This is a genomic window from Glutamicibacter sp. MNS18 (assembly GCF_026107515.2).
In the GTDB taxonomy this organism is placed as follows: Bacteria; Actinomycetota; Actinomycetes; order Actinomycetales; family Micrococcaceae; genus Glutamicibacter.
The window spans coordinates 1-57671 of record NZ_JAPCHW010000008.1; the positions used below are offsets into that span (position 1 = coordinate 1).

Genomic DNA, 57671 nt, shown 5'->3' on the forward strand with positions numbered 1-57671 from the left:
CGGTGCGGTAAAGGTAGACTCGTGCACTGTCGAGGTCTTTCGAAGAAGGTTGTGTGGTAACTTCCATTCTTCGCGAAGGCCTCGACTTTTTGCTGCATTGGTGACACGCCCGGGATCCGGGGTGTTGAGTTCAGCTGGTTACACCCTTATTTCTGAAGAGCCCCTATGGTTCCAATCCACGCGCAATCAGCTGCACCAGGTGCTTGCCATCCAGCCCGGCCAGATCGGCGACTTGGGTGCGGCAGGAGAACCCGTCGGCCAGGATCTGCCGGTTAGGGGCCGCCTTCGCTTTCGCCAGGACACCCTGCTCGGCGATCTGCCTGGAGATCTCGTAGTGCCCCTTCTCCATTCCGAAGTTTCCGGCCAGGCCACAACAACCCGCGGACTCCGTCACATCGCATCCCATGGAATCCAGCAGGGCACGATCCGCGTCATATCCCATGACCGCATACTGGTGGCAGTGCGGCTGCGCCAGCAGTTGTGCATCAACCCGAGGAGGGGTCCAGTCAATGGACGTCAGGAACTCGGCTACCGTGCGCACCGCGCCGGACAGTTCCACCGCCCGTGGGTCATCGCCGAGCAATTCCACCAGGTCCGAGCGGAGCGTGGCAGTACAGCTCGGCTCAAGACCGATCACGGTTCGTCCATCCTGGACCGCGGGCAGCAGCAGGTCCACGGTGGAACGTAGCTGGGCCTTGGCCTTGGCCAGCTGTCCGGTGGAGATCAGTGTCAGTCCGCAGCAGGCGCCGGGTGCGGCCAATTGCACATCCGCACCGGCTGCCTGCAGGACGCTGATCGCGTCCCGGGCGATCTCCGGGGTGATCGAGTCGGTAAAGGAATCGACCCACAACAGTACCCGGTGCCGCGCCCCGGGTACCGAAGTCAGGTTCCTGGCCGTTGCACTACGCCGGAACGGAACCCGCGGCAAACGTGGGAGACCACGGCGCGGATCCGCACCGATCAGGTGCATCATGCTCCGCCGCAGTACCGGGAGCCGGCCGGCCAGGTTCACTAGTGGTGCCAGCGGTGACATCAGTTTCAACCAGCCGGGCAGGCGACCGAGCGTGTAGTGCGCCAGCGGACGCAGCTTGCCCTTGTACGTCTGGTGCAGGGTCTCCGACTTGAAAGTGGCCATATCGATGCCGGTCGGGCAATCGTTGGCACACGCCTTGCAGCTCAGGCACAGATCCAGGGCCTCATGGACTTCCGGTGAGGAATGCCCCAGGGTGATGATCCCGCCGTTGAGCATCTCCTGCAGGACCCGCGCGCGGCCGCGCGTCGAGTCCTTTTCATCCCGGGTGGCTTGAAAGGAGGGGCACATGAATCCCCCGGAATCACCCAAATCCGATCGGCATTTACCCACGCCCACGCAGCGGTGGAGCGCGTTGGTGATATTCCCTCCATCATGTTCGAAGCGGAAACCGTCACTGGCCATCAGCGTCAACGCCTGTGGGCGACGCAAGTCCGCGTCCATCGCTGCCGGGTCCACCACGATGCCCGGGTTGAGGATATTATTGTGGTCGAACAGCGCCTTGAACTCGGCCATGGCCGCCAACGCCGCCGGTGAATACATGGAGCCAAGCAACTCGCTGCGTGCCCGCCCGTCCCCGTGCTCGCCGGATAGCGACCCGCCGAAACCCGTGGCCAGGGCCGCGGACTTCTCCATGAACCGGCGGAAGACCACCGGTTCGGCGTCCAAGGGGAAATCGATGCGCAAGTGGACACAACCATCACCAAAATGCCCGTAGGCCAACCCCGAAAGCCCCTCGGAATCCATCAGGGCATAGAGCTCGCGCAGGTAACTGCCCAGGTGCTCCGGTGGGACCGCCGAGTCCTCCCACCCCGGCCATGCCTGGGCCCCGTCAGCGGTGCGGCCGGCCAGACCGGCCCCGTCGGCGCGGATCTGCCACAACCTTGTCGCCTCGTTTCCGGCCGGAATCACCAGCGAATCGACCGCCGAGGATACGCCGGCCAGTTCACGGGCGGTGGCCACGGCCGCCTGTGAATCCTGCCCGCCGACCTCGACCATCAGCCAGCCGCCACCGGCGGGCAGGTCCGGGACCGCGTGTTTCCCCTTGGCTGCGCGGATCACCTGCACCAACGCCGCATCCAGTCCCTCCAGTGCCAGCGGCTTGAACGGCAACAAGGCCGGCACGTCATCGGCGGCGGCAGCCATGTCGGGGTAGCCGAGGACCGCCAGCGCCGGGGCCGGGGCCAGTTCCACCAGCTTCAGCGTGGCCTGGAGAATGACGCCGCAGGTGCCCTCGGTGCCGGTCAGCGCGGCAGCCAGGTTCCGCCCGTTTTCAGGCAGCAGGTGTTCGAGGGAGTACCCCGAAATCTGCCGGGCAAAACGCCCGAACTCGGTGCGGATGAGGCCGAGGTTCCGTGTCACGAAATCCTCCAGGCCGGGCACCTGCGTCAACCCCTCCCTGCCGGAGGCTGCGTCCACTATCCGGCCGTCGGCCGCCAGCCACCGCAGTTGAGCCACATTGTCCGCGGTGCGCCCATAGGACAACCCGTGCGGACCGCAGGCGTTGTTCCCGATCATGCCGCCCAGGGTGCAACGTGTCGCGGTCGAGGGATCCGGCCCGAATCGCAGGCCCAGCGGCGCCAGCCGTGCCTGCAGGTCGCTGAGTACCACCCCGGGTTGCACCACTGCGGTGCGGGTGGCCGCGTCGATGTCCACAATCCGGTTCATGTGCCGGGAAAAGTCCAGCACGATCCCTTCCCCAACGGCGTTCCCGGCACATGAGGTCCCGCCTCCGCGGGAGGTTACCGGCACCTTGTGGTGCCGCGCCGTGGCCACCACGAATTTCACATCCGACTCGTCGCGCGGGGTGATAACCAATTGCGGCACTACCCGGTAGTTCGACGCATCGGTGGAATACTGGGCCCGGGCCAGCGTGCTGGCCTGTACCTGGTCCCCCAGCTGGCCTCGAAGTTCGTTGGTGATGGCTTCCCAGTTCGCCGCCTGGGAAGGTACGCGCTCCCGCGTGGTTGGGACACTCATGCGCTCGGGGCCTTTCTCACGTAGGGGTTGGTCTAATGTACGAGGGCCCGGCCACGCAAGTCCATGGCCTTGCGTACCCGGTCCTGGGCCAACAGCCTCGCCGCTTCATGGGTGGTGGTTTTGCGGTTGGCTGCTTCGTCCAGCACCGTTAGCGCGTTGTGGCGCAGTTTTTCGGAGACCGTGGTGAAGATGTTGTCCGTGGTGGCCCGGAATGGGGACTGTCGCGCCTCCATGGCGAAGGCTGCCGAGACCACCCCGCCGGCGTTGGCAATGAAGTCAGGGATAACGGTGACACCACGGGCCGCAAGCACCTGCTGTGCTTCGGCATTGGTGGGCAGGTTGGCCCCCTCCACCAGCAGGGTGGCGCCGATCCGTTGGGCGGACCCGGCATCGATGACATCTTGCAAGGCCGCAGGGACCACGATGTCGGCATCGACGAACAGCTCGTCGCCCGGGTTGATCCGCAGCTGCGGGTAATCGTTGACCAACGCGTCACCCACCTGTTGGCGCCGCTGAAGCAGTTCCGGGATGTCCAACCCCCGGGAATCGAAGATCGCCCCGTGGGCAGTGGAAATCGCCACTACCGTGTATCCCAGCTCGTGCAGCCGGGAAGCGACCGCGTGCCCTACTGCACCGAAGCCCTGTACCGCCACCCGGGCACCGCGCAGATCCCGCACGGCGGCGGCGGCATCCACCACCTCGGCCACCCCGTACCCGGTGATACCCAGCTGGTCATAGGGCACACCACCCAGATCCCAGGGTGTTCCCACGGCCGCCATGCGGGTACCCAGTTCGTCGTTGATGATCGCCGCATCGTTCTCGGTCAGGCCCATATCCAGCCCGAAAACATACTCCTCCGGTACCTCGTTGGACAGCTTACGCACGAAGGAACGCAGGATTTCCTCCTTGTGCGGGCTGGCCGGGTCGGCCTGGATGCCGGCCTTGGCCCCACCGTAGAACAAGTCCACTCCGGCCCATTTCCACGTCATCACCCGGGCCAGCCGGGCGATTTCGCCCACCGACACGTTCGGTTGCATGCGGGTGCCACCCTTGCCGATACCGCGGGAGGTGTTGTCAATGACCAGCACCCCCTTCATGCCGGTTTTCGCGTCGCTGACCGCGACGATCTTCTCCGGACCCCATTGGTCCATCAGCTCGAAAATGTTACTCATCGTTCGTATTCTTTCTGCCCGTCCGGGTCGCTGGAGGATAGCATCCGGGCGGCACGCACGAATGCGTGCCGCCCGGATGGTGGAAGAGGCGGTGGCCTAGAGGAACTTCACGCCCTGGGCCAATGGCAACTGCCCGGAGTAGTTCACGGTGTTGGTGGCCTGTCGCATGTAGACGCGCCAGGCATCGGAACCGGACTCGCGTCCGCCACCGGTTTCCTTGTCCCCACCGAAGGCGCCGCCGATCTCCGCACCGGAAGTGCCGATGTTGACATTGGCGATGCCGCAATCCGATCCGGAGGCCGACAGGAAGCGCTCGGCTTCGCCCTGGTCGGTGGTGAAGATCGCCGAGGACAGCCCCTGCGGAACCCCGTTCTGCAGGGCGATGGCCTCATCGAAGTCCGAGTAGGTCAGCAGGTACAGGATCGGGGCAAAGGTCTCGTCCCGGACCACCGCGCTCTGGGACGGCATCTGCACGATCACCGGCTGCACGTAGTAGGCCTGCGGATACTGCTCTTCCAGCACCCGTTCGCCGCCGGTCAGCACGGTACCGCCTTGGGCCTTGGCATCGGCCAGTGCCTGGGTCATGGCCCGGTAGCTGGCCTCGTTGACCAGCGGACCGACCAGGTTTTCCTCGTTGCGCGGGTCCCCGATGCTCAACGTCGGGTAGGCGGCCACCAGTTTCCGGGTCAGCTCCTCGACCACCGACTCGTGCACGATCACCCGGCGCATGGTGGTGCAACGCTGTCCTGCAGTCCCGGCGGCGGCGAACACGATACCGCGCAGCGCGAGGTCAAGATCCGCGCTCGGGGTGACGATGGCGGCATTGTTGCCACCGAGTTCGAGCAGGATCCGGCCAAAGCGTTCAGCCACCTTGGGGGCGATCTCGCGCCCCATGCGGGTGGAACCGGTGGCCGAGACCAGGGCGACTCGCTCGTCCTCGATCAGCGGGGCGCCTCCCTCGCGGTCGGCCAGGACCAGCTGGTGGATATCGGCAGGTGCGCCGGTCTCCTGTACTGCGCGGGCCAGCAGCGCGTGGGTAGCCAGTGCGGAAAGGTTCACCATCCCCGAGGGCTTCCAGACCACGGTGTCCCCCGCAATCAAGGCCAGTGCGGTGTTCCAGGAGTACACGGCCACCGGGAAGTTGAAGGCCGAGATGACCCCGACCACCCCCAGCGGGTGCCAGGTCTCCATCAGCCGGTGTCCCGGACGCTCCGAGGGCATGGTCTTGCCGTAGAGCATGCGCGACTGGCCCACGGCGAAGTCGCAGATGTCGATCATTTCCTGCACCTCGCCCAGTGCCTCCGAGGTGATCTTGCCGGCCTCGGCTTGCACGATGACCGCAAGGTCATCCTTGTGCTCGGTCAGCAGTTCACCCCACCGCTTGACCGTGGCCCCGCGCACCGGAGCCGGCACCTCGCGCCAAGTCGTGAAGGCATCGGCCGCCCGAGAGATGGCCTCCTCGGTATCGGCTGCCGTGTGCAGCGGGACCCGGGCCAGCACCTCGCCGGTCAGCGGGCTGCGTGCCTCGGTGGGGCCGGAAAGGGCGGCGGTATCCACCCCGCAGGCGCGCAGTGCAGCGGCCACGGTGTCCTTCAGTGCGGTCTCGTTCAGGGTCTGGGTCATTTTCTTTTCTCCTTGCGTGGTTTAAGGGGCGGTTAGACGTTGGCGCCGGCAGCTAGCCGGGCGCGCAACGCTGCCAGGGATTCGTCTTGTTGCTTGCGGTACAGGTCATAGGGGTCTGCAACCGGGCGACCGACAATCAGGCTCATGGTTTCCAGGTTGTAGTCCGTTCCGGTCTGCGCGTCGTCACGGGATCCCTCGTCGGTGAGGTTGGATTGGAAGATTCCGGCGGCCGAGCGGGGTAGGAAGTCCTCGTACACGATCGGTTCGACATCCACTAGTCCGGCCTCAACCAGCTCCGTGAGGTCCTGGCGGGCCAGCACGGCCGGGTCGTGGCCCGCTGCGGCTTCGGTGTTCAGTTCATAGGTGAAATACGCCAGTCCCTCGGTGGCCAGTTCCCCTTCGGTGCGTGGCAGGTGTTCGCGCCAGACATCCCGGGCCACGTCGACCCTGATGCCGTTGCCTTCACCCGCGGCCAGCCGTCGGTCGGTTTCGGCGACCATCCGGTCGTACAGGTCGCGGCCCTTGGGGGTCAGCGCGATCCCGCGCTGTTCGACCTCGCCGAAGCGGACGCGCAGTTCACCCGGTCCCACGGTTCCGTCCTCGAAGAGGAACTGCCGGTCCTCGGCCAAGGCGCGGAAGGAGGTCTGGCGCAAGAGGATGTCCGGCCCCTCCCAGGCCGGCGGGCCCTGGATCTCGTCGATCATGGTGATCCCGCGCGCTTCCATCCGCTCATACAATGCGTCGATATCCAGTACCCGCGGGGTCAGGTGGTTGATGTGTGTGGTGGAAACCCCGCCAATATCCGAGGCCACCGCGCTGATGGCCTCCAGCTTCTTGTACCAGGCATGGTCCACCGGATCGGTGGACAGCTTGAAGGCCGCGGTGGCCAACTCCAACAGCCGGTCCGCGTCGGCCGCGGCCAGTCCCCCGGCCTCGGCAGCCCGATCGGCCAATTGCAGCAGATCCGCCGGGAACAGGGTGCGTGCCCCGATGAAACGGTGCAGTTCATCCTTCAGCTGTTTGTTGAAGAAGCGCGGGTCGTCGGTGGCCAGCATCGAGGTAAACACCCGGAAAGGATTGCGGGCCAACTCCTCGCGATCCACCGGGCGGAAGGCTGTGGACACCACCGGCACCGAGGACTTGGAGGCGTCACGAAGGTCGTAGAATCCCACCGGGTGCATGCCGAAGGCAGCGAAGACCCGGGCCACCTGGCCCATCTCCTCCGGCGAGCCGACCCGGATCGCCCCGTGGCGCTCGGCGGTGATCCTGTCGATCGCCCCCAGCCGCTCCGCCTCGCTGCCGTTGGCGGCCAGGTAGTCCTGGTTCACCTCGTTCGAGACATCCACCAGGGTGTTGTACGCGGGTACTTCTTCCCCATACATCACCGAAAGCTCACGGGCGAAGCGGGCCCGCAGTTCCCATTGTTCGACCAGGGTCATCTGATTGGTTCCTTTACTGTTCGTCATTAGATGATGTTCACTTCGCGCAACCGGCTGGTGTCGTTGTCAAACCGGTCCACGCTGAAGGGTGTGGGGTCCATGAACGATGTGCGTCCGTGATACAGATCCGCGACCAGTTCTCCAACGGCCGGTCCCTGCAGGAATCCGTGGCCGGAGAATCCGGTGGCGTAGAAAAAGCCTGGCAAGTCCCGTGAATGGCCGATCAAGGCGTTGTGGTCCGGGGTGTTCTCGTAGTATCCGGCCCACCCTCCCACAAGGTCCGGGTTTTCCAGGCCCGGAGCGCACACTGCCGCGGCGTCATTGAACTCGGCCAACCACGAGTAGTCGAACTCGCGGCCGAAGCCTTCGGGTTGCTCATGCGAAATACCCAACAGCAGACCACTGCCGTAGTTGTGGAAGTACATGGTGGTGGCCAGGTCCAGGGTGAAGGGGATCCTGGCCGGGGTGGTGGCTTGCGGCATGGTCAACCCGATCATCCGCTTGGTGGGGACTACCGGCAGGCTCACCCCGGCCATCTGGCCGATTTGTGCACTCCAGGCTCCGGCACAGCAGATGACGGCGTTGGTGCTTATCTTGCCCCGGTTGGTGCGTACCGAGCGAATAGTCCCCTCCGCCGTCTCGATATCCAGCACCTGGGTGTGGGTAAGGATCCGCACACCCAACTGGCGGGCAGCATGGGCATAGCCCGCTACTGCCAGGGCCGGCTCGGCGTACCCGTCTTCGGGGGAGAAACTGGCACCGTTCAACGCCCGGGCATCGATGAACGGGTTGATCCTCTCCGCTTCTTCCGCATCGATCATCCGGCTGGAGACACCCATGCTGTTCTGAGTTGCCGTGGCGGCTTCGAGCGCCTGCAGGGAATCGTCGTTGCGGCACAGGAACAAGTACCCCACCTGCTGCAGGCCGATCCCCGCGCCGAACTCGGCGTCGAATTTCCGGTAGGCCTCCAAGGAGCGCTTGCCCAGCATGATGTTCCCTGGATCGGAGAAATTGGCCCGTACGCCACCCAGCGGCTTTGCCGAGGATCCGCCCCCCAGGTCGCCGAGCTCCAGCAGGACGATATTCTGCACGCCGCTTTTTGCCAGATGCCACGCAGCGCTGACCCCCATGATGCCACCGCCAATGATGACCACATCGGCGGAATCGGGAAGCCGTGAATCAAAACGTGGTTTCAGGTCAATGACTGCACCAGCCATGTCTCCCCCTTTCGTCAAGTTGACCGATGCTCCAGTGCGACCGGTTATCCGTTATCGATAACTATGCACTATGAAGTGGGCCACATGTCAAGGGGGTGCGCAAAAATGAACCCGGTGGTACACATTGTGTACCACCGGGCGCAGCGGAAACCGCTAGGGGCGGGCGTAGTCCAGGTGCTTGGACATCAGCTCAACGGCCCGTCGAGAGTCCCCGGAAATGACGGCTTCGACAATCTGCTCATGCTCATGGGCACTCTCCTTGAGTAGCCCCCGCAGCTTCAGGTGATAGGCGCCGTTGATCCGCGACTGGTCGCGGAGGTTCTCGACGATACCCACCCAGCGCTGATTACCCAGCACGCCGACGAGTTCAGCATGGAACAGCTGGTCCACTTCCAGGTACTCCACCGTGTCACCAGCCTCGGCCGCGTGCAGTGTCTGTCCGGCCAAATCGCGCAGGTGCGCGGCCGTGGCGTCGTCAACCCGGCCCAGCGCGGCACGCCTGATGGCCTCGACCTCGACCAACATGCGCAGGTCGTACACCTCCTGTCGATCACGATCACTCATCGCGACCACCCTGAACCCGCGGTTCTTCACCAACTCCAGCAGACCCTTGTCAGCCAGCGTGATCATGGCCTCGCGGGCCGGGGAGTTGGAGATCCCCAGGCGGCTGGCCAGTGCATTGGCGGAATAGATCTCGCCGGGCTGCATGGTGCCATCGAGTAAGGCGCGCCGGATAATGGCCTCGGTTGATTCCTTTAGCGTGGCACCAGGAGTCAGCCGGTCCACGTCCATGCCTGCATCACGGGACATGCGTCCTCCATCTCCGACCGCCTGGGCGGTCATTTTCTCCCCAAGGGTTGACACGAGCCGACCTTTTCGGGTGTCATGGTTATCGACAACCGACAACGTGGCATAGTTCACATTCGGCAAGTTGTCTCTACTTCGATACTACAGAATGTCTGCCGCCGGGCATCCCGTTTCATCTGGGCATTGGGAAACAGCCCGCCACCGAAACGCACGACATCTCCGCCAGTTCCCTGAAACCGGCGGCACCCCACCACTCAATCCAACCCTGCGAGAGGCACTTGCTATGCCGTCTTCCCTTACCCATTCCATTCCCGCCGCGATCTCCGTGGACCAACGCCTCGACAGCCTGTTCGGCCCTTTCGTCGATTGGCTAGAGGGCATCGTCTTCTTCGCCGTACCCTTCTTCGGTGCCGATCTTCCCCTGTTGATCATCTGGGTTATCGGCGCCGGGGTCTTCATGACCTGCTTTACCGGCTTCAGGGCCTTCCGCCAATTGCCGCACAGTTTGGCGATCATCCGCGGAAAGTTCAACCGGCATACGGACCCCGGCGAAGTCACCAGCTTCCAGGCCCTGGCCACTGAACTATCGGGAACCGTGGGGCTGGGCAATATCGCCGGAGTCGCCGTGGCCATCGCCATCGGCGGGCCCGGAGCGTCCCTGTGGATCATCATCGCCGGGCTGCTGGGCATGTCCCTGAAAATGGCCGAGGCGACACTGGGCCAGAAATACCGGCGGGTCAACAAGGACGGAAGCATTTCCGGCGGACCCATGTACTACCTGCAAACCGGGCTGAAGCTGCAGGGCAAGGCCAAGCTGGGCAAGGTCCTGGCCTACATGTTCGCGGTATTCATGATGATCGGCGCACTCGGTGGCGGCAATCTGTTCCAGTCGAACCAGGTGGCCGCGCAGATCGTGCTGATCACCGGAGGCCCGGAAAGCTTCCTCGCCGGGAAGAGCTGGCTCATCGGTGTTGTCCTGGCCGCGGTCACCGCCTTGGCCATCTTCGGCGGCATCACCTCGATTGCCAAATGGACCGGCCGCATCATGCCCGGTATGGCGGTGATCTACATCGGTTGTGTCCTGACTATCCTTGTCATGAACTTCACCGCCATCCCGGATGCCTTCGTAGCCATCTTCGAAGGAGCCTTCACCGGCGACGGAGTGCAAGGTGGCATCGTGGGCGTGGCGATTATCGGCATCCAACGTGCCCTGTTCTCCAATGTCGCCGGGGTGGGAACCGCAGGTCTGGCTCACTCGGCCACCAAGAACACCCGTCCCGCCCAGGAAGGCTTCGTTGCCGCCTGGGAGCCATTTATCGATTCGGTCGTGATCTGTACGATGACCGCGCTGGCGATCATCGTCACCGGGCAATACCAGGGCACTGGAGCCGGTGGAATCGACGGCATCGAGTTGACGAACGCCGCCTTCGCCACGGTGCACGAGTTGTTCCCGATCCTGCTCACCGTCTCGGTAGTCCTCTTCGCTTTCTCCACGATCCTGAGCTATTCCTACTATGGGCAAAAGGCCGCAGGGTTCCTCTTCGGGGAATCGGCGGTGGTGCGGCAGGGCTACAACCTGGTCTGGCTGGCTACGATCGTGGTCGGTTCTGCCGTCTCCCTCTCGGCAGTGGTGCGATTCTCCGACGCGGTGTTCTTCCTGATGACGGTGCCGAACCTGATCGGCCTGTTCTTCATGGCCAACGTCATCCGCAAGGAACTGAACGGACATTGCGATGATCTCAAAACCGGGATCTTGAAGATCGTCCCGATGGCCGAACGTAGCACCCTGCTTGGGCGACCGATGCCTGGTGACAAGACCGAGGACAAGGTCGCGGACCGCTCCTGAGTATGCTGCCGGGCTAGCGGCATTAGCGGTGACGTCCCGGGTCAAAGACCGGGGACGTCACCGCTCGGCCAATCCCACTTCACAGGGAGAAGAAAGGTGCAGCCTAGCCGATTCCTGCAGCGTGAATGCTCGCGCGGCGAACCTGCGGGCTCAGAGTCTCCAGGATCTCGTGTAGTTGTTGACAGGCGCGCTGAACCACGGACCTGAGCCAGGAATTGGCAGGATCGTTTTCTCGGTTGGCGTGCCAGAACATGGCTTCAACCAGTGCCGCTTCGTTTTCAACGGGAAAGTCCACGATCGCCAGATCCGTTCCCCTTGAATACTTATAGGCCAGCATGCGAGGCACCAAAGCGAGCAGGTCCGTACCCTCAACGAGCAACGGCAGGGAGAGCAGTCCCTGAACCCTCGCGGCAATCACCGGACTCGTACCCAGGATGTCCCAGAACTGGTCACCGGGGGTGCGGATCTCGGCGCCGAAGTAACCTACGGCCTGCGGGAGTTGCACCAGATCCTCGGCGCTGAGGTCGGGTTTCCCCAGCACAGGGTTTTCCGAGTCCAGCACTGCGACGAAGCTATCGCGAAATACCGGCTTGCTGTTCCCGGGCAAGTTATAGCCCATGGGACCCACGATCAGATCCCAGCGACCATAGTTGCTTTCTTCCCAGGAAGTCATCGAGGTAGGCACGATCTCCACCGCAACCTGGGGTGCCTCGATGCGCAGGATCGCCCGCAACGGTTCTACCAGCATCGCCGCAACGTAGTCGGAGGCAACAATGACGAATTTTCGATCGCTTGTGGCGGGGTTGAATTGGCTCTTGATTGTGGAGACCCGCTCAATGGCGTGCATGGCCGATTCCACCAGGGGTTCCAGATCCTGGGCCAACGGTGTCAGTTCATACCCTCGGCCGGCGCGCACGAGCAACTGGTCGTCAAAGTAGCGGCGCAACCTCGCAAGAGCGGCACTGGTTGCCGGCTGGCTCAGCCCCAGGAAATCCGCAGCCCGCGTGACATTGCGCATCCGAAGCAGACTCTGCAATACAGGCAGCAGATTAATATCAAGATTCTTCATAATGCCAGCTTAGACTTCCTGCTCCCCACGGTCACCGGGGTCACCTGCGCTGTGAGTGCGCTGCACGTCCAGCCCCCGCCCGGCCTGTGCAGGATTCACCGACTGGTTCGCTCCGATCGGGCCAGCCTGGGCCGCACCGTGGATGGAACCCGGGTGGTGGCATCACGCCGCACTCCGACAGTATTGCTGACGGTGCCGATCCCCTCGACATGCATTTGCACCGTGTCGCCGGGTTGCAATGGTGGTGGCGTCATACTGCCGTTACGTCCCCATAGCTCGGCAAGGCAGCCGCTACCGCAGGTTCCCGAACCCAGTACGTCCCCGGGCTTAACTACCGAGTCGGCCGAGGCGTAGGCCACCAGCTCTGCAAAGGGCCAGCCCATATGGGAGAGCAAGTCCCTGCCGACCTGTTGCCCGTTAACGCTGACCGTCATATCCAGCGGGAGGAAACCTTCGGTGTCGTGCCGGCTTTCGAACTCGTTGGCCGTCACGATCCATGGCCCCAAGGTGCTGGCGAAGTCCTTTCCCTTGCAAGGACCGAGGCTGACCTTCATTTCGCGTCTTTGCAAGTCCCTGGCCGACCAGTCGTTGAAGACCATGTAGCCAAAGATGTGCCGCCGGGCCATGTCGGCATCCAGGTTCTCGCCCGTGCTGCCACTCACTGCGCCGATAACTGCAGCGACTTCCAATTCAAAGTCCAGTTCCTGGCATCCGGCGGGAATCCCGATCACTTCGCCGGTGCCGCGCACGGTATGGGGGTTGCCGAAATAGAAGGTCGGCGCCTCGTGCCATTGCTGCACCACCCCATCAGCCCCGTCGATTGACTTGCGCACCCCTTCGACATGTTCCTCGAAGGCAACAAAGTCGCGAATCGTGCGGGGCTGCAACGGAGGCAAAAGGTACACCTCATCCAGCCCCACGCCTTTCCCGGCCTCGATCGTGCGCGCGGCCAGTTTCAGAGCGATGGCCAGGCCCTGTTCCAACAGATCCTGGACGTTCATCCCGTCGTTGAGCGCATAGCATTGGCCACCATCGACAAAGCCGTCAAATTCCTTGCCGTTGCCGTCTTTCCATCGGGCGATGACCGCCATCAGTGTCCGCTCCTTTGCCCGATACGTTCCCGGGCCTGGGCCAGGGAAGTCAATCCGAGATCCGCGGCGTTCAAGCGCAGAATCGCTTCACGCTCCTCTGCCCCCAAGCCGGCTGCTTCCAGATCATCCACTGGGGCATCGCTACCCATGTCGAAGGGATAATCCGAACCCAGCACGATACGCCCGGCACCCACCGTTTGGATCAACCGGCTAAGTTCAACCGGGTTGTGGACCAGCGAATCGAACCACAGCCGGGACAGGTAGGTCGACGGCTTGTGCTCGCATTGCCGGGCTTCGGGACGAACCTTCCAAGCGTGGTCCGAGCGTCCGGTCACCTGCGGCAGGTAGCCACCACCGTGGGCTGCAACCAGTTTCAGCTCCGGGAAGCGGTCGAGCACCCCGGCGAAGATCAAGTGCGAGAGCGCCACCGCGTTTTCAGCCGGCTGGGCCACCGTATTGGCCAAGTAGAACCTATCCAACCGGGTTTCAAGGGGGCATCCGAAAGGATGCAGGAAGACCACCGCACCCAGCTGCGCGGCCCGCTCCCAGAAGGGCTCCAGGCGCGGATCCGACAGTTCCACCGTGCTGCCCAAGGGGTCCGGGGCAAAGGAACCGATCTCGACTCCCGCCAGGCCACGATTGAGTACGGCGTCCTCGAGTGCGACAACCAGCAGTTCGGGATGCTGCAGGGGTGCCAGCCCCAACCCATGGAATCGCTCGGGCGCCTGGTCGATGTATTCACGTACCAGCCTGTTGGCCTCCTGGTACAGAGTGGTCGCCAGCCCGGGGTCCGCAAAAGCGTAGTAGTGGGATGGAGAGGGGGAGATGATCTGGACATCAACCCGGCTCCTGTCCATTTGCGCCATTCTGCTCTGCAGGTCGGTCAGCAATGCCCAACGGTCCCGGATCATCTGTCCGGAATTCTGTTGGGACTGCGCTCCGTTGCGTCGTGCTTCCACCCGCTGGTGTTCGGCAAGCCCTGCGGGGTCATGCTCATGCGCCAGCGCCTGCAGCTGCGGCAGCAGGACGTGGGCGTGCACGTCAACGATCGGCGGATGCACATTCATGCCGGCACCACCAGTCGGGCCGCAAGATTACCCATCAGGCCCGGGACATCCGCGTCCCGTTCCCCGTCCAGCAACCACTGGGCCAACTGCGTGGAGGCCTTGACCACTTCGGTTGCCCGCTCCACCCGCCGGGAGTGGAACTGCTCCCACAGCTTCTCATCCACCCTGTCTGAGACGATCAACAGTTCGGCCAAGACGGCCGCGTCTTCCAAGGCCATGGCCGCGCCCTGCGCGATCGTTGGAGGGCAGGAATGCGCTGCATCCCCGATGATGACACTGCGGCCACGGTTCCAGGCCCCTTCGACCACGTGCTGGGTGAAGTGGGTGTAGTTCACCGGTGCCCCGTCAAGCAGTGATTGCCGGATATCGTTCCACGGGCCACCATAGGCGGCGGCCAGTTCGGCCATGATCCCGGCGTCCTTGTGGCCGTGCCGGTCCTGGGCCCGCTCGACCAGGTAGGCGTACATGTCATTTTCCCCGGTCGGACAGTACCCGGCGATGAAGCAACGGCCCCCATAGGTGAGGTCGGTACGTACCACCTCGTCCGGGCGGGGCACAAAGGCGCGCCAAATCCCCATGCCAACCGGTTGCGGTTCCACATCGATACCAATGGACCGCCGTACCGTTGAATGCAATCCATCCGCACCGACCAGCAGATCGTAGTGCAGCACGGCCCCGTCCTCGGTGGTGACCTGCACCCCATCACCGATGTCCTGCAGACTATGGACACTCTTGCCGTGGCTGATCACCACCCCTGCGTCCAGTGCGCGTTGGCGCATGATACCCGCGAGGGTGGGGCGGTACATGCCGAAGGTAGCCGGCAACTCCGGACCTCCGGTCTGAACGTCATCGAGTATCGCCACGACCGTGCCTTCGGGGTTCGGTGCGCGCAATCCCAGATCGTTGAATGCGTAACCGTGTTCGGTCATCCGCTCCCAAACACCCAATTGGTGCAGGACCCGCAGGGCGTTACCTTGCAAGGTGATCCCGGACCCCAGGGTAGACGGTGAGTCGGACTTCTCCAGAATCTCTACCCGGACTCCGGCATCCGCCAGGAAGGTGGCCACCGCCAATCCGGCAGCCCCGGCACCGACGACACCCACTGTAGATACTGCAGCCATCTGATGTTCTCCTTTGTTCTTTTTGTGAACCGTTGCCTATTTGATGGCTAGCGGGTTGACAGGCGAACCCACTGCACCCATGATGCGCAGCGGTGCCGCGCTGAGCATGAACTCGTACCGCCCGTCCGCCGCGCAGTGCACCGCCAACGCATCCGGGTCCCACATTTCACCGAGAAAAAGACCCATATTGGGGATTGCCACCTGGTGCAGGGGCTGGAAGGCTCCTTCGAATTCATTGGGGCGGACCTCGAATCCCCAGGTGTCGGTGGCAATACCGGCGATTTCATTGCGGTACAACCATCCGGCCGTTCCGAAGGACAACCCGGGGGCGACCCCGCCGGCATAGTCCTTCCACCCCTCGCGTTTGGTCCGGGTGTACTGTCCGGTCCGGATGATGACTATGTCCCCGGTTCGGATATGCGAAGTGCTGCCCTGGTCCTTGATGACCTCTTCGAGGTGCTCCTCGGTGATGGAGAATCCATCGGGCAGTTCACCGTCGGTCCCGAAAACCCGTCCGACATCCAACAACACGCCTCGGGTCACGATGCGTGAGGCGGCGGTTTCGATCCCTGTGACCTGGTCTCCTTCGGATGTGACCACTGCACTGGCGGGACGACCGTTCCAAGCTTTGCCCCGATCGAAGATATGGCCTAGGCCATCCCATTGGGTGGAGCACTGCAGGGGCATCGAGATCACATCATCCGCCCCGCCAAACCCATGTGGGAAGCCCTGCAGACCGTGCTCGGCTTCAACCCCGGTATCGGTCATGGTGTGCACCGGGTTGGTGCGCCGACGCCACCCTTTCTGCGGTCCTTCGGAGCTAAAGGGCTGGGAGAGCGAGAAGCTCTCGCCGGTGCGCACCAGCGTTGCTGCCTGAACCCGTTTGGCTTCGGTGATGAAGTTCAGGGTTCCCAGCACATCGTCGTCACCCCAGCGGCCCCAATTGCGGTAGCGTTCAGCAGCCTCGGCAATGGCCTGCATCGGTTGGGTGCGGGACCAGGTGTTGGTGTTCATACCCTTGCCTCGTCACGACACGCCACGCGCTGGGTTCCCAATCCACTGATGCTTCCTTCCATGACATCCCCGTCACGCAGCAGGCGCCCCCAATGGGCCCCGTTGCCGGCCGGGGACCCGGTCAGCACAAGATCACCAGGCAATAACGGCATGTTCCATGAAGCGTGCGAAACCAATTGGGCCACGTTGAAGATCATGTCGGAAGTCGATTCATTCTGCATGACCTGCCCGTTGAGTTTCAGGGTCACGGTCAACTGCTGCGGGTCCTGGATGAACTTCGCCGGGACCAGCAACGGGCCGGTCGGGAAGAATCCCGGAGCATTCTTCGCACGGTACCAATCCGAGCCAATAGCGGGCATATCCTTGCGGAAAACCAGGTCGCGGGTGGTGATGTCGTTAACCATGGTGTATCCGAAAACGTGCTCCAGGGCCTGTTCAGTACTGACCCGGTGGGCAGGCTTGCCAATCACCGCGGCCAGTTCCAGTTCCCAGTCATGGCACTGGCTGTAGTAGGGCAGTTCCAGTGCGTCGTTTGGCGCCGCGATCGCGGTGGGCAGGCCGATGAAGAAGTAGGGCAGCCCTTCTTCGGCACGCTTGTCCATCATCTGCTCGGTCTTCTTGCGGACCTCGGCTTCATCCTCGCCGTCGTCCTTATGGGAGACCGCCAGGTCAACCACGTGGGTGCGGTAGTTGGCTCCAGCCTGGATGATCTGCTGCGGCTGCACGGGCGCAAGCAACCGCACGTCAGCAGCGGCGATCGTTTCTCCGGAGGAGCCGGAAGCCAGGATCTGGTCGATGGTCGTGTCCCACGTCCGCCACTGCGCGATTATCTGGTTCATCCCGGCCTCCAGGACGTGGATGCGGCCGTCAACCAGCAACCCGACCTTTTCGTGGCCGGAGTGCCGGTGTACGAAGCGGATCAGTGCGTAGTTCATTGTTCTAGCCTCGTCCCTGCTTGGCATAGGGGTTGAGCAATTCGGTTTTCATCTCTTCCGAGGCGCCTTCCTCGGTGGCAGTGAACCCGTCGGCCGGGGGGAAGGATTCGGTCATCGAGTGCGGCATGGCGCCGTTGCGGTAGAAGTTGTTCGATCCCTCGGAGGGCTTCCAGGTGTTCGCTTCCCAGTCCGGAACATAGTTGCGGTAGCCGCCGGAGTTCAATTCCACACGCAAACCGCTGGGTTCTCGGAAGTACAGGAAGTTCTGTTCTCCGATCCCATGAATGGAAGGCCCGTATTCCATGGGGGTCCCATTTTCCATCATCACATCCGCGGTGCGCAGCAGGTCCTCATGGGTATCGACCCAGAAGGCGATGTGATTCACACGTCCGGCGGTATCAGAGGTATCAAGCACCACACCCAGGTCGTGGGACTTCTCGTTGGTGGTCAGCACAGAGAACACGGTGATCGGCGCCTCGTCGAGGTCGGTGAACGCCATGATGCGGAAACCCAGCGCCTTGTTGTACCAGTCGGCGAAGCCGCGCACATCCGAGGTGGCCACGGTGACGTGGTCCAGGAAGCGTGGGGCTGCGGCATGGCTGCTGCGCTTCTCCGGGCGATCCGGGTAGATGGAGGCGAACTCCTCCTCGGCGTTGAAGCGTTCCACATCATAGACCAGCCGCATGGGGTGGCCGTAGGGGCCGGTGAATTCGTAAGCCCGACCGTAGCCGTGTCCGCCATTGGTCCAGGTTCCCTGCACGCCGTTCGCTTCCACCTGCGCGGCGGCCGCTTCCAGGGCAGCGGAGCTGTTGGTGCGCCAGGCCATGCGGGCAAGTGAGGCCACCTCACCGGGAACCACCACTAGGCTGTAGCGGTAGTAGTCGCCCCAGCAGCGCAGGTAGATCTTCCCGTCAACGCGGTCAACGATGCGCATACCGAATTTCTCTTCGTAGAAGCCCGCAGAGACCTCGACCTCCGGGCTGGTGATTTCCAAGTGGGCCAGGTGGGACAGTGGACGTTCCATGGTTACGCCTTTCAGATCGGATCGGCTCCTGATGTGAGCCACAACACCAGTGTGGAGGTATTCAAGTATTTGCGGAACAATGGTCTATATATGATTGATATCCGCTGGGTGGATAATGTTTGTGTTATCCAGCCGGCAGTGTACGGGGCACCGACGACCCCGCACACAGGTTACGACTAGGCCACACCAATCCCATCCCGCGCCCGGATCGTCCCGATATTCCCGCCCAGATCCCGGGCCAGCTGCCTGGCACCGCGCACCGCGATGGCCACACTCATCAAGGTGGGGTTCATGGCCGTGGCCGTGGGAATCAGCGCATTACCCCCCACCAACAGATTCGGATAATTCCACACCCGCGAGTAGGGGTCCGCGACACTGGTCCCGTCGTCGACCGGCCCCATCCGCATGGTGCCCTGGTAGTGGAGACTGGATCCGTTGGGCATCAAGCGCGGCTCGGCGACAAATGCCCCCAACGCTGTGCCGGCCCGGCGCAGCCGGGCGGTGGCCTGCTCGATTTCCGCTTCCTCCGCTGCCGTCAGCGCATAGTCGATGCGCATACTCGGAAGCCCCCGGTAGTCCACATCGTCATCAACGAAGGTCACCGCATCCTGGTAGCGGGGTTGCTTGCGCAAACCGTAGCCCATGTTGACATAACCCCAGCGATTTCCGGCGTGTTCGGCTGCCGGATCCATTGGGAAGGGAGTGCATTCGGTGTACATGACCTGGACGGAATATGGATGGTCGGGTTCGGAAAACGGGATACGGTTCACGGCGGCCACCGGGTCCACAGGGTTCCGTGCCCGGCGCGACAACTCCGCGTCAAGGTCCTCCTCGGTGGCAAACCGCCGCATTTTCCCGGCATCCAGCGCCACGGTGGAAATGACCACGGGATGTTCGGTGAGGTAGTGTCCCAGCGCCGCCGGCCGGATCCCTGAGGCCCACAGCAACTGCGGGGAGCGGAACGCATCGGCGGCCACTATGACCGTATCGGCCGCGAAGAAGGAGGTGTGCGAGGTCCGCAGATCCCGGTAGGTCACCCCGGTGGCGCGAGCACCGTCGGTCTCGATGCGCAGCACCAGGCTTAAGTCACGCAGCTCGAAACGGGCGGACAGCTCGCTGCCCGGGGCGATCAGCGGCCCGAGCACCACATCGGTACCGGCCCAGCGGATCGATCCGTCTGGTTTCGGATCCCCTGCCACAGGCAGGGTGCCGACCCCGTACCCGTCGGGCAACTCGGCCCCGAATTCCTCATCCAGCAGGTTGCGGATCGCGGCTCCTACGGCCGAGTCGGCGAAGGCGGCGCTTTGCACATGCAGCAGGCGTTTGGCCTCGGTGATGAGCCCATTCCACTCACTGTCGGGGATGAAGGGGATCTTCTCGCTGAAGGCCGGTTCCGGGGTGGCGCAGGTCCAGTGCACCCCCTGGCCGCCAACGTTGGTGGCTGCGGCGGCTGCCGGAAAGCTGGGTGCGTGGGCGGCTCCGGGTCCGCCAAAATCCAACAGGTGGGTTCCCTGCCGAGCAGTGAACATGCCCTCGGTGACAGTATCTTCGGGTATCCCCAGGGAGGCGCGGTAGGTGCCGGCCTGGGGGCCTTGGGATTTCTCGCGGGCCTGCGCCCTTGCCTCGGGGTCCTGGATGTTGCGCACGCTTTGGCCCGGGATATCGGTCAGCTGAGGTCCTGCTTCGAACATGACCACGTGCGCCTCGGGGTGCTGCTCGAGCAGCACACGGGCGTAGGCCGAACCGATGGGGCCGCTTCCGACGATGGCGATAGTGGGGTGGGTCATGGTGATTCTCCTTCTTACGGTTGTGCCGGGATAGGTTCAATTGCGTTGTGTTCGGTGCTTGCCATGGTGTTCTCCAACCGCCCGCGGGGCAGACACAGGGCAGCGATGACCCCGACGACGTAGGCGATGGCCAGTATGGTAAAGACCGGGGTGAAGACCGTGTGATAGAGCCCGGCAATCTCGGCCTGCACGGCGGCCGGTTGGGCATGGACCTGTTGCGGGGTGAGGGTGGAGGCGTTCAGCCCCGGAGGCAACTGACCGGCGACCCCGACGGCAATCACGGCCCCGATCATCGCGGTGGCCACGGTAGAGCCGATGTGCCGTACCAGGTTGATGGTGGCGGTAATGGTCCCGGTCTGCCTCACTGGCACCGCCCCCTGGACCAGGGTGACGATCAGGTTCATGAAGGAACCAGTGCCAATGCCCACCACCGCCATGACAGCCATGGGCACCCACAGCGGCTGTCCCATGGGAAGCAAGGCCATGGCCAGTAGCCCCGCGGAGCCCAGGGCGGTGCCCATGACGGGAAACGTCCAGTAGTGGCCGGTGCGGCTGGCCCACCATCCCGTGAGCAGGTTGCTACAAAGCATGCCGAACACGGTGGCTATGGGAACCAGCCCGGAGACGGTCACGCTGGTTTGGTAGGCCATCTGGATGTAAGTCGGAAGGTAGGCGGTGATCGAGAACAGCCCGACTCCGATAATGGCGGACAATGCAGCGCCGGCGGCAATCGTCCGGTTGGCGAAGAAGCCCAACGGGATCATGGGGTCCGACACGCGGGCTTCAATCCAGAAGAAGGTGATGAAACCCAGCAGGCTGATCGCCAGGCACACCAACGCCGGCAGAGAGAACCCCTGTCCGTTGGTCCAGGTGACACCCAGGATCAGTGCGACCAGTGACATGGCGAAGACCGCGGCGCCGGCCATGTCGAAGCCGCGTGGAGAGGAACCCGCCTCAAGGTGTGGCAGCGCAAACAGCGCCAGCACCAGGGCCGCCGCTCCCAACGGGATATTGATCCAGAAAATCCACGGCCATCCCCAGTAATCGGTGATGGCTCCGCCGAGCAACGGCCCAATCAGGATGGCCACCGGGAAGGCGGCACCGACCATCGCCATATAGCGAGGACGCTCGCGCTGGGTGGTAACCCGGGCAATGATGGTCTGCGACATCAACTGCAGCCCGGCGGCACTCATCCCCTGGATCACCCTGGCGGTGATCAACCAGCTGAAGTCGGCGGCAAGACCGCAGAACAGGGAGGCCAGCAGGAAGGTCCCCAGGGATCCGAGAAAGATCTTCCGCGGGCCCAGCACGTCATCCAGCTTGCCCAGAACCGGCAACAACACCGTACTGGCCAGGGTGTAGCCCACAACAATCCAGCTCATGTACTGCAGGGCGCCAAGTTCCCCGGCAATGGTGGCCAGCGAGGTGGATACCACCGTGTGGTCCATGGCTGCGAGGAATGACACGGTAAGCAGGCAGGCGATGAGCAGCCGGAGCCTCAATGGTGAAAGTTTCATGATGTTCTGCCCGATCGATCGGGTCATCTACGCGACAGAATGTGCCTCCGGCGACTTGGTCCGGCGGAGACGGGCCGGCTGGCCCCTACGTCACAACCACCATAACCTTGCTTACGTCTAAAAACAACGAAAGTCCGAACTTTTCATACGTTAGTAGTGACCTGACAGTCAACCCCAGTCGATGCCTGCGCACCAGTTTTATAGGCGATTATGAAACATAAGTTCTGCCGATTTCGTCATTAGTGACGACAGGAACCTGTCATTTCCTTTCATTTATGCAACAATTACCTTTTATGGCAACAGTGTCGACGCTCCATTTCGGGGCGCAAACAGACGAAGTGACGAGCCTGCTGCGGATCGTCAACCTGGTACGGACCGGGCAGGCAACTACCCGCCCGGAAATCGGCAAGGTGACCGGGCTCGGTCGAGGCGTTGTCAGCCAACGCGTGGACCAGGCCTTCCAGTACGGATTCCTCAAGGACGGAGATTTCGGAGCATCCTCCGGCGGCCGGGCCCCACGCACCTTGCGGTTCCATTCGGAACAGGGAGTGCTAGTCATCTGCGCACTCAGTGCCCAGCGCATCCGGGTGGGGATCACCGATCTCGACGGCCGGCTCCTGAAGCACGCCAAACGCACCTGGGACATTGCCCAGGGGCCGGAGAAGACCATCAAGGAACTGCTCAAGCAGATCAACACGGTTCTGGACAAAGACACGGCCCCGGCGGTGTGGGGTGTGGTGGTCGGCCTGCCCGGCCCCGTGGACTTTGCCAGCGGGCGCCCATCCGCTCCCCCGCTGATGCCCGGATGGAACGGCTTCGATATCAAGACACCGTTCGAACAGCGCTTCAACGCACCGGTCTGGGTGGACAATGACGTGAACCTGCTGGCGCTGGGCGAACGCGCCCGGCGTCCCGAGCCCAACGTGGATCTGATCTATTGCAAGATCGGTTCGGGGATCGGTGCCGGATTGCTGTCCCAGGGCGCGATCCACCGTGGGGCAAACGGCGCCGCGGGGGATATCGGGCACGTGCGGATCCCGGAATCCACCGCCCAGTGCCGTTGCGGCAAAACCGGGTGCCTGGAAGCAGAGGGCGGCGGCTGGGCCCTGGTGCGCAAGGCGCAGCAGGCTATCCGCGACGGCAGCGATGGTCCGCTGGCCGCCCTGGCAAAAAAACAGCCGATCACCCTGGAGACGATCTCCATCGCCGCGCAGGCCGGTGACCCGCTGGCCATTTCACTGATCCAGCAGTCCGCCGTTGTGGCTGGGGAGACCGTCTCCACCTTGGTCAACATGTTCAATCCGGAGGTCATCGTCTTCGGCGGGGCAATCGCTTCGGCCGGTGAGTTGTTCCTTGCCGATGTGCGCCAGCGGATCTATGAACGTTCCATGCCGCTGGCCACCCGGGATGTGACCATCACCCTGTCTATCAACGATGAACTTGAACCCCTGCATGGCGGTGCCGAGCTGGCAATCGAGCAGCTTTTCGAGGTCACCTTCCCCCGCTGGTTCGCTGAAGGGCGCCCCAGCCCTGAACGCGGCAACGTGGCCTGAGCGCCACGGCGCTACTCCCGGTTCGCCACCGCGGCCTACCAGGGGGTGACGAGTCCCGGCCATTGGCTCCGTACGGTCTGGCGGTAGCGTTGTAGGACCTGCGGCTCGGTTCCCGCCATCGGTACCTGCTGCGCATCCAGCTCCCAATGCGGAAAACCGCCCAAAAGCACGCCGGCAGCCTGTCGGGCCGCGCCATTGGCCACGTATTCACCGGGTTCCGGGGCCAGCACCGGCAGCCCCAGGATCTGGCCAACCGCCTGGCGCACTACTGCGGACTGCGCGCCGCCGCCGACCAGAATGATCCGACGGGCCGCCACACCGTGATGCACCAGTGCCTGCAACCCCTCGGCCAGTGAGCACACCACGGCTTCCACTGCAGCCCGGCACAGGTTGGCCGGGGTGTAGTTCTGGCGGGTGATCCCCTGCAGCGAACCGGTCGCCTGGGGCAGGTTCGGTGTGCGTTCCCCGTCGAAGTACGGGACGAGGCCCAGTCCCCCGGCCCCGACAGGCGCCTGGGCTGCCAGGGTATTGAATTCGGACAATCCGATCCCCAGCAATGCGGCGGTGGAGTCGAAGATTCGTGTGGCGTTCAGGGTGCATGCCAGCGGCAGGAAGTGGCCGGTGGCGTCGGCGAAGCCGGCAACCAGGCCGGAAGGGTCGACGACCGGGGTTTCGGACACCGCGAACACGGTCCCCGAGGTGCCCAGGGAAACCACCACGTCTCCGGGCCCGGCCCCTACTCCGAGGGCCGCGCCGGCATTATCCCCGGCCCCCGGGCCGATCAGCGCACCGTCGGGAGTACGTCCCACCACCTCCAGCGGTGCAGCAACCTCCGGCAGCAACGGAACATGACCCAGGGTACGTTCCAGCACCTGGTGATCATAGTCTCCGGTGGCCGGACTGTAGTACCCGGTACCCGAGGCATCGGAACGGTCGGTTCGCAAAGCTCGCAAACCTGCCGCTCCGCTACCCGGCCCGTAGCCGCCCAACCGCCAGGTCAACCAGTCGTGCGGCAGGCACACGGCCGCAACACGTTGCGCATGGTGCGGCTCATGCCCGGCCAACCAGCGTAGCTTGCTCAGGGTCAGCGCGGCCACCGGTACCGTGCCGGTGGCCTGCGCCCAGTAGTGCGCACCGGCGGCCCGGTCCCCGTTCCCGGCCTCGAGGATGAGCTGCTCGGCCGCCTGCGCGCTGCGGGTGTCGTTCCACAACAGGGCCGGCCGGATCACCGCCCCCTCGGCATCCAGGCAGATCAAGCCGTGCTGCTGGGCGGCAATGGACACTGCTTGCACGTCATCGAGTCCACCGGCCTGCTCCACAGCCTCACGCATTGCGCTGAACCAGTCCTCGGGGTCGATTTCGGTGCCGGCAGGATGGGTGGCCCGGCCGTGGCGGACCAACGCCCCGGTGCGCGCATCGCGGATGAGGACCTTGCACGTCTGGGTTGAGCTGTCGATCCCCGCAACGAGGGTCATCTCCGTAGGGTCCTTTCATCCGAAGGCGTGGGCGGGCCTAACGCGAGCCGAGCAGGTGGTCGATGGCCAGCTGGTTCAGTTTCACGAAGCCGAAGCCGCGTTGGGCCGCCGTAGCGGCGTCGAAGCCGCTGCCCGCACTGCGGTCCGCCAGCAGGTCAGCGGCGTTCTCGCCGGCCGCCAAGGTCGGTTCGCCCAGTTCAAAGACGCCGGCCTCCTGCAGGGCGGACTGCACGTCCGGATCGGCACGGAAGGCCTGGGCACGTTCCCTGAGAAGCAGGTACATGGACATATTGGCGCGCGCCGACTCCCAGACTCCGTCGTAGTCCTCGGTGCGCGAGGGTTTGAAGTCGAAATGACGTGGTCCGGTATAGCGCGGGCCGCCGTTGGGAAACCCGTTTTCCAGCAGGTCCACGGTGAAGAATGCACTGGCCAGATCCCCGTGCCCGAAGACCAGGTCCTGGTCGTACTTGATTCCGCGCTGCCCGTTGAGGTCGATGTGGAACAGCTTATCGGCCCACAGAGCCTGAGCCAGCCCGTGCGTGTAGTTCAACCCGGCCATCTGCTCATGCCCGGTTTCCGGGTTCAGCCCCACGATGTCGCCGTGTTCCAGCTGCTCGATGAACGCCAGCGCATGACCCACCGTGGGCAGCAGGATGTCTCCGCGCGGTTCGTTCGGCTTCGGTTCCACCGCAATGCGCAGTCCGTAGCCCTTGTCCTTGATGTAGGCGGCTGCGGTATCCACGCCTTCACGCATTCGGTTCAGCGCTGCATTCAGGTCCTTGGAACCGTCGTATTCGCTGCCTTCACGCCCTCCCCACATGACGAAGGTTTCCGCGCCGAGTTCGGCGGCCAGGTCGATATTGCGCAGCACCTTGGCCAGCGCGAAGCGTCTCACCGACCGGTCGTTGGAGGTGAACCCACCGTCCTTGAACACCGGGTGGCTAAACAGGTTGGTGGTGAGCATGGGGACCTGCACTCCAGTCTGTTCCAAGGCCGCGCTGAACCTGCCCAGGATCCGTTCCCGTTCGGCATGGCTTGCCCCGAACGGGATCAGGTCATCGTCGTGGAAGGTGATGCCGTACGCGCCAAGGTCGGCGAGCCGGTGCACGGCCTCGACCGGGTCCAGGGCCACACGGGTGGGAGCTCCGAAGGGATCATTGCCGGTCCATCCGACGGTCCAGAGTCCGAAGCTGAAACGGTCTGCGGGAGTTGGCTGGGGTGTCATGGAGTTCGTCCTTCAGTGGAGGTTGGGTTGGGAGAATCAATTAGTTTATAATCTGAACTATATGGTTGGCGATGAGCTAGAGTCAATAGCGGGTGGGCGGTGGCCACCCACCGGATTTCCAGGGAGGTCGATTGAGCGGACAACAGCGGCAGAGGGTGCCCCCAGGCGCCGAAACGCCCGGACGCGTCGGGGATGTGCGACGCGGGAACCTTGCCCGGGTTCTGACCGCCATCGCCCGGTGGACGTCAGAGCAGTCCCCCACCCGCGCCCAACTCGCCACCCTGACAGGGTTGACCAAGGCCTCCGTTTCCAGCCTGGTCACCGAGCTGATCGAACAGGGGCTGGTGGTGGAAATCGGTCAACACCGTGACGGCGAGCGCGGCCGGCCCGGAGTCGGGCTGGGGCTGGACCCCTCACGGTGCGTACTGGGGATGGAAGTCAACGTGGACTATGTATCCGCTGGCTTGGTCAATTTGTCCGGGCAGCCTATCAACCATGCAGTCCTCCCCCGGGATAACCGGTCTAGCCGACCCGAGGAGGTGACCGGGGCACTGGGTGAACTGATCACCGAATACCGGAACTTTGCCACCAACCAGGGATTAACGATCCTGGGTGGAGCCCTGGCCATCCCCGGTCTCGTTGATTCCAGGAACAGCCTGGTACTCCACGCCCCGAATCTGGGCTGGGACGGAATACGGTTGGGCCTGGCGGGCCTGTTACCCGATACCCTGCTGGGGGTCTCCTTGTTCAACGAGGCCAATGCCTCCGCCGTGGCGTACCGGCAAAGTGTACCCCAGGCACCTGCCACCTTCCTCTTCGTCTCTGGCGAAGTCGGCATCGGCGGGGCCGTGGTCATCGACTCCGAATTATTCACCGGTCCACACGGTGCTGCGGGGGAAATCGGACATGTGATCGTGCAACCGGGAGGTTCGCCTTGCTCCTGCGGCGCCCACGGCTGCCTGGAAACCATGGCGGGCCAGGATGCGATCTACCGGGCCTCCGGGGTGCTGGCACCTGTCCGGAACCCCGGGCAGCCTGTCACCACGGACCCGGAGCCGCGCGAGACCATCGCCTTGCTGCACGCGGCCCTGGTCGCTGGTGAACCGCAAGCGCTGGATGCCGTGGACCGCGCAGGCTACTACCTGGGGGCCGCGGTGGCTTCCAGCGCTCGACTGCTTGATGTGCATACCGTAGTTCTCGGTGGGCACTTTGCGGCATTGGGCCAATGGATAGTCCCTGCACTGCATCGCAGCGCAGCGGACCATGGTCCGGCAAGTGGTTGGCCGTTGCGCATCATCCTCTCCCCATTGGGTGCGACGGCAGCCCTTGTGGGTGCCGCCCAGAGCGTCGTGCGCGACCTGCTCGAGCACCCACCGGTGGCAACCCAGAGGTGAGGCACCCGCTACCGGGCGCTGAAGGCGGCATCGAAGGCGGCCCTGGAGGGCTCGTACTTCGATAGTCGCCGGATGAATTCCAAGGCCTCCGGAGCACCGTCGAGCCGGTCCATGCCCGCGTCCTCCCACTCCACGGACAACGGGCCGTCATATCCGATGGAGTTGAGCATCCGCAACGCGTTCTCCCAGGGCACATCCCCGTGCCCGGTGGAGATGAAGTCCCAGCCGCGGCGTGGGTCCGCCCAAGGCAGATGCGAGCCCAAGCGCCCATTGCGTCCGTTGTCCAAGCGTTTCTTGGTGTCCTTGCAATGCACGTGGTAGATCCGCTCCTGGAAGTCCCAAAGGAATCCCACCGGATCGATGTCCTGCCACACCATATGGCTCGGGTCCCAGTTCAACCCGAAGGCCTCACGATGCCCAATGGCTTCCAGCGCGAAGGTGGTGCTCCAGTAGTCGTAGGCGATTTCCGAGGGGTGGACTTCGTGGGCGAAACGCACCCCTTCCTCGTCGAAGACATCAAGGATCGGGTTCCATCGGTCGGCGAAGTCCCGGTAGCCGGCCTCGATCATGGAGTCGCTAGCGGGCGGGAACATGGCCACGTACTTCCAGATGGATGACCCGGTGAAGCCGGTGACCGTCTTGACACCCAGCCGCGATGCCAGGCGGGCGGTGTTCTTCAGTTCCTCGGCGGCCCGTCGCCGCACTCCCTCCGGGTCCCCATCGCCCCACACTGAATCCGGGAGGATGTCCCGGTGCCGTTGATCGATCGGATCGTCGCAGACCGCCTGGCCCTTCAGGTGGTTGGAGATGGTCCAGACCTTCAGCCCGTGACGCTCCAGCACCTCGAGTTTCCCCTGGATGTAGGCCGCATCATTCCACCGGTTGGGGTCCAGGTGGTCGCCCCAACAGGCGATTTCCAAACCGTCATAGCCCCACTGCCCGGCCAGCCGTGCCACCTCCTCGAATGGGAGGTCGGCCCATTGGCCGGTGAATAGCGTGATGGGTCGTGCCATGATGTTATTCTCCTAACCTGCGTGGATTTGCGCGTCGTGTTCCACCCGGGTCCAAATCGACTCCTGGGCGGCACTGCGAGTCACCGCGTCCAGCACGCGTTGGACCTGCAGGCCCTCTGCAAAGCTGGAATGCGGCTGGGTTCCGTTATGAATCCCTTCAACCAGGTCCTTGACCTGGTGGCTGAAGCCGTGTTCGTAGCCGAGCATATGTCCGGCAGGCCACCAACCCGACACATAGGGGTGCGATGCCTCGGTGACCAGGATCTTGCGGAACCCCTGGCGGTCCTCGGGGTCGGTGCGGTCGTAGTAGTGAAGGCTGTTCAGGTCCTCCAGATCGAATGCCAGCGCCCCCTTGTCCCCGGATATCTCGATGGACAGTGCGTTTTTCCGTCCCGTAGCGAACCGTGAGGCTTCGAAGGAGGCCAGTGCGCCGTTGGAGAGCCGGCCGGTGAACAGCGCCAGGTCATCGACACTCACCTGGCCGAAACCGCTTCCGTCCGGCAAAGCACGCTGGGTGTTAATGGTCTGCAGCACACCGCTGACTTCGCGGGTTTCCAGTCCGGTGGCGAAGTGCACCAGGTCGATGGCGTGGGCCCCGATATCCCCCAACGCCCCGGAGCCTGCTTGGTCCTGCTGCAATCTCCAGGTCAACGGAACGGTGGGATCCACCAGCCAGTCCTGCCGATAGGATGCGCGGACCTGCCGGATCTGCCCGAGCACGCCCTGGCTGATCAGCTGGCGCATGAAGCTCGCGGCCGGCACCCGACGGTAGGTGAATCCGACCATCGACACCACCCCACGGCGAGAGGCCTCTGCGGCAGCCGCTGCCATCGCCCCGGCCTCCTGGACCGTGTTCGCCAACGGTTTCTCGCACAACACGTGTTTGCCTGCCTTTAGTGCGGCAATGGCGATCTCAGCATGCGAGGCTCCCGGGGTGACGATATCGATGATGTCGATATCGTCCCGGGCGATGACCTCGCGCCAGTCGGTGGCACTGGCCTCCCACCCCCACTTTTCGGCATTCGCCGCGACCGCCGGGCCGTTGCGTCCAACCAGCACCGCCATCTGTGGACGGGCCGGCAAATTGAAGACCCGGTGTGCGGTACGCCAGCCCTGGGAATGGGCTGCTCCCATGAATCCGTGGCCGATCATGGCCACCTTCAGGGTGGTCATGAGAGCACCAGCTGGCGCTCAACAGCCACCCGGTTGGTCACATAGCGCATCGGGGCGATCTGCATGTACAGCAGGCGCATGGTCAGCACTACCTCGACCTCGATCCGTTCCCCGGGTGCGGGAGGGTCCTGCAAACTGATCACCACATCGGGACGGTCGGCGACGAACCACAGGGTGTCCCACTGCTCGGGCAGTTCCTCGATGCGGTAGGTTGTCCCCTGCAGTTCGAAGCGCAGGTCAGTGACGGGCACCGGTGTTCCGTTCACGCGGGCCTCGACATTGTCCACCGCCGAGAGCCACAGGCTGCGGTACCAGGGCAGTTGCACCGATACCGCCAACCCTTCGGGGTGTCGTCGGACATTCGAGTCCTGGAAGAGCGAATTATGAGTTGCCATGAATTTCCTTAACAGTTTGGCCGTGCCGTTCCGCTAGGCCGGGACGACAGCGTCTTCGATGGCCTGGCGCATCAGCGCATGCTGTTTCTTGACCAGGTCGATGGGGTCGGATTCACCGAGGTCGGCGAAGGCATGGCCTTCCCACTCGCTGGAGAGGAAGCCCTGGTAGCCTCCCTTGACGAACTGGCGGACAATGCGCGGGATGTCCATGGCCGGTTCATTGCCGTCCTGGTCGATGTCGTAGAACTTGGCGTGCACGTGGAAAATCTGCGGCATGATATCCAGCCATTCCTCCGGCGGCACCAGGCCGTGCATATTGAATGCCAGGCGGGTGAATGGTCCCAGCCGGGCCGGGTCGAAGTCGTTGGCGATCAGGTGGTCCTCGAACTTTTGGTTGCGTTCGTGCATGGATAGCGGTTCACGCCAGATCTGTTGCATGACCTGTAGGTGTTCTTCACCCAACCCCATCTGCCGCAGGGTGCGGAAGAGGGTCGGAGACAGCGAGTGCATGGTTGAGCTGAAGTCAGCAGTGAATCCCAGGCGGTCGCTATCCAGCTCCTGGTACATCTCGCGGATCTGCACGATCTTCGGGTCGTTCGGACCCTGCGGGGCGTGGATCTCGTATCCGAGCTTCTGGTCATATTTCTCGGCCAATGGCAACAGCCGGCGCAACAACTCCTTGCCGGCCGAGCGGATGACGATACGGTGGAAGCCCAGCTGGTTAGCGGTGTGCAGCTGTGCGGCGAAGAACTCGTATTCCTCTTCCGGAGTCATGTCCCGGTCCTTGCGTCGGCCCATGTCCAGGTTGGTCCCCACGGCGCTGGGTACCAGGCCATAGCGGTCCATGCTGGTGCGCCAGAGTTTGATGAATTCGTCGTCAACGTGCGGGTAGGTGCGCAGCATCTGGGCGATGTTGAACTCCACGCCGGGGCCCAGGCCATGGTCGGCCGCAGCCTTGATGAGGGTTTCCTGGGTGTACTGGCCTGCGGCAAATTCCGAGGTCAAGGAGTACAAGGTGAGACCGAGCTCGATACCCGTACCTGCAATGCCTTCTGACATGTTGTTCCTCTCTAGTGTTTTCAGCCGCGTGCCGGCTGGGCCAGGTGCGAATGCAGCAGCTCGCGAGCTTGCGTCGGGTCGGTGATCATGCATGAGCCGGCATCAGCGGCCGCCACCCGTTGCAGGGCCTGTTCGCCGCGGACAATGTCGAACGGGTCCTGCCAGTTGTTCCAGTGCCAGCCTTCGTACTCGCTGGAGATCGCTCCGTTGTAGCCGCTTTCAACAAGCTGGGCAACCAATCCGCGTACCGGGACCGAGGGTTCTTCCCCGGTTTCGTCGATGCCGAAGAACTTGCCGTGCACATGGCGTACCCACGGCATGATTTCCTGCCAGGTCTCGATCGGGGCCGGGCCGAACAGCCCGGTGCCGTTGATGGCGAAGTCGATGCCCAAATCCGGGCGGCCGTGGCGGCCCGCCAGGCCGATAAACGCACCGAAACGTTCGCCGTGGACCGCCTGGGTGTTCGGCGGTCCCTCGGCATAGAACCCGTCCCACAGATCGACCACCGCGCCCAGCAGTTCCTCGCTGGCCCCGCGGCGACGGTAGGCTTCCAGCAGTGAGGGCGCGAAACCGGTAACAGTGGCACCCCAATCGGCGGTGAAGCCCAACAGCGGCGAATCCAGCTGTTCATAGCGATCACGTAGGGCCAGTACACGTTCGTGCGCCCCGTGCTGGTCTGCGTGGACTTCCAAGGCCAGGGTCACGCCGTACTTCTCGGCGACCGGCAACAGGCTTTCCATGGCATCGGGGGTCAACGAGATCTGCACCCGGGCGATCGGGAAGCCCAGGCGTGCGGCCACCTCGATCTGGGCACGCATGTATTCGACGGTTTCATCGTGGCGCATCAACCGGTCGCGGCGCAGTCCGGTGTCGACATTAACCGCCAGCGAGGTGGGGACCAGGTCCACTTCCTGCAGCAGCTCACGGAATCGTCCGGCAAAGATGTCATCGATACGGTTGGGGAAACCGCGCAGGCTTGAAAAACCGATGAGTTCCAGCCCGGGTCCGAAGCCTTCGGCCGCGACCTTGCGGATCAGGCCCTCCAGATCGTAGTGCCGCGCATGGGAGGCGCGGGTGAAGCTGTAGAGGGTTACCCCTTGGATCGGCGTTCCCAGAGCACTCATCGCTGTGCCACCTTCATGGTCTTGGTATCACTTTCTTCAATGTGCAATACCCCGTGATCGGTAATGATGTACGGGATGTAGATCTTCAGTTCCACCTGGACCTCGTGCTCGGTCCCGTCCTGGCCCACCGGCACCTGGCCGGAGAGGATGGCCGAATCCAACGGGAACCACCATTCGTCGGTTTCCTGGACAAGTTCATCGAAGCTGAAGGTGCGTCCGTTCATGGTCCAGCGCAGCGTATTAGCCGGGGCCTGGGTTCCGTCAATGCTCAACGCGGCGCCGGCAATGCAGGACCCGGGCAAGGCCCGGTACCAGGGGATACGTACTTCCACGGCCGCGTGGCCGTCTTGGGCGGTGAGCGTTCCCTGCTCGATTATCCGGTCGGCGATCATCGCTTCTCCTTGGGTGGGTAGGGTAAGGCACTAACTTTTTCCTTATTTACTCATTCTATTGTCTGATTCAGACATAAGTAAAGAGCCGTTCAGTTTTTCCGCGATCCGCCGCGCACCGCGCACGGCCAGAGCCACGGAGGTCAGCGTCGGATTGCAGGCCGTGGCGGTGGGGATGACCCCGTTACCGGCCACGAATAGGCCCGGCACCTGCCAGATCTCGCTGTCTGGTGAACACACGCTTCGTCCGTCATCGCTCTCGCCCATGCGGGTGGTTCCCTGGTAGTGCAGCGAAGAACCCGGCGGCATGACGAAGGGTTTCTCATCCAAGGGTTCGCCCACGGCATGGCCCAGCCGGACGATCTGCTCCTTGGCACGTTCGATGACCTGGTGGTCCCGCGCGGAAAGCCGGTAGTGGATGCGCATCGCGGGCAGGCCATAGTAATCCGGGACTTGATCATCAAAGACCACCCGGTCCTGGGCACTGAGGTCCTTGGCGCAGAAAAGACCCAGTCCCACAATCGAGCCGGGAACCACCGGGTCCTCTTCGGCCAACGGCACCGGCGAGGCGTCCAATTGCATGATCTGCCCATGGAAGGGCTCCGCATCCATATAGGGAACCCAGGAGACGCCGCTTTGCTCGCTGAGTCCGGCCGCCGGGTTCCCGGCGGCACCCCGCCCCTGGACACCGCGCAGTCGGCTGGCGAAAACCACTTGGGCCTGGTCGTTCAGGTAGCGGCCCAGCGCTTCGGGGCGAATTCCCGAAGCCCAGAGCAATTGCGGTGTACGCAGGGCATCGGCCCCGACCACGACAAACCGGGCATCTACCCGGTGTCGTGCGCCGGTGTGCTGATTACGCACCTCGATGCCGCAAGCCGTTCCCTCCTCGGTGAGCACGCGGAGCACCAGCGAGTTATCAAAGAGCGTGAAGTTCTTATTGGACCGGGTGGCTTCCCCCATCACCACATCGGCTCCCGACCATACCAATGCACCGTCGGAACGCCGATGGACCGCCAACGGCATCGGCTGCACACGGTAGGCGGCCGCACGCCCCGAATCCACTTGCTCCGCCAGTAGTTCACGCACCATGCCCGAGAAGGGGGCCGACTCAAAGGCCTGCGTGGTCACCCCGAGCAGCCGTTCTGCTTCCAGAAGCAGGTCGTCCAGATCGGCCAGGAAGTCGATGCGCTCGGCCCCTCCGGGGCGCGGGCAGGCTCCAGTCCAATGCGCTCCCATCCCCCCGACATTGCTGGACATGGCCGCTACCGGTAGCCCGTCCTCACCGGGGGCGACATATCCCTCGGACAGCAGGAAGGTGCCGGGTCGGGCCCGGCGTTGACCGGCCTTCACCGCCCCGGGGTGATCCACTGTGTCCGCGCCGGCCCCGGGACCTTCCGACGCCCGTTGCGCCGCGGCGCGCTCGATCGGATCGTCGATGTTCTTCACATGAGCGCCGGGTGGGTTGCTGATGTTCGGACCCAACTCGAACATGGCGATACGGGCCTCGGGTGCCAGCTCACTCAGGATGCGGGCGTAGGCCGCGGATGTCGGACCGCTGCCCACGATGGCGACATCGACCCGCCGGGGGTATCGGTGGGTGCTCATCGTACTGCCACCAGTTCCTGGATCCGCTTCACCGACTGGATGGAGCTGACAGTCGGATAGTATTCCAGACCGATTTCACCGGTGTATCCGCTGGCGCGTAGCTCGGCAAGTCGGGCGTTCCAGTCGATCGAACCGGATCCGGGTTCGCCGCGTCCCGGCGCATCGGCGATCTGCACATATTTGATAAGGTCGGCGGCGTTGGCCAATTCGGCCTGCACATCCTCGCCTTCCACGGTCGAGTGGTAGAGGTCGTAGAGCACCCCGAACTGCGGCGAACCTACCCCCCGGGCCACGTAGACGGCCTCGGCGGTACGATCCAGCAGAGCACCGGGGTGATCCACCCGGACATTCACCGGCTCCAGCACCAGGGTGATCCCCGAGCCGTCGATCTGGCCGATCGCCCGGGTGTAGATCTCGATGAGCTCATCAAGCTGCTCCTGGCGTTTGCGTCCGCCAAAACCCGTCCCGGATCCCACGACAATGCGCGGGCAACCCAATTGCTGCGCCACTCGGACCCCTGCATCCAGTCCGGTATAGAACGGCGCATGGTTCTTCGGCGGGATCATGAACTGGGTGCGCGGCTCGGCCAGCTGTGCGGTGAGTTGCACCCCGGTCTCATCCAATGCCGCCTTCAGCGACGGAATGTCCTTGCCCGTGGGACCCCACATCTCCACCGCGCCGAACCCGGCAGCAGCTGCGGCGCGCACCCGGTCAGCGGCGGCGTCACCTGCCTCGGCAAAGAGTAGGTCGATATTTGGTGCAAGCTCGTACATGGTAGCTCCTGTCAAATGGTGGAAAGTCGGTGTTCTTCTCGCAGCGCGTCTGGTTTTCGGGCGCACCGACCCGCTGCGCGGGCGATACGCCTGCGCAAGAGGGTGGGGTCTCAGCCCTTCAGGCCGCCAGCGAACCCTTGGATGAAGCGTTTCTGTGCGAACAGGAAGAGCGCGAGGATCGGGATCATGGACACGATGACAATGGCGAAGATGGAGTTCCATTCCGAGACCAGTGACCCGATGTAGTAGTACATCGCCACCGGCAGTGTCTGGTTATCCGATCCGCCGAGGAAGATCAGGGAGGTGAAGAAGTCGTTCCAAACGATCAGCCCGGCAAAGATCGTGACGGTACCGGTGGCCGGAGCCATCATGGGAAATACGATCCGGGCAAAGACCTGGAATCTGGTGGCCCCGTCGATGGTGGCCGCTTCCTCGTACGCGGTTCCCAGGCCGCGGAAGAAGTTCGCGTACAGGAAGATGGAAACTGGAAGCAGCATCCCGGTGTACAGGATAATCATCCCCCAGGCAGAACCGGTCAACCCGATACTCCGTGCCCCCATGTAGAGCGGCACGGCACCCAGCTGGCCGGGCAGGATGATGGCAATCAGGAAAAGGTAGTAAGCGGCCTTGCTCCAGCGCCGGGTGCTACGGGCAATGACATAACCGGTCAATGAACCCATGGCGATCAGCAGCACAATACTGCCTCCGGTAATGATCACGCTGTTGAGCAATCCGCCCAGGACATTTGAGTTGCCCGTGGCAGTGAGTACAGCAACGAACGCGCTGAAGTCCGCGCTCTGTGGCAACGCCAGTGGTGAGGTCGTGTACATTTCGGTATTCGATTTCAGTGCCGTGGTGATCAGGAAGTAGAAAGGAGCGAGGAACACCAGCGCCAGGGTCCAAAGCCCGATCTCACGCAACAGTGTCAGCTTGGTATAGCGGAACATGGGCTCAGTCCTCCGGGTTCGAGCGGGTCAGGCGTTGTTGGATGACGGCAAAGAACAGGATGATGACCGCCAATACGAGGGCCAGTGCGGCGCCACCGCCGAAGTTGCCCAAGGCGAAGGCCTGTTTATAGACCTCGGTGGCCAGGGTTTCGGTTGCCCCGGCCGGACCGCCGCCGGTCAGCGCCATGATGGGGTCGAAGACCCGCAGCCCCTGGACGATACCCAAGGTCATGGCGATGGCCACGGCCGGACGCAATGCCGGCAGGGTGACATGATGGAAGCGTTGGAGCAGGTTGGCCCCGTCGATCGCGGCAGCTTCCTCCACCTCGACCGGGACACTGGTCAGGCCGGCCATGAAGATCACCATGGCGAAGCCGGTGGAGGACCAGGTCAGGACAACCAGCACGGTCCAGACGGCCCATTGTGGATCCGCCAGCCACGGCTTGGCCAGGTGACCGGCCCCGATCGCATTCAGCAAAACGTTGATCGGGCCCTCGTAGTCGAAGATGAACTTCCAGATGTAGGCGGTGGCCAGCGGGCTGAGTACCACGGGCATGAAGAACAACGTGCGCAGGGCGTAGCGGGTCTTCACGACCCGGTTCAGCGCCAGGGCCAGCAGCAGTCCCATGATGTTACCCAGCAGCACCGAGCCGAAGGCGAAGAAGAGCGTATTACCCAGGGAACGGATTTTCGTCGGGTCGTTGAAGATCGCCTCGAAATTCTTCCACCCCACCACCTCGAAGGAGCCGATGCCCGACCAATTGGTGAAGGCGAAGAATCCGCCGATGCCGGTGGCCATGTAGTGGACGGCGAAAACCAATGCAATCCCGGGTAGCGCCCACCACCAGTGCCCGAATTCCAGGCCCCACTTTCTCTTCGATGCCCTGTCCGGGCCACGCATTCGCTGCACGCGGTGGACGGATCCGCTGGCCTGCGCCGTGCGCGTCTGCTCATGCACCGGTCTGTTGACCGCGTGGTTGGTCGATTGCGATGTCGCCGTCATGGTTTTCCCTGCCTCTTCTTCCGCAGCTTCGAACTCAGTTCCCCGTGGTGTCACTGGTCCCAGGCGGCATCCATGGCCTTGAGCACCTGTTCGGGGGTCTGCTGCCCGGTCAGCAGACCCTGCACTCCACTGCCCAGTTCGTCATAGACGGATGCATTGGCCCACTCGCTGTTCGGCAACGGTGCATACCGGTTTTCCAGAATCAGCTCAGCCACGTTCTTGTAGGCGCTGTTCTCGAAGTCGTAGCCCTCCAATCCCGTGACGGGCAGGGCGCCGTCGATTTCGGCGAAGGCCTTGGTCTGTTCCGGTTCGGCCAGCCATTCCAGGAATGCAGTGGCCGCTTCCTTATTCCGGGAGGCCGCGTTGATGGAGTACGCGTAGTTGGCGCTGGCGTAGATGAAGTCCTCACTCGGACCACCCTCACTGGGCAACACCCGGACCTCGAAGTCCTGGTCCTCGGCGGTGCTCTTCAACTGCTTATTGCTCGGTCCGGGGATGAAAGCGGCCAATGAGGAACCGCTGACCAGTGCCTTGGTCACCCCGTCGAACCCGGCTCCTTCAGCACCGCCTTGGAAACATCCTGCATCCTTCATGAGCACCACGGCTTCCAGAGCCCGCTGCCAGCCCTCGGTGTCGGCGAAGGTCACCTCGCCGGCAGAGCGCTTTTCATTCCATGCCGGGTCCTGGGCATAGACACGCGTAGCTGCCAACTGCATACCCAGCAGCCCGGTATTCGGGGATGCGGAACCTGCCACGGCAAATAGGGACTTGCCTTCTTCGGACAGGGGCCCGCACTGCGCCAGCAGACCCGCGAAGTCCTCGGGGAAGGCCGTATTCGTGGCGGTGATCGCCGTGTCATTGGCGACCAAGCCAACGACTGTGATTTCCGGTGCCAAACCGTACACCTCGCCGTTCGGGCCGAAGAGCTCCTCGCTGCCTTCCGGAACCAGCGCTGCGGCGGACTCGCCCAGCGGCTCCAGGAAGCCGGCGTCCACCAGCGGCAGGATGCTGCGCCCGGAGGCCGACCCCGGGGAGGTGACCAGCACGTCAGAGGCGTTGCCGGCCTGCAGCTGGGTGCGCACCACCTGGTCATAGGAGTCGTTTGGCTGCGGGTTCAAGGTGATCTTGATGTCTGGGAAGGTTTCCATGTACTGCTTCGCCAAGGCCTCGTAGGGGCTCTCCACGGTGTTGGAAGTCGCGAAGGTGAGTGAGAATTCCTGCGTCTGGCCGCCGGTGGCATCCGAGGAGGCCCCGCAACCGACAAGGGTCAGTGCCGCGATGGTGGGAAGAGCCAGGACTGCAAGCTTTAGACCTGCGGGGCGTCGGTGCTGAGTCATAACCAGCCTTTCAGACTTCGTTGTGAGTGTATTCCGGGGCAAGTGATCCCGGTCACTAACAATTATGGGCACATGTGCCAGAAAAGTACATAAGTTTTGCAGATAGTAGACATAAGTAAGAGCCGGTGCGACTGACGCAGGGCCTTGCTAGCATCTTTCCGGCATGCGAATGCCCGGATCCTGCGCGCCCGGGCAGAGCCGGCGCGCAGGATCCGCTGGCGCCAATCCAGGCCTAGAGCGTGGATGAAAGGGAGCGCATGCTGCGGCGGATCAGGTCATGTTGCCGGCGGACGAGCTCCAGCGGATCAACTTCGCCCAGCTCGGCGAACGCATGGCCTTCCCATTCACTTGACCAGTAACCGCGATATCCGCCTTCGACAAAGACCCGCACCAGCTCCGGGTAATCGATGGCCGGCTCATTGCCCCGCTCGTCTATGTCATAGAACTTCGCATGGACATGGAAGATCTGCGGCATGATCTCAGCCCATTGCCCGGGCTGCACATGCCCATGCATATTGAAAGCCAGATGGGCGAAGGACCCCAACCGCGCCGGATCGAAGCCACGGCCGCGCAGGTAATCAATGAACCTTTCCTGCCGTTCGCGCATGGATGCTTCGCTCATCCAGATCTGCTGCAACCGCCGCACGGCCTGGTCGTCTAACCCTGCCCGACGCACGGCTCGCAACAACGTGGGGGACATGCTGTGCATGGTGGAGGAGAAATCGGCGACAAAACCCAGAAGCGGCGAGTCCAATTCCTCGTACACCTCGCGTACGCGCATGATCTCCGGGGAGTTCGGGCCCATCGGGGCGTGGATCTCATAGGCCAGTTTCAACCCATGAGACTCGGCTACCGGCAGCAGCCTACGCAGCAGTTCTGGTTTGGCACTCTGGATCCGCACCAACGGGAATCCCAGCATCTTGGCCCCGTCAAACAAGATCCGGCTGAATTCAAACTCCTCATCCGGAGTCATATCCCGGTCACGGCGGCGCCCCATGTCCAGGTTGGCCCCGAACGAGCTGGGGCTGAAACCGTACTTGTCCATGGCCGCTTTCCACCCCTCGGTGAATTCACCGGTGACCTGGGGGTAGGAAGGCAACATCTGCGAGGCCACGATCTCGATTCCCGGGCCGATCCCCAGCTGCGCGACCCGCTCGAGCAGACTGTCAAAGTCATACCATCCAGCACGGAACTCGGCACTAGCCGAATAGAGTGTCAGCCCCAGGTCGAAGGGATCGCCTTCTGCCTTCGGCTCAGGCGGCCGGACTGGCTCGGTTTCCAGCCGGATCTTCGGCGGGCAGTCGGTGACGGTCAGCTCCAACTGCTGGTCAACGAAGTTCGGCACATACATGCCTGGCCCTCCGTCCTGGCCGGGGGCGATCTGCATATAGGGTAGCCGCAACTCTCCGAGGATTCGCACGGTATGTTGCGCACCGAGCTCCACCGGTTCCGGACGACTGGCGATCAGGAGGGGATGCTGCTGCAGGAACCAGAGCACCTGGTCCTGCGCGGGAAGCTCCTCCAAGGTGTAGCGCACACCGTTCAGTTCGAATCTCAGGTCCGCCGCAGGCACCTCGATGCCATCCACGATCAGCCTAAGGGAAGATATCGAAGACAGCCAGAGACTGCGGTACCAGGGAATTGTCAGCGAGATAGCCAGTCCGTCGCGATGGACTCGAAGGCTGGTTGCGTCGATTAGACCGTTAGGCATGGTTTTCCTCTTTCTGGTAGGTATTGGTTGGTTCAAGCCCTGAGGCAATTGCCCGGAGGATCGTATGCTGTCGCCGCACCTGCTCAATGGCCCGCCAGGCGGTGCGCTCGCCTTCGTACTCACTTGACAGGTATCCGCCATACCCCGTCTCGTTCAAGGCTTTGAGCACGGGTGACCACGGGATCTGCTGGTCTTCAAGCCGGTCATTGATGTCGTGGAATTTGGCCTGGACGAAAACCACGTACTTGGCAATCGAGGCCAGGTCAGCCGGGTCGACTCCTATACCATCAAAGAATGCCGGCCTGGTCTCCCGGCTCTCTCCGTCACGCAGGGGGATGGGCCGATCCTGGAAGATGCCGGTATCGATGAGCAGGCCGAAATTCTCGGTGCCGGTGCGCTCGATTAGTTCAATATATTCCTGCACCACCGGGTGACGGATAGGGGTCGGGGAATGGATCTCAGGGCATATGACGATTCCAAGCTCGTGGGCCACATCCAGGTTCCGCTCCACCGCCCCGCGCCAGATCGGGTCCGGAACCAAGTCGTCGGAGACCACACCGATTTTCGGCCTGACGAATGGGAATCCGAGCCGGTGCGCCAGCTGGAGGTCGCGGTGCAGGGCCTGCGCGCCCTCCTGCACGGTCAGACCACGGCCAGGATGCAATCGCGTGTCAATCCAGGAGCCGTAATTGGTGGGCTCCAGCGAGTAGCGGTCGAGTAAGCGGAACCAGTTGTCGATCCACTGCGTAGAAGGGTTCGGATACCCGGGAACATGCCCCTCACCCAGGATTTCCACGCCGGTGGCGCCGATATCCTCGATGGAGGCCAATGCAGTCTCCAGGTCCATGACCGTACCGTAGTCACCCATGAAACTGTAGAGGGATACTCCGTATTTGAATGGCCCTCCGTCCTCCGGTGGAGCCAACGTGATGACGCGTTGCTCGCGGAACACGGACGGTTGGTGGACCAGCGGGATATAGGACATGCGCAGGCGCAGTTCGACGCTGATCTCATGGATCCCCGGCGGTAGTCCACCATCCAGGGGGACCGTGACAGTCGCCGTCTCTTCCAACGGCCACCGCAGGTCGCTGCATTCCCAGAGTTCGGCCCGCGAGAAGGTCCGCCCTTCAAAGGTCCATTGGGGAACCTCCGGCCCCACGTCAACATGATTTCCGACCCTCACCGCGATCCCATCAATCAGCGATGCAGCCATACCACGATAGGAAGGCATGCGTACCCTGAATTGGAATCCGGTGACGCGCCCGCCCTGGCGCACATTGCGGAACCCCACCGATTGGATGATGCTTCTTTCCAGCAACACTGTGATCCACCTCTCTCTTGATCCTGATCCACAGTAACAGCATTATGTATGTTTCACACTAAAGATAGATTGTTTCAGACATAAGTAATCCAGGATTCACTTCATGCGGAACCGCTGTACCGCCAATGAGCAAGGTTCTGGCTAAAATCCGATGACATGGCATGATCCAGGACGTATTGTTTTCCCTACACCCACCCGTGTCCCCGATCGGACCACCCATGACCGAGATCCCACCGCCAAACGAACCGGTGAACCCGCAGGACCAAACTGAAGCACAGGCCAAGGAGGGCCACCGCTCCTTCCTGCACATCCTGGTCAATACCGCGATCGCAAACCTGACCACCAGTTACCTGTGGTTCGGGCTGACCTTCTGGGTCTACCTGGAGACCGAGAACGTCATGGCCACCGGAATTATCGGCGGCTCCTACATGCTGCTGATCGCCTTCTTCGCCATGGTGTTCGGAACCATCATCGACCGGTACCGGAAGAAGCAGGTCTTCGTCTTCTCCTCGGTATTCACCGCGGTGGCCTTCGGCGCGGCCGGCCTGTTGTACGTTTGGCTTCCCACCGAGTTGATCTTGAATATCGGCGGACCACAGTTCTGGCTTTTCAGCGGGGTCATCCTGGTTGGTGCCGTGGTCGAACAGATGCGCAGCATCGCGCTATCCACCACCGTGACCCTGCTGGTTCCGGTGGAACGCCACGCCAATGCCAACGGGCTGGTCGGCACGGTACAGGGCATCGCCTTCATCATCACCTCCGTGTTCTCCGGGCTGTCGATCGGTTTGCTGGGCATGGGATGGACCCTGCTTCTGGCATTCGTCCTGATCTGCCTGACGCTGGTCCATGTGCTGACGATTTCCCTCCCCGAGGCCACCCCGGAACGGGAACCCGGACGGCAGAAGATTATCGATTTCCGCAACAGCTACCTGGCGGTGATCGCCATTCCCGGACTGATCGCGCTGATCATCTTCTCGATGTTCAACAACTTCATTGGCGGGGTGTACATGGCCCTGATGGATCCCTACGGTCTGAGCATCATGTCGGTGGAGGCCTGGGGTATCACCTTCGGGTTGGCCTCCACCGGGTTCATTCTCGGCGGCAGCCTGATCGCCAAGTTCGGTCTGGGCAAGAACCCGATCCGCACCTTGCTGCTCTGCGTGATGGCCATGGGAGCGCTGGGGGCACTGTTCACCATCCGGGAGTGGACATGGCTCTTCATCCTGGGCATCTGGTTGTACATGGCGCTGATCCCGGCGGTGGAGGCCGCCGAACAGACCGTCATCCAGAAGGTCGTGCCGTATCGCAGGCAGGGACGGGTGTTCGGTTTCGCCCAGATGGTCGAGGCCTCGGCGGCACCGATCACCGCGTTCATCATCGCCCCGATCGCCCAATACGGGATCATCCCGTTCATGCGCAGCGAGGAAGGACGCAACAGTTTCGGCTGGCTGCTCGGGGGCGGGGATACCCGCGGCATCGCCTTGGTGTTCCTGGTGGCCGGGCTGATCATGGTGCTGGTGGCCCTGCTGGCCATGACCACCAAACAGTACCGCAGGCTCAGTGCCACATTTGCCACGTCGAGCCCGAACACCGCCACTTGAACACCATTGCCAGCAGGACGCGCAGCATCGAGAATTGGTTCATGAGCACCCAGAAAACCCTGCCCACCGGGGCCAGTGTCCAGGACTTCCTCGATGCGGCCACTCCCGCCACACGAAGCCGCGACGGGCATCTGCTGGATGGGATTTTCCGCGAGGTGACCGGGGAAACCCCGGTGATGTGGGGGCCGTCGATTGTCGGCTACGGACAGTACAACTACGGTTCCCCGGTGAACCCGAAAACCCGCGGCATTTGGCCCAAGACCGGCTTCTCGCCACGCAAGACCCAGCTCTCGCTCTACGGGCTGAAGGACACCGAACAAGGAGCCTCCCTGTTACCGGGTCTGGGCAAATACACCGAGGGTGCCGGATGCGTCTACGTCAAGAAACTGGAGGACATCGATCTGCAGGTGTTGCGCCAGCTGATCGCCCTGGCCAGCCAGCGGACGGACGACTGGTAGCCGCCAGCCACGCACGGGATGGACGGGTTCTTGCGTATCCGGCAAAAAGGCGGTTCTCCGCGCCCAGGGTGCGGCTACGCTCGAATCAGCATCAACATCCTGATCCGGGAGGAACCTCATGGAATCGCAGACTGAACAGCCATTGCAGGGCAAGGAATTTTGGGAAGAACACTACGGTCAGGCAGAACGGATCTGGTCCGGCAAGGTGAACCCCACACTCGCCGAGATCCTGGAGCCCCTACCCGCAGGCCGGGCCCTGGACCTGGGATGCGGCGAAGGCGGGGATGCCTTCTGGCTTGCTTCGCGTGGGTGGCAGGTCACCGGCGTGGACATCTCCCAGACGGCCATTGAACGGGCACGCGAAACCGCACGGCACCTGTCCGCAGACTCCGGTAGCGTGCAGTTCATTGCCGCCGATCTGGAAACCTGGTCCGATGAACGCAGATTCGACCTGGTGACACTCAGCTTCTTCCACGCGCCCTTCGAATTCCAACGCAACGCGATCTTGGGCAAGGCCCTGGGCCGGCTTGCCCCGGGCGGGCGAATGGTGGTGCTCTCCCATGGCAGTCACCCGGTCAGCCAGGCCGCAGCGCACCATGACCACGACCACGACCACGGTGGCCAGCAGGGGCCGAACCTGGTCACCGTGGACTCGGAACTGAGATCCCTGGGCGTGCCGGCAGACGGGTTCCAGATCCTGCAGGCCACGACCGTGCAGCGGATGATCACCGGACCCGATGGCCACCCGGCCACGATTGAGGATGTCGTTGTGGTGCTCAGGGCCGCGGACCGCCCCTAAGCGTGCCTCCAACGGGTTTCCGATCCCGCACAGCGTCCACGGGGCTTGCTCAGAACTCTCCTGCGGCCAGGACACCGGCCCGGAAGACCGGACCGGCAAGGTTCATGCCCGGCCGATAGGCCAGGTGGGCAATCGAGGGCGCATTCAGCAGCTGGATATCGGCGCGCTTGCCAACTTCCAGGGTACCAACCGTCTGCGCGACGCCCAGCGCCAGCGCGCCGCCATAGGTGGCCGCGACGATGGCTTCCTCGATGCTCAGGTGCATTTGCAGTACCGCTGTGGTCACGCAGAAGGCCATCGACGAGGTGTAGGAGGTCCCCGGGTTGCAGTTCGAGGCAAGGGCGATCTGCACCCCTGCGTCGATGAGTTCCCGGCCCGGGGCGAATGGCATGCGGGTGGACAGGTCGCAGGCCGGCAGGCAGGTGGCCACGGTCCCGGCAATACCGCTTCGGGTGCGCGGATCCCACCGGTCCCACGAGCCGGCCAATGCAGTGATGTCGGCTGGATCGAGGAAGTTCACATGATCAACGCTCGCCGCACCGAATTCGACGGCCAGCCGGGTACCGGGCCCTGGCCCGAGCTGGTTTCCATGCACCCGTAACCCCAGGCCGGCTTCGCGTGCCGCACCAAGCACCTGCCGGCTCTGCGCTTCGTTGAAGGCCCCGCGTTCGCAGAAGACATCCGCGTTCTGCACATAGGGTGCCACGCGTTCAAGCATTTCCCCGCAGACCAGATCCGTGTATTGCTGCGCGTCCATCCCCTCGGGCACCAGGTGGGCGCCGAGGAATGTCACCTGGTCAACCAGCGCCGAGGCAATGCGTGCGTGGCGGGTTTCCTCCTCCACGTTCAGCCCATACCCGGTTTTGGTCTCAAGGTAGGTCGTTCCCCCGGCCAAGGCCTCGGCGACCCGCCCGGTGACCAGCGCGGTCAGCTCTTCATCCGATGCCGCGCGGGTTGCCGCGGTGGTCACGGCAATCCCTCCCGCCGCATAGTCCTGCCCTGCCATGCGGGCAACGAATTCCCGGCTGCGGTCTCCGGCGAAGACCAGGTGGCTGTGTGAATCCACCCAGCCGGGCAGGGCCGCCCGCTGCCCAGCATCAAGGACGGTATCGGCCTGCGGGGCCCCGGAGGCGTGACCGATCCAGGCAATCCGCTGGTCTGCGACCAGGATGGCCGCATCCCGGATCAGTGTGTGATCGGCATCCGAGGTGAAGGCCTCGGAGATATTGGTGATCAATGTGGTGCTCATGAAAACTCCGGATGCTCGGTGAAAAAGGCCGTGTAGAGATCCGCCGGATCCCCCAAGGTCGTGTGGATGCCGTCGCTGGCTACCAGCGTGCCATTGATGTGGACCTCGGCGATATCCGCGGCGGTGGCGGTCAGTGGGAGCTGTGCGGTGCGCGATCCGATGGTACGGGCGCTGCCGGTGCGCACCAGCAGGTGGTCCGCGTTGTCCTTGAGCCCCAGGGAGCGCAGGCCGCCCTCCCGGGCGGCCGCGGAGATCTCGGCCGGGGCAAAGCGCCCGCGTTCACCGCTGCGCAGGCGCTCGCCGTACTCCAGGCCGCGCTGTTCAAGATACGGGTCCAGCACCGCATGCTGGTCACTGCCCAGGCACAGCACGGCCCCGGCATCGGCGAGCTCGCGCGCCGGACCGATCCCGTCCCCCAGATCCGCCTCGGTGGTGGGACATATGACGATCCCGGCACCCGCAGCCCCCAGGGCGGCGATATCCTCGGCGGTCAAATGGGTTGCGTGGACCGCCGAGAGCCGCGGGCCAAGAAGTCCCGTGCGCTGCAGCAACTGTGTCGGGCTCAGCCCGTAGGCTGCCTGGCATGAAGCGTTTTCGACCGGCTGTTCGGACAGATGCACATGCAGCGGCAGGGCGGGATCCAGCCCCGCGGCAATCTGCCCCAGTTCCACCGGTGAGACCGCGCGCACCGAATGGATCGCCGCACCCAGGCTCAGCAGCCCCTGCCCCGCATCCAGGTCCGCTAGCGCCGCGCCCAGCGCCTGGTGGCGGGCCAGCCACCCGGAGACATCCCCGTCGGAGAATCGCCGCTGGGTTTGGTTGAGTTCCAGGACGCCGCCGGCACTGTCCAGGCCGCCTTGCAGGTAGCAGGTATCAAGCAACACCAGCCGGATCCCCGCGGCCTGGGCAGCACGGGCCAGGGCCAGTTCCATGCCGTGGGCCTCCTCCCCGGCATAGGGAAGCCCGTTGGCGTCGTGGTGCAGGTAGTGGAATTCACCTACCGCGCTATACCCGTTGACCACCATCTCGGCGAAGACGGCGGTGGCCAGCTGCTGGTAGGCGGCCGGGGTCAACCCGGCGGCCGCTGCGTACATCTGCTCGCGCCAGGTCCAGAAGTTCCCGGCGCCACCGTCCACACCCTGGTGGGTGCGCCCGCGCAGGATCCGGTGGAAGGCGTGCGAATGGGCATTGACGGGGGCGGGAACCCGGAGGGTCCGTGTACTCACAGCAGGTCCTCCAGTGCGTCGGCGAGCGCCAGCACGCCGGCGGCCGCGTCATCGTCCTCGACATATTCCTCGGGTGAGTGGCTGATGCCCGAGGGGTTGCGTACATAGAGCATTCCCGAGGGGACTGCCGCGGCCAGCACCCCGGCATCGTGGCCGGCACCGGTGGGTAGCAGCGGGGCGTCGGGAACCAGTCGGCGCACCGAGCCGGACAGCGAGCGGGTCAGTGCCGCGTCGAAGTGCACCGTGGCGGACAAGGACTCCTCGGTGAGGTTCACCGTGCACCCCTCGAAGGCCGCGAACTTCTGGGCCTGACCGTGGATCTTCTCCACGAGCATCGCCGTAACGGCGTCATCCGGGTGGCGCACATCGAGCCACAGATCCACCCGTGAGGCGATGACATTGGTTCCACCGGGTACCGGTTCCACACGTCCCACGGTGGCCCGGGCGTTGTCCTGTGCCGCGGCGATCTGTCGTACCGCCACAATGCTTTGCGAGGCCGCGATCATCGGGTCGGAGCGGTCGGTCATCAGCGTGGTGCCGGCATGGTTGCCCTGGCCGGAGAAGGACAGGCGCCAGCGGCCGTGCCCGAGGATCGTATCGCCCACGGCGATGGCCGGACCGCGTCCGGCATGGTCGGTGTACTCCTCGGAGTTCAGCCCCTTGCCCTGTTCCACATGCAGCTCGATGAAATCCCCGATACGTCCCAACTCGACCTCGTCGCGGCCCATCCGGGCCGGGTCCAGGCCGTTGGCCCTGGCCACCTCTGCGAAGGTGTTTCCCTGCGCATCACGCAGGTTCAGCGCCTTGGCCGGATCGATGGCGCCGGTGAGCAGGCGCGATCCCAGGCAAGCCACCCCGAAGCGGGACCCTTCCTCCTCGGGGAAGACCGTCAGCGCCAGTGCCCGGTGGCGTACCAGGGTGCCTGCCGCTTCGCGTTCGGCGAGCAGGTCGTAGGCGGCCAGGGCACTGGCAACCCCCAGTGGCCCGTCGAAGGCCCCGCCGCCGGGCACCGAGTCCAGGTGTGATCCGGTCACCAGGGCGCCGCGGCGCGATGCCTCGTCCTTGGCCGAACCCGGCATATCCCACCAGGCCCAGATGATGCCGTTGGCATCGGTGCAGACCTCAAGGCCGCGGCGGCTTGCCTCGGCAATGAACCATTCGCGCAGGGTGATCTCGGCGTTGGAGTACACCGGGCGAGAGTATCCCCCGCGCTTGGCGTCCTGGCCCACATCGGCAATGGCTGCCAGCAGGGTATTGACGGTTTGGGTGTTCACGTTCACGGTTCCTATCTGCCGACCCTCGGGTAGGCAATGGGTATGGCGATCAGCCAGGTCAGGGCCACGCACTGTGCCGGTGCGCCGCCCAATCCGGGTGGCCGGTTACCGGGCCATCGGGATGCGCACGCCGCGCTCGTTGGCGACGTCCACCGCACGCTGGTAGCCGGCGTCCACATGGCGGATCACGCCCATGCCCGGGTCGTTGGTCAGCAGCGCCTCGAGCTTGGCCGCGGCCAGCTCGGTGCCGTCGGCCAGGGACACCTGGCCGGCATGGATGGAACGGCCGATGCCCACCCCGCCACCGTGGTGGATGGACACCCAGGTCGCGCCGGAGCTGGTGGCGGTCAGCGCGTTGAGCAGCGGCCAGTCGGCGATGGCGTCCGAGCCGTCCTTCATCGCCTCGGTCTCGCGGTAGGGGGAAGCCACCGAACCGGAGTCCAGGTGGTCGCGGCCGATCACGATCGGGGCCGAGACCTTGCCCTCGGCGACCAGCCGGTTGAACAGCAGGCCCGCCTTCTGGCGTTCGTTGTAGCCCAACCAGCAGATGCGCGCCGGCAGCCCCTCGTACTCCACGTGTTCCTGGGCGGCATCCAGCCAGCGATGCAGGTGGGCGTTCTCCGGGAAGAGTTCCTTCAGCGCCTCGTCGGTGACCCGGATGTCCTCGGGGTCCCCGGACAGCGCCACCCAGCGGAAGGGGCCCAGCCCCTCGCAGAACAGCGGGCGGATGTAGGCCGGGACGAAACCGGGGAATTCGAAGGCCCGCTGGTAACCGCCCTGGCGGGCCTCGTCGCGGATCGAGTTGCCGTAGTCGAAGACCTCGGCGCCGATGTCCTGGAAGCCGACCATGGCCTCGACATGGGCCGCCATCGCGGCCTGGGCCTTCTTGGTGAAGCCGACCTCGTCGGCCTTGGCCTCGGCTTCCCACTGCTCGACGGTGTACTCCACCGGCAGGTAGGACAGCGGGTCGTGGGCGGAGGTCTGGTCGGTGACGATGTCGATCTCGATCTCCCCGGCCTTCTGACGGCGCAGCAGTTCCGGGAAGACCACCGCGGCATTGCCCACAAAACCGACCGACAGTGCACGTTTCTCGTTCCTGGCGGCGGTGACCTTGGCGATGGCGGCGTCCAGGTCCAGCTCGACGTCATCCAGGTAGCGCTTGCCCAGTCGGCGGCACAGCCGGTCCTCGGAGACATCGACGATCAGGCAGGCGCCCCCGTTCAGGGTGACGGCCAGTGGCTGGGCGCCGCCCATACCGCCGCAGCCGCCGGTCAGCGTCAGGGTGCCGGCCAGGGTGCCGCCGAAGCGCTTCACACCGATCGCGGCGAAGGTTTCATAGGTGCCCTGCAGGATGCCCTGGGTGCCGATGTAGATCCAGGAGCCCGCGGTCATCTGCCCGTACATCATCAACCCCTCGGCCTCCAGCTTGCGGAACTCGGGCCAGGTGGCCCAGTCCCCGACCAGGTTGGAGTTGGCGATCAGGACGCGCGGCGCCCACTTGTTGGTGCGGAACACGCCAACCGGCTTGCCGGACTGCACCAGCAGGGTCTCGTCCTCTTCCAGGTCGGTCAGCGTCGTGATGATCGCATCGTAGGCTTCCCAGGAGCGCGCCGCCCGTCCGGTGCCGCCGTAGACAACCAGGTCCTCGGGGCGTTCGGCGACCTCGGGGTCGAGGTTGTTCATCAGCATGCGCAACGGGGCTTCGGTCTGCCAGCTCTTGGCCGTCAGCGTGGTGCCGCGCGGGGAGCGGATGACGCGCGATGGATCATGTTGGGTGAAGCTCATGGCTGGTTCTCCTGTGGGTAGGCGGTCAGTACGTTGCGGGCCTCGGCGGTCACTTGTTCGCCAATGGCCGCGATCTTTTCAGGGTTCATGCGGTAGCTGGGGGCGACCACGCTCAGTGCGGCGATCACCCGGGTCCCGGTGACGGTTCCGTCCGCTGCGTGGGTCTGCACGGAGACCGGCGCGGAAATGGCCGTCACATCGGCCTCGACTCCGCGGTCCACCACCACGTAGCCGGGTGCGGGTATCTCCCCGGTCAGAACCACGCCGGCGGCACTGCCCTCCAGGGGGACGGTGCGCCCCACCCAGGAAGCGTGACGCACCGAATGCGTGCCCTCACGCATCGCGAGGTACAGGCCTTGGTCCCCACCGGGGCCGTGATGGGCCCGGACGATGACGTAGGCCGATTCGCCCGTGGCGTCCACGATCCGTTCCAGCGCCGGTGTGGCCAGGGAAATGATGGATTCGTGGCTCAGCGCCTGGGCACCGAGCTGCACAATGCGCAACCCCGGCCGGTAAGCACCGTCTTCATCCTTGCGGACATAACCGGTGGATTCCAGGGTGCGCAGCAGGCGCAGTGCGGTGGATGCGGACAGGTCCGTTCCGCGCGCCGCGTCGGCCAGCGTCAGGAATCCTGCATCGCACACCGAACCCAGCAGTTGCAGTGCGCGTTCGACGGTACGCGTTGACGGTTCGGCCACGGTGAGACTCCCGAAAGTTGGTGTTTGGCTGGTAAAACCGAGTGCCCGAGGTTACCCTCGTCACACAAGGTGTTTCACTAATTGAAACGCGTATTTCACTGAATGGCAATAGCTGGACCAAAATTTTCCTTGGAGGGGTCGTCTTCCTGAGCGCCGCCATCGCTTGCGCCGGACAGTCCAACTGGCGACAGCCATAGCGGTCGCAGTTCGAAGGCGGTTCCGAAAAGGCACTCATCCCGCACTGACCCGCCTCAAGACATGGGCAACGAAAGTTGCCGGCAATGCGTCGATCCTGTTGGCACAATAGTTGGCTTATCGGTATTATTGTGTCATGACTGTGATGACTACCGCCGAAACCGCGAAGCTTCTCGGGGTGAGCTCCGAGGCGGTTCGGAAAATGCTGAAAACCGGCCGCTTGGAACAAACCAGTGTCGCTGGCCGCACGATCCTGATTGATGCTGGCTCAGCTCACCGCGTGCATCGGGAAGGCAAGCGTTCAGGACGTCTTTGGGCGCAGCGTACCGCCTGGGCGGCGCTGAGCCTCTTGTCGGGCGCTGAGGTCTCTTGGCTGTCAGCGAGCGAATTGTGGCGGTTGCGTAAAAGACTCGCCTCCCTTTCGGCCGAAGAGCTCCATCAGTTGGCACGCAACCGAGCTACTTCACACCGCTATCGAGGCGGCGAGGCGGCGAAACAGAAACTCTCCAAAGTCGTGGCGGTCACCGGCATCGGGGCGCTGGAGGATCCCCTTCTGGCCAATACCTTCGGACTCGCCTCCGGAACAGGCACCCTGGAAGGCTATGCAAGGACCGGCTTCATTGAGAAGAACGTTCGGAAACTGGGATTGAGGGAAGATCCTGCCGGGGACATCCTTATCAGGGAACTCGATTTTGTACAGCCTCTGGTAAGCGGCCATCTCCCGATAGCAGCGATCGCTGTTGATTTGATGGACTCACTGTCCACCCGTGAACGCTCAGCGGGCCGAGCCAAGTTAGAAGAGCTACTGCATGCCATCTGAGAACCACGCACGCCCTGCAGTGAGCGTCACGATCCCTCCGGCCGGTTGGGCCGCGCCATGGCCTCAATGCCTGGAACTGGCCCAAGCGCTGGATTCCTCGAAATGGACCTTGATCGGTGGGCTGATGGTGCAACTTCATGCTGTGGTGGCGAACTTGCCCATGATCCGGCCCACGACTGATGTTGATGTGGTCCTGCACGTGGAAACCGGATCAGTCTCCGGGCCGGAAGTCACCCGTACGCTGAATCAGCTCGGGTACACCCTCCAAACACCGTTAAGTACTGCGTCGCCAGCGCACCGTTTCATCCGGCAGCGCGAGGGGATGAAAGAGTCGATCGATGTGATGGTCGCGGATCATGGTGTTTCCAAGCCTCCGCTGACCCTTGGGGGCCGTGAACCCTTCCTGGTTCCGGCCGGCACGCAGGCGCTGAAACGCACCCTGAACTGCCGTGTCATGGATGTTGCCGGCGAGTTAGTCACCACGCTGAGCATCCCGAGCGTTCTGGCTGCAGTGGTCTTGAAGGCCGCGGCCTACCGAGAGGATTCCAGGGACCGGGAACGACATCTGGAGGACGCTGCACTACTGTCGACGATGCTTGGGGATCCGCTGGCACTGGTGCCGCAGCTTCAAGGATCTGACCGCTCGCGAATCATCTCTATGCATCACCAACTCTCGGATCCGCATCACCCAGCGTGGGCAAGATTCGATGAAGAGCATCGTCATAAAGGCCAATATGCTCTGGAGATCCTGGCGAGCAATCCCCAAGATTTCGAGCTGGATAACGATCTGGGCCCCGCATTCTAGACTTCAGCACCCAGGTTATTCGGTGTCCTCGGCGCAATTCGCCCCGGCCGACTGCCGGAGTGGATGCGACGGCTGCGACGGCTGTGTGAATTCGTCCTGGAGCGCCTCTGGGACTGGTCCGCCCGCTCCGGGGCGAGGATGCTCTGGCCGCTAGCCGGCAATGCCGCTCGTGCCCGTCGGCGCGTTCACGATATCCAGCACATCGGGCAGGTAGCGCAGGTACCAATACACCAGATCGCTACTCGGTGACGTGCTTCCGTAGCTCGCAGTCTTCCACGACGTATAGCGCCCTGCATGCTCGTGTGGGGCTCTCACATCGGACGCACTAGCCCCAGAACACGTCCCACGGTGGCTTCTTTGCCCCGATTTCCTCATCGACCACTAGCTGCAGGTCCACTGGTAACAACTCAGTAGCAGTGTTCGCGCGTTCGCCAGTAAAGGGGATGACGAGGTTTTCAGCAGTCAAATGCAGCGATCTGCTCCACGGTGCTGAACTCCAGAGCTTCGACCACCTGACGTGCCTTGGCCACAGTTGGGTGAGCAAGCGACGCGTGCTTCGATCTGCCAGCAGAACGGGTCCCGGAGTAACAGCCTCGCAGTTCAGAGTCGGTCACAATTCGGGTTCGCCCCACTGCCCACGGTGGGGAGTCATGGAATGGAAGGTATACCGGCTAAAACAAACACGCTAAGGCCCTCACACGGCCACCTTCCTGGGTTAGAGCCAGTTCTCCTTTTCGATCCGTAAACCAGCCAGATGCTGCTCATGTTGAGTGATCCATGAGCGCGAAGAAGTGCCGAATCTGGAACCACGGTTATGAAGCTCCTCGATGACAAGAGGGCAACACATCAAGAGTTTACGGAACACGCCGCCACTGCATGGAAGTAATGCCCCATGCCAAGCGTGCAGGAAACCTATCCTGCCAACTGATGAACCGACCGACGCGACCGACGCGGTACCCCATCACCTTTTGCTTGTCTTGACTGTCCAACCCTTAGTTGGACTATCAAGGCAAGACTCTGCCCTCAGCCCTCCCTTTGCTCCCTCTGCGGTTGCACCCCTTCGGCTTAGTGTCAACGTGAGGAACTGGGCTGGGCAGTAATAAAAATAGAGTTTGAACGTAGTGAAGGCCTTTAACGCCCGAGGTTAAATATGGTTAAATAAGGATCGGGGTTGAGAAATCTATACGAAATTCTCAACCCCGATCCTTATTTAACCTAACTAGCTTAGTGCTTTCGCTCCTCTTGCTTTGCTATGAACGATAGCTAGAGCAATCCACAGCACCACAGGCACTAGGGCAATTCCAGCAGTAACTGCGAAAGGCAACACAGTGCTTGCGGTCAAAACGAACGCGGTACCCATTACGGAGATCACGCTAGCGACGATTCCGAGAATAAATCCTGCTTTGTTGGCTTCTTGGCTTACCTCGGCTACAGCCAGGACACCTGACACAACAGCAGCCAGGGCCGCGATCAGGGAAACCACTGTTAACGCATTCGCCCCAGTAAAAATTGATCCGACGGTAAAACACGCCGATACAGTGATTTTCAGTCCTGCGGACATCCCGAACATTCCTTCATTTTGCATTGAGATCACCTTCCGGAAAAGAACGGATTACTTTGCCCAAGGGGTCGCACACCAGGCCCCAGCTGCGGCGAGCGACGCAGCCAGACCGACCACACCGCCCTTAACTGCCTGCTTGCCCAAGAACTTCACCATAGTTTGAGCAGCCTTATTCCAATCCTTGCGGTTGATGTAACCCAGAATCGTTCCTTCAGAAGCACCGAAGAGGGCACCGAATCCGGTGAAATTCAAAACGCACTGACCATAACTTGCAGCTGACGCAACGGGAACATTGCCAATGTGAGTCTGAGGGACCTGGGCACGGAACTGAGCAATGATCTGTTTGCCTTCTACTTCACCAAAATGCTTGATGATGCTCTTTTCATCAACACGGAATGAACCATCTTCATTCTGGGTGATTCCATGCGTAAAAAGCGCTTCGAGATCCTTAGCCAACTTGTCGACTTCGGCATCAGTGACCGATTCATTTGCAACTGTCGCCGCCGCTTGATTGAGCTGGGAAGGCGTGGATGCTGACGCCGGAAGTGCTGTGAAGGTCAATCCACAAGCCAGGACCGCAGCGATAGAAGCGTTCACAAACTTATTCTTCATTTTTGCTCTCCAAATGAGCGTGAACTGCCCCAGCTGGTCTCTGAGACATCTTTCCTTAAAGATATCTAATCCAATTAGCTTAAGCCAGCCCATATGAAAGGCTCTATTGAAAATAACCATCCTACTTAAGTAGGATGGTGGCCTCATTGCATATGTGCTATCGAGCCATTCGTTCACGTTCGCTCTCAAACCCTTGGCTACAGCCCTTCGGTTATGCGGAAGGTGCTCGGGACTGTCGATACGCGCACCAGGGCACGCTTCGCAGGTGCCCTGAAAATCAACCTTCGCTGCGCTGCGGTTGATGGGCCGGCCCCGCGCCCTCCGCGTGTGCACTTGGGGATCGTCGGTCCCGTTTCCGGCCCCCTGTTTGCGCGCGGCTTTATCCTCCACGGTCGGACGCACGCAAACAGATGGAATGTATGATCACCCGTAACGGAAAACTATCGTACCGCTCGTGCCCCGCTGACAGTTTTCGTTCCGGCTCATCGCCCCTTGCTCCTGCGGAGGGCTTGTTCTCGACCGCTGCGCGGTCTTCGGAAGGACTGTTGTTATGGCGTTGTTTTCTGGCCCTTGTGACTCTTGTGTGGGTGTCCGGACCCGTTAAAACATGAAGCACGCCGTTCACTGTGTAGGTTTAAAGCGTCTAAACAATAACCTCTGAACACAAGAGAACGGCGTGCAAAAAACAACTCTATTGCGTGGCATCCTCGGTGTCGAGAAGAACACGATCATTGAACACCTCGACCACCACGAAACCTCGAAGGGCTTGGCCTACGTAGTAGCCCACGTGCGCCCCAGCAAGAAGCTCAAATCCCGGTGCGGGATCTGCCAGCAACGCTGCCCCGGCTACGACCAGGGTCAGGGACGCCGCCGCTGGCGGGCCCTGGACCTGGGCCCGTTACAGGTCTGGCTGGAAGCTGCCGCACCCAGGGTCTGGTGCCCGGTGCACGGGATCGTGGTGGCCTGGCTGCCCTGGGCCAGGCACAATACCGGACACACCCTCTACTTCGATCAGCAGGTCGCCTGGCTAGCCACGGAATGCTCCAAACGGGCGGTCACCGAGCTGATGCGGATCGCCTGGCGTACCGTCGGAGCGATCATCGACCGGGTGTGGGCCGATACCACCGCCCGGGTGGACTTATTCGCGAACCTCAAGCGGATCGGTATCGATGAGATCAGCTACAAGAAGGGCCACAAGTACCTGACGGTAGTCATCTGCCATGACACCGGACGGCTGGTATGGGTCGGGGTCGGACGCACCAAGGACACACTGCACGGGTTCTTCGATGCCCTGGAAGCCTCCCAGACCGGCCGGTGCGCGAAGATCACCCACGTCAGTGCCGATGGGGCGGACTGGATCGGCACGGTCGTGGCCGAACGCTGCCCGAACGCGGTACGGGCCGCGGACCCGTTCCATGTCGTGGCGTGGGCAACCGATGCGTTGGACCAGGTGCGCCGGGAAATCTGGAACGATTACCGCAACGCTGCCCGGCAGGAGCCTCAGCGCGGGCGGGGCAGGCCGCGCAAGGACGCTGCGCCTCGTCCGGCCTCCGAAGCGGCGAAGCAGCTGAAGGGGGCCCGGTACGCGTTGTGGAAGAATCCCGAGAACCTCAGTGAGAACCAAGCGGCGAAGCTGGCATGGATCGCCAAGACCGACCCGGCCATGTACCGGGCCTATCTGCTCAAGGAAGGGTTGCGCACGATCTTCACCTTGGACCTGCCCGCCGCGGTCGTAGCGCTGGAGAAGTGGATCGGCTGGGCCCGCCGATCCAGGATCCCGGCGTTCGTGGAACTACAACGCAAGATCGTCAAGCACAGGCAACGGATCCTTGCCTCGATCGAGCACGGGCTGACCAACGGGCGGATCGAATCGATGAATACCAAGATCCGGTTGATCACCCGGATGGCGTTCGGGTTCAAATCCCCAGGCCCGCTGATCGCCATGGCCATGCTCAGCCTCGGAGGTTATAAACCGGCCCTGCCAGGGCGTGAGTGACCCATAGATGAGTCACAAGAGCCTGTTTTCTCGGAAGAAAACACCGGCACCGACTCAGCCGCGGAACCCGTTTGTTCCTACTCCGGAGCAGGAAGCTGCTCGGCGTGAACGCGAAGCCGCGCAGGCTGCTGCAGCCGAGGCAGCGCGGGTGGTTTATGATCCATGCAAGGGTGGCCGTCCTACGGTGGAGCACCCGCGCACCAAGCGCGTTTCCCTATCCTTATCCGATCAGGAACACAAAACCCTGGTCGCTGCGGCTGGGGTGAACCGTCCCGGAAATCATGCCGCTAATTTACTAGCGGCATGATTTCCGGGATGCTTCTATGTTTGTCAAGCAACCGATAGAGGCGGATTTGTTGCCAGGACTCGAAAGAGTTGCCGAGTGATGTAGCGCTTTAGGGTCCGCATGATTTCGCGTTTACTGCGTCCTTCGGCGATTTTGCGTTCGACATATTCGCGGGTGACCTTGTCCGTACGCATTCGTGTCAACGCGATGGTGTTGATCGCCCGGTTCAGTCGCCGGTCACCACCGCGGTTGAGCCGGTGCCTGACGGTGTTTCCCGAGGACGCTGGGATCGGGCAGGTGCCCGCGATCATCGCGAAGGCAGCTTCGGAGCGGATGCGTCCCGGGTGCGACCAGACGGTCATAACGATCGCAGCGGTTACCGCTCCCACTCCGTGCATGGCCAGTAGTTCCGGCACATGTTGGGTGGTCAGTTTGGTGAGCTGGACCTGATTAGCTTTTAAGTCGGCATCTAGGCCAGTGATCTGTTTAGCCAGGCGCACAGCCTCACTACGGGCAACAGTGGCACCGAGGGTCTCATCGCGTGCACGCCATGCCGCGATGGTCTTGACTTGGGCTGCGGTCAGTGGCTTGCGGGCGTCAAGCCCCAGTTCGTGAGCACGGACCAGTGCTGTTAGGGCATTGATGGCTCGTAGCCGATCGGTATTCATCTGGTCGCGTCCAACGCTGAGCAGTTTTAGTGCGGTCTGGACATCTCCTGCCCGGCGGTCTCGAAGTTTTTCCAAGTCCATGACGAGGGTCGATTGGGCTGCTGTGATTGCGTCTAGGGCATCAGTTTTACCTTTGCCCCGCAGTCGTTTGGTTGAAGGTGTGGGGGCCTCAACCACGCGATAGCCAGCCTGCGCAAGACGATCGGCCATGATGGCTCCGTAGGAGCCTGTGCACTCGGCCGAGACGAGGACACTCTCGATGTCACCTTTGGTGCGGCGTCCAATCCAGGCTGCTGCGCGTTCCAAACCAGGGCTCGTAGTCGGAAAGGTTTCCTGCGCGCAGAGTTTGCCCGAGGGCGACTCCATGATCGCGTAGGTATGGGTTGCGGCGTGTGTATCCAC

General features: G+C 63.0%; 48 protein-coding genes (1 of these 48 running past the window's edge). 9 read left to right on the forward strand and 39 right to left on the reverse strand.

What is annotated here, in order from left to right; translation table 11 throughout:
- Positions 1 to 163 precede the first annotated feature (163 nt).
- From OK351_RS12265 to OK351_RS12290, 6 genes are all read right to left on the reverse strand, one after another.
- A complete protein-coding gene (locus OK351_RS12265; protein ID WP_265159334.1) occupies positions 164 to 3010 on the reverse strand; it encodes an FAD-binding and (Fe-S)-binding domain-containing protein in 2847 nt (948 codons plus the stop codon).
- A gap of 32 nt (positions 3011 to 3042) precedes the next feature.
- Positions 3043 to 4182: a Glu/Leu/Phe/Val family dehydrogenase gene (locus OK351_RS12270; protein WP_265159336.1), complete on the reverse strand. Its 1140-nt coding sequence runs from the start codon at positions 4180 to 4182 to the stop codon at positions 3043 to 3045.
- A gap of 96 nt (positions 4183 to 4278) precedes the next feature.
- Positions 4279 to 5805 (reverse strand): L-piperidine-6-carboxylate dehydrogenase, encoded by a 1527-nt coding sequence (locus OK351_RS12275; protein ID WP_265159338.1) that lies wholly within the window; start codon positions 5803 to 5805, stop codon positions 4279 to 4281.
- A gap of 32 nt (positions 5806 to 5837) precedes the next feature.
- Entirely contained in the window at positions 5838 to 7244 is a 1407-nt protein-coding gene (locus tag OK351_RS12280) for a 2-oxoadipate dioxygenase/decarboxylase (protein ID WP_265159340.1), read from the reverse strand.
- Between the two features lie 26 nt (positions 7245 to 7270).
- Entirely contained in the window at positions 7271 to 8461 is a 1191-nt protein-coding gene (locus tag OK351_RS12285) for an NAD(P)/FAD-dependent oxidoreductase (RefSeq protein WP_265159342.1), read from the reverse strand.
- Positions 8462 to 8614: 153 nt separating this feature from the next.
- Positions 8615 to 9271 carry a GntR family transcriptional regulator gene (locus OK351_RS12290; RefSeq protein ID WP_265159344.1) on the reverse strand — a complete coding sequence of 219 codons (657 nt, stop codon included), beginning with the start codon at positions 9269 to 9271 and terminating at the stop codon, positions 8615 to 8617.
- A 280-nt stretch (positions 9272 to 9551) separates the two neighbouring features.
- Here OK351_RS12290 and OK351_RS12295 point away from each other — a divergent pair, with 280 nt between their 5' ends.
- Positions 9552 to 11114, forward strand: coding sequence for an alanine/glycine:cation symporter family protein (locus OK351_RS12295; protein ID WP_265159346.1), 1563 nt, complete (start codon positions 9552 to 9554; stop codon positions 11112 to 11114).
- Positions 11115 to 11217: 103 nt separating this feature from the next.
- Here the strand turns inward: OK351_RS12295 and OK351_RS12300 are convergent, their stop codons facing one another.
- The 9 genes from OK351_RS12300 to OK351_RS12340 all read right to left on the reverse strand — a co-directional run bounded on the left by OK351_RS12300 (position 11218) and on the right by OK351_RS12340 (position 21766).
- The gene (locus OK351_RS12300; protein ID WP_265159348.1) at positions 11218 to 12183 is read right to left on the reverse strand and encodes a LysR family transcriptional regulator; all 966 of its coding nucleotides are present in this window, start codon (positions 12181 to 12183) and stop codon (positions 11218 to 11220) included.
- 95 nt (positions 12184 to 12278) lie between these two features.
- Positions 12279 to 13274, reverse strand: coding sequence for a fumarylacetoacetate hydrolase family protein (locus OK351_RS12305; RefSeq protein WP_265159350.1), 996 nt, complete (start codon positions 13272 to 13274; stop codon positions 12279 to 12281).
- Positions 13274 to 14341, reverse strand: a complete 1068-nt coding sequence (locus tag OK351_RS12310) for an amidohydrolase family protein (RefSeq protein WP_265159352.1) — start codon at positions 14339 to 14341, stop codon at positions 13274 to 13276. The genes OK351_RS12305 and OK351_RS12310 overlap by 1 nt, the downstream gene beginning before the upstream one ends.
- On the reverse strand, positions 14338 to 15462 hold the full coding sequence (locus OK351_RS12315) for an FAD-dependent monooxygenase (protein WP_265159354.1): 1125 nt from the start codon (positions 15460 to 15462) through the stop codon (positions 14338 to 14340). The genes OK351_RS12310 and OK351_RS12315 overlap by 4 nt, the downstream gene beginning before the upstream one ends.
- A gap of 36 nt (positions 15463 to 15498) precedes the next feature.
- Positions 15499 to 16476, reverse strand: coding sequence for a cyclase family protein (locus OK351_RS12320; protein ID WP_371931439.1), 978 nt, complete (start codon positions 16474 to 16476; stop codon positions 15499 to 15501).
- Positions 16473 to 17411 carry a fumarylacetoacetate hydrolase family protein gene (locus tag OK351_RS12325; protein WP_265159356.1) on the reverse strand — a complete coding sequence of 313 codons (939 nt, stop codon included), beginning with the start codon at positions 17409 to 17411 and terminating at the stop codon, positions 16473 to 16475. Before OK351_RS12325 ends, OK351_RS12320 begins: the two co-directional genes overlap by 4 nt.
- A gap of 4 nt (positions 17412 to 17415) precedes the next feature.
- Positions 17416 to 18435 (reverse strand): VOC family protein, encoded by a 1020-nt coding sequence (locus tag OK351_RS12330; RefSeq protein WP_265159358.1) that lies wholly within the window; start codon positions 18433 to 18435, stop codon positions 17416 to 17418.
- Between the two features lie 176 nt (positions 18436 to 18611).
- Complete coding sequence (locus tag OK351_RS12335; RefSeq protein WP_265159360.1) at positions 18612 to 20222, reverse strand: GMC oxidoreductase; 1611 nt, start codon at positions 20220 to 20222, stop codon at positions 18612 to 18614.
- A 14-nt stretch (positions 20223 to 20236) separates the two neighbouring features.
- The gene (locus tag OK351_RS12340) at positions 20237 to 21766 is read right to left on the reverse strand and encodes an MFS transporter (protein ID WP_265159362.1); all 1530 of its coding nucleotides are present in this window, start codon (positions 21764 to 21766) and stop codon (positions 20237 to 20239) included.
- A 266-nt stretch (positions 21767 to 22032) separates the two neighbouring features.
- Here OK351_RS12340 and OK351_RS12345 point away from each other — a divergent pair, with 266 nt between their 5' ends.
- A complete protein-coding gene (locus tag OK351_RS12345) occupies positions 22033 to 23292 on the forward strand; it encodes an ROK family protein (RefSeq protein WP_265159364.1) in 1260 nt (419 codons plus the stop codon).
- A gap of 35 nt (positions 23293 to 23327) precedes the next feature.
- On the opposite strand, the gene OK351_RS12350 is transcribed toward OK351_RS12345, so the two are convergent.
- Together OK351_RS12350 and xylA are read right to left on the reverse strand one after the other, a co-directional pair.
- On the reverse strand, positions 23328 to 24767 hold the full coding sequence (locus OK351_RS12350) for a xylulokinase (protein WP_265159366.1): 1440 nt from the start codon (positions 24765 to 24767) through the stop codon (positions 23328 to 23330).
- A 37-nt stretch (positions 24768 to 24804) separates the two neighbouring features.
- Entirely contained in the window at positions 24805 to 25992 is a 1188-nt protein-coding gene (gene xylA / locus OK351_RS12355) for a xylose isomerase (RefSeq protein WP_265159368.1), read from the reverse strand.
- A 131-nt stretch (positions 25993 to 26123) separates the two neighbouring features.
- On the opposite strand from xylA, the gene OK351_RS12360 reads away from it, so the two are divergent.
- The gene (locus OK351_RS12360; RefSeq protein WP_265159370.1) at positions 26124 to 27386 is read left to right on the forward strand and encodes an ROK family transcriptional regulator; all 1263 of its coding nucleotides are present in this window, start codon (positions 26124 to 26126) and stop codon (positions 27384 to 27386) included.
- Positions 27387 to 27394: 8 nt separating this feature from the next.
- Here the strand turns inward: OK351_RS12360 and OK351_RS12365 are convergent, their stop codons facing one another.
- The 13 genes from OK351_RS12365 to OK351_RS12425 all read right to left on the reverse strand — a co-directional run bounded on the left by OK351_RS12365 (position 27395) and on the right by OK351_RS12425 (position 41236).
- A complete protein-coding gene (locus OK351_RS12365) occupies positions 27395 to 28399 on the reverse strand; it encodes a sugar phosphate isomerase/epimerase family protein (RefSeq protein WP_265159372.1) in 1005 nt (334 codons plus the stop codon).
- A 12-nt stretch (positions 28400 to 28411) separates the two neighbouring features.
- Positions 28412 to 29572, reverse strand: coding sequence for a Gfo/Idh/MocA family protein (locus OK351_RS12370; RefSeq protein WP_265159374.1), 1161 nt, complete (start codon positions 29570 to 29572; stop codon positions 28412 to 28414).
- Positions 29569 to 29967, reverse strand: coding sequence for a C-glycoside deglycosidase beta subunit domain-containing protein (locus tag OK351_RS12375; RefSeq protein WP_265159376.1), 399 nt, complete (start codon positions 29965 to 29967; stop codon positions 29569 to 29571). Before OK351_RS12375 ends, OK351_RS12370 begins: the two co-directional genes overlap by 4 nt.
- 33 nt (positions 29968 to 30000) lie before the next feature.
- A complete protein-coding gene (locus tag OK351_RS12380; RefSeq protein WP_265159378.1) occupies positions 30001 to 31026 on the reverse strand; it encodes a sugar phosphate isomerase/epimerase family protein in 1026 nt (341 codons plus the stop codon).
- A 20-nt stretch (positions 31027 to 31046) separates the two neighbouring features.
- On the reverse strand, positions 31047 to 32150 hold the full coding sequence (locus tag OK351_RS12385; RefSeq protein ID WP_265159379.1) for a sugar phosphate isomerase/epimerase family protein: 1104 nt from the start codon (positions 32148 to 32150) through the stop codon (positions 31047 to 31049).
- Positions 32147 to 32542 (reverse strand): C-glycoside deglycosidase beta subunit domain-containing protein, encoded by a 396-nt coding sequence (locus OK351_RS12390; protein WP_265159380.1) that lies wholly within the window; start codon positions 32540 to 32542, stop codon positions 32147 to 32149. Before OK351_RS12390 ends, OK351_RS12385 begins: the two co-directional genes overlap by 4 nt.
- A gap of 42 nt (positions 32543 to 32584) precedes the next feature.
- Positions 32585 to 34144: a GMC oxidoreductase gene (locus OK351_RS12395; protein ID WP_265159381.1), complete on the reverse strand. Its 1560-nt coding sequence runs from the start codon at positions 34142 to 34144 to the stop codon at positions 32585 to 32587.
- On the reverse strand, positions 34141 to 34917 hold the full coding sequence (locus OK351_RS12400) for a sugar phosphate isomerase/epimerase (protein WP_265159382.1): 777 nt from the start codon (positions 34915 to 34917) through the stop codon (positions 34141 to 34143). Before OK351_RS12400 ends, OK351_RS12395 begins: the two co-directional genes overlap by 4 nt.
- 110 nt (positions 34918 to 35027) lie before the next feature.
- On the reverse strand, positions 35028 to 35864 hold the full coding sequence (locus OK351_RS12405) for a carbohydrate ABC transporter permease (RefSeq protein WP_265159384.1): 837 nt from the start codon (positions 35862 to 35864) through the stop codon (positions 35028 to 35030).
- A 4-nt stretch (positions 35865 to 35868) separates the two neighbouring features.
- Positions 35869 to 36867, reverse strand: coding sequence for a carbohydrate ABC transporter permease (locus OK351_RS12410; protein WP_265159386.1), 999 nt, complete (start codon positions 36865 to 36867; stop codon positions 35869 to 35871).
- 50 nt (positions 36868 to 36917) lie between these two features.
- On the reverse strand, positions 36918 to 38204 hold the full coding sequence (locus OK351_RS12415; RefSeq protein WP_265159388.1) for an ABC transporter substrate-binding protein: 1287 nt from the start codon (positions 38202 to 38204) through the stop codon (positions 36918 to 36920).
- Between the two features lie 232 nt (positions 38205 to 38436).
- Positions 38437 to 39915, reverse strand: a complete 1479-nt coding sequence (locus OK351_RS12420) for a sugar phosphate isomerase/epimerase (protein WP_265159390.1) — start codon at positions 39913 to 39915, stop codon at positions 38437 to 38439.
- Positions 39908 to 41236: a C-glycoside deglycosidase beta subunit domain-containing protein gene (locus OK351_RS12425; protein WP_265159392.1), complete on the reverse strand. Its 1329-nt coding sequence runs from the start codon at positions 41234 to 41236 to the stop codon at positions 39908 to 39910. The genes OK351_RS12420 and OK351_RS12425 overlap by 8 nt, the downstream gene beginning before the upstream one ends.
- 218 nt (positions 41237 to 41454) lie before the next feature.
- On the opposite strand from OK351_RS12425, the gene OK351_RS12430 reads away from it, so the two are divergent.
- The 3 genes from OK351_RS12430 (at position 41455) to OK351_RS12440 (ending at position 44094) form a co-directional block, all read left to right on the forward strand.
- The gene (locus tag OK351_RS12430) at positions 41455 to 42837 is read left to right on the forward strand and encodes an MFS transporter (protein WP_265159394.1); all 1383 of its coding nucleotides are present in this window, start codon (positions 41455 to 41457) and stop codon (positions 42835 to 42837) included.
- Between the two features lie 41 nt (positions 42838 to 42878).
- Entirely contained in the window at positions 42879 to 43295 is a 417-nt protein-coding gene (locus OK351_RS12435) for a DUF1801 domain-containing protein (RefSeq protein WP_265159396.1), read from the forward strand.
- A 118-nt stretch (positions 43296 to 43413) separates the two neighbouring features.
- Positions 43414 to 44094, forward strand: coding sequence for a class I SAM-dependent methyltransferase (locus tag OK351_RS12440; protein ID WP_265159398.1), 681 nt, complete (start codon positions 43414 to 43416; stop codon positions 44092 to 44094).
- Between the two features lie 49 nt (positions 44095 to 44143).
- Here OK351_RS12440 and hutI read toward each other — a convergent pair whose 3' ends face one another.
- The 5 genes from hutI to OK351_RS12465 all read right to left on the reverse strand — a co-directional run bounded on the left by hutI (position 44144) and on the right by OK351_RS12465 (position 50326).
- Complete coding sequence (gene hutI / locus OK351_RS12445; protein WP_265159400.1) at positions 44144 to 45343, reverse strand: imidazolonepropionase; 1200 nt, start codon at positions 45341 to 45343, stop codon at positions 44144 to 44146.
- Positions 45340 to 46569: a formimidoylglutamate deiminase gene (locus tag OK351_RS12450; protein WP_265159402.1), complete on the reverse strand. Its 1230-nt coding sequence runs from the start codon at positions 46567 to 46569 to the stop codon at positions 45340 to 45342. Before OK351_RS12450 ends, hutI begins: the two co-directional genes overlap by 4 nt.
- On the reverse strand, positions 46566 to 47843 hold the full coding sequence (locus tag OK351_RS12455; protein ID WP_265159404.1) for an allantoate amidohydrolase: 1278 nt from the start codon (positions 47841 to 47843) through the stop codon (positions 46566 to 46568). Before OK351_RS12455 ends, OK351_RS12450 begins: the two co-directional genes overlap by 4 nt.
- A 105-nt stretch (positions 47844 to 47948) precedes the next feature.
- The gene (gene hutU, locus OK351_RS12460) at positions 47949 to 49628 is read right to left on the reverse strand and encodes a urocanate hydratase (RefSeq protein WP_265159406.1); all 1680 of its coding nucleotides are present in this window, start codon (positions 49626 to 49628) and stop codon (positions 47949 to 47951) included.
- Positions 49625 to 50326: an IclR family transcriptional regulator gene (locus OK351_RS12465; RefSeq protein ID WP_265159408.1), complete on the reverse strand. Its 702-nt coding sequence runs from the start codon at positions 50324 to 50326 to the stop codon at positions 49625 to 49627. The genes hutU and OK351_RS12465 overlap by 4 nt, the downstream gene beginning before the upstream one ends.
- A gap of 331 nt (positions 50327 to 50657) precedes the next feature.
- On the opposite strand from OK351_RS12465, the gene OK351_RS12470 reads away from it, so the two are divergent.
- On the forward strand, positions 50658 to 51341 hold the full coding sequence (locus OK351_RS12470) for a helix-turn-helix domain-containing protein (protein WP_265159410.1): 684 nt from the start codon (positions 50658 to 50660) through the stop codon (positions 51339 to 51341).
- Between the two features lie 19 nt (positions 51342 to 51360).
- Positions 51361 to 52146, forward strand: a complete 786-nt coding sequence (locus tag OK351_RS12475) for a hypothetical protein (RefSeq protein WP_265159412.1) — start codon at positions 51361 to 51363, stop codon at positions 52144 to 52146.
- Positions 52147 to 52296: 150 nt separating this feature from the next.
- On the opposite strand, the gene OK351_RS12480 is transcribed toward OK351_RS12475, so the two are convergent.
- From OK351_RS12480 to OK351_RS12490, 3 genes are all read right to left on the reverse strand, one after another.
- Positions 52297 to 52461 carry a hypothetical protein gene (locus OK351_RS12480; RefSeq protein WP_265159414.1) on the reverse strand — a complete coding sequence of 55 codons (165 nt, stop codon included), beginning with the start codon at positions 52459 to 52461 and terminating at the stop codon, positions 52297 to 52299.
- Positions 52462 to 53365: 904 nt separating this feature from the next.
- On the reverse strand, positions 53366 to 53731 hold the full coding sequence (locus tag OK351_RS12485) for a hypothetical protein (protein ID WP_265159416.1): 366 nt from the start codon (positions 53729 to 53731) through the stop codon (positions 53366 to 53368).
- 27 nt (positions 53732 to 53758) lie between these two features.
- Entirely contained in the window at positions 53759 to 54439 is a 681-nt protein-coding gene (locus tag OK351_RS12490) for a hypothetical protein (RefSeq protein ID WP_265159418.1), read from the reverse strand.
- 556 nt (positions 54440 to 54995) lie between these two features.
- Here OK351_RS12490 and OK351_RS12495 point away from each other — a divergent pair.
- Entirely contained in the window at positions 54996 to 56315 is a 1320-nt protein-coding gene (locus OK351_RS12495; RefSeq protein ID WP_265159420.1) for an ISL3 family transposase, read from the forward strand.
- A 330-nt stretch (positions 56316 to 56645) separates the two neighbouring features.
- Here the strand turns inward: OK351_RS12495 and OK351_RS12500 are convergent, their stop codons facing one another.
- Positions 56646 to 57671, reverse strand: the 3' portion of a protein-coding gene (locus tag OK351_RS12500; protein ID WP_265159422.1) for an IS110 family RNA-guided transposase. It continues 39 nt past the right edge of the window; 1026 of the gene's 1065 nt are visible here — the last part of the coding sequence; its start codon lies off the right edge, out of view; its stop codon occupies positions 56646 to 56648.

Bases quoted from the DNA above. Each gene is read 5' to 3' on its own strand.
- OK351_RS12320 (WP_371931439.1), bottom strand. From the start codon at position 16,476: ATGAACACCAACACCTGGTCCCGCACCCAACCGATGCAGGCCATTGCC.
- OK351_RS12330 (WP_265159358.1), bottom strand. From the start codon at position 18,435: ATGGAACGTCCACTGTCCCACCTGGCCCACTTGGAAATCACCAGCCCG.
- OK351_RS12335 (WP_265159360.1), bottom strand. From the start codon at position 20,222: ATGACCCACCCCACTATCGCCATCGTCGGAAGCGGCCCCATCGGTTCG.
- OK351_RS12340 (WP_265159362.1), bottom strand. From the start codon at position 21,766: ATGACCCGATCGATCGGGCAGAACATCATGAAACTTTCACCATTGAGG.
- OK351_RS12390 (WP_265159380.1), bottom strand. From the start codon at position 32,542: ATGATCGCCGACCGGATAATCGAGCAGGGAACGCTCACCGCCCAAGAC.
- OK351_RS12270 (WP_265159336.1), bottom strand. From the start codon at position 4,182: ATGAGTAACATTTTCGAGCTGATGGACCAATGGGGTCCGGAGAAGATC.
- OK351_RS12420 (WP_265159390.1), bottom strand. From the start codon at position 39,915: ATGCCTAACGGTCTAATCGACGCAACCAGCCTTCGAGTCCATCGCGAC.
- OK351_RS12415 (WP_265159388.1), bottom strand. From the start codon at position 38,204: ATGACTCAGCACCGACGCCCCGCAGGTCTAAAGCTTGCAGTCCTGGCT.
- OK351_RS12380 (WP_265159378.1), bottom strand. From the start codon at position 31,026: ATGTCAGAAGGCATTGCAGGTACGGGTATCGAGCTCGGTCTCACCTTG.
- OK351_RS12345 (WP_265159364.1), top strand. From the start codon at position 22,033: ATGGCAACAGTGTCGACGCTCCATTTCGGGGCGCAAACAGACGAAGTG.
- OK351_RS12400 (WP_265159382.1), bottom strand. From the start codon at position 34,917: ATGTACGAGCTTGCACCAAATATCGACCTACTCTTTGCCGAGGCAGGT.
- OK351_RS12440 (WP_265159398.1), top strand. From the start codon at position 43,414: ATGGAATCGCAGACTGAACAGCCATTGCAGGGCAAGGAATTTTGGGAA.
- OK351_RS12490 (WP_265159418.1), bottom strand. From the start codon at position 54,439: ATGGTTATTTTCAATAGAGCCTTTCATATGGGCTGGCTTAAGCTAATT.
- OK351_RS12370 (WP_265159374.1), bottom strand. From the start codon at position 29,572: ATGACCACCCTGAAGGTGGCCATGATCGGCCACGGATTCATGGGAGCA.
- OK351_RS12265 (WP_265159334.1), bottom strand. From the start codon at position 3,010: ATGAGTGTCCCAACCACGCGGGAGCGCGTACCTTCCCAGGCGGCGAAC.
- OK351_RS12375 (WP_265159376.1), bottom strand. From the start codon at position 29,967: ATGGCAACTCATAATTCGCTCTTCCAGGACTCGAATGTCCGACGACAC.
- OK351_RS12435 (WP_265159396.1), top strand. From the start codon at position 42,879: ATGAGCACCCAGAAAACCCTGCCCACCGGGGCCAGTGTCCAGGACTTC.
- OK351_RS12395 (WP_265159381.1), bottom strand. From the start codon at position 34,144: ATGAGCACCCACCGATACCCCCGGCGGGTCGATGTCGCCATCGTGGGC.
- OK351_RS12295 (WP_265159346.1), top strand. From the start codon at position 9,552: ATGCCGTCTTCCCTTACCCATTCCATTCCCGCCGCGATCTCCGTGGAC.
- hutU (WP_265159406.1), bottom strand. From the start codon at position 49,628: ATGAGCTTCACCCAACATGATCCATCGCGCGTCATCCGCTCCCCGCGC.
- OK351_RS12405 (WP_265159384.1), bottom strand. From the start codon at position 35,864: ATGTTCCGCTATACCAAGCTGACACTGTTGCGTGAGATCGGGCTTTGG.
- OK351_RS12325 (WP_265159356.1), bottom strand. From the start codon at position 17,411: ATGAACTACGCACTGATCCGCTTCGTACACCGGCACTCCGGCCACGAA.
- OK351_RS12290 (WP_265159344.1), bottom strand. From the start codon at position 9,271: ATGTCCCGTGATGCAGGCATGGACGTGGACCGGCTGACTCCTGGTGCC.
- OK351_RS12385 (WP_265159379.1), bottom strand. From the start codon at position 32,150: ATGAGTGCTCTGGGAACGCCGATCCAAGGGGTAACCCTCTACAGCTTC.
- OK351_RS12280 (WP_265159340.1), bottom strand. From the start codon at position 7,244: ATGACCCTGGTCGAACAATGGGAACTGCGGGCCCGCTTCGCCCGTGAG.
- OK351_RS12365 (WP_265159372.1), bottom strand. From the start codon at position 28,399: ATGGCACGACCCATCACGCTATTCACCGGCCAATGGGCCGACCTCCCA.
- xylA (WP_265159368.1), bottom strand. From the start codon at position 25,992: ATGACACCCCAGCCAACTCCCGCAGACCGTTTCAGCTTCGGACTCTGG.
- OK351_RS12305 (WP_265159350.1), bottom strand. From the start codon at position 13,274: ATGGCGGTCATCGCCCGATGGAAAGACGGCAACGGCAAGGAATTTGAC.
- hutI (WP_265159400.1), bottom strand. From the start codon at position 45,343: ATGAGCACCACATTGATCACCAATATCTCCGAGGCCTTCACCTCGGAT.
- OK351_RS12300 (WP_265159348.1), bottom strand. From the start codon at position 12,183: ATGAAGAATCTTGATATTAATCTGCTGCCTGTATTGCAGAGTCTGCTT.
- OK351_RS12410 (WP_265159386.1), bottom strand. From the start codon at position 36,867: ATGACGGCGACATCGCAATCGACCAACCACGCGGTCAACAGACCGGTG.
- OK351_RS12285 (WP_265159342.1), bottom strand. From the start codon at position 8,461: ATGGCTGGTGCAGTCATTGACCTGAAACCACGTTTTGATTCACGGCTT.
- OK351_RS12315 (WP_265159354.1), bottom strand. From the start codon at position 15,462: ATGGCTGCAGTATCTACAGTGGGTGTCGTCGGTGCCGGGGCTGCCGGA.
- OK351_RS12350 (WP_265159366.1), bottom strand. From the start codon at position 24,767: ATGACCCTCGTTGCGGGGATCGACAGCTCAACCCAGACGTGCAAGGTC.
- OK351_RS12310 (WP_265159352.1), bottom strand. From the start codon at position 14,341: ATGAATGTGCATCCGCCGATCGTTGACGTGCACGCCCACGTCCTGCTG.
- OK351_RS12470 (WP_265159410.1), top strand. From the start codon at position 50,658: ATGACTGTGATGACTACCGCCGAAACCGCGAAGCTTCTCGGGGTGAGC.
- OK351_RS12430 (WP_265159394.1), top strand. From the start codon at position 41,455: ATGACCGAGATCCCACCGCCAAACGAACCGGTGAACCCGCAGGACCAA.
- OK351_RS12275 (WP_265159338.1), bottom strand. From the start codon at position 5,805: ATGACCCAGACCCTGAACGAGACCGCACTGAAGGACACCGTGGCCGCT.
- OK351_RS12485 (WP_265159416.1), bottom strand. From the start codon at position 53,731: ATGCAAAATGAAGGAATGTTCGGGATGTCCGCAGGACTGAAAATCACT.